Origin of the sequence: Mesorhizobium sp. WSM4935, from assembly GCF_029625735.1 — a bacterium.
In the GTDB taxonomy this organism is placed as follows: Bacteria; Pseudomonadota; Alphaproteobacteria; order Rhizobiales; family Rhizobiaceae; genus Mesorhizobium.
Window position 1 is genome coordinate 43,546 of record NZ_JARTVR010000001.1, and the last position, 57,671, is coordinate 101,216.

Annotated in this window: 48 protein-coding genes and 1 pseudogene (1 of these 49 running past the window's edge); 17 read left to right on the forward strand and 32 right to left on the reverse strand. The window is 64.0% G+C overall.

Annotated elements, in window-relative coordinates; genetic code table 11:
- Positions 1-67 precede the first annotated feature (67 nt).
- The 5 genes from P9273_RS00205 to P9273_RS00225 form a co-directional block, all read right to left on the reverse strand.
- Positions 68-1,180 carry an ABC transporter ATP-binding protein gene (locus tag P9273_RS00205; RefSeq protein ID WP_278047108.1) on the reverse strand — a complete coding sequence of 371 codons (1,113 nt, stop codon included), beginning with the start codon at positions 1,178-1,180 and terminating at the stop codon, positions 68-70.
- A 34-nt stretch (positions 1,181-1,214) separates the two neighbouring features.
- Positions 1,215-2,891, reverse strand: a complete 1,677-nt coding sequence (gene bglA, locus P9273_RS00210; RefSeq protein ID WP_278047109.1) for a beta-galactosidase BglA — start codon at positions 2,889-2,891, stop codon at positions 1,215-1,217.
- Between the two features lie 4 nt (positions 2,892-2,895).
- Positions 2,896-4,050 carry a carbohydrate ABC transporter permease gene (locus P9273_RS00215; protein ID WP_278047110.1) on the reverse strand — a complete coding sequence of 385 codons (1,155 nt, stop codon included), beginning with the start codon at positions 4,048-4,050 and terminating at the stop codon, positions 2,896-2,898.
- 1 nt (position 4,051) lies between these two features.
- Positions 4,052-5,065 carry a carbohydrate ABC transporter permease gene (locus P9273_RS00220; protein WP_278047111.1) on the reverse strand — a complete coding sequence of 338 codons (1,014 nt, stop codon included), beginning with the start codon at positions 5,063-5,065 and terminating at the stop codon, positions 4,052-4,054.
- Positions 5,066-5,230: 165 nt separating this feature from the next.
- A complete protein-coding gene (locus P9273_RS00225; RefSeq protein ID WP_278047112.1) occupies positions 5,231-6,586 on the reverse strand; it encodes an ABC transporter substrate-binding protein in 1,356 nt (451 codons plus the stop codon).
- Positions 6,587-6,947: 361 nt separating this feature from the next.
- Between P9273_RS00225 and P9273_RS00230 the strand changes: the two genes are divergently transcribed.
- A complete protein-coding gene (locus P9273_RS00230) occupies positions 6,948-7,970 on the forward strand; it encodes a substrate-binding domain-containing protein (protein ID WP_041000311.1) in 1,023 nt (340 codons plus the stop codon).
- 145 nt (positions 7,971-8,115) lie between these two features.
- Positions 8,116-9,462: an NAD(P)/FAD-dependent oxidoreductase gene (locus P9273_RS00235; protein WP_278047769.1), complete on the forward strand. Its 1,347-nt coding sequence runs from the start codon at positions 8,116-8,118 to the stop codon at positions 9,460-9,462.
- Positions 9,463-9,756: 294 nt separating this feature from the next.
- Here P9273_RS00235 and P9273_RS00240 read toward each other — a convergent pair whose 3' ends face one another.
- The 14 genes and pseudogenes from P9273_RS00240 to puuE form a co-directional block, all read right to left on the reverse strand.
- Positions 9,757-11,262: a S8 family serine peptidase gene (locus tag P9273_RS00240; RefSeq protein WP_278047113.1), complete on the reverse strand. Its 1,506-nt coding sequence runs from the start codon at positions 11,260-11,262 to the stop codon at positions 9,757-9,759.
- The gene (locus P9273_RS00245) at positions 11,252-11,920 is read right to left on the reverse strand and encodes an anti-sigma factor (RefSeq protein WP_278047114.1); all 669 of its coding nucleotides are present in this window, start codon (positions 11,918-11,920) and stop codon (positions 11,252-11,254) included. The genes P9273_RS00240 and P9273_RS00245 overlap by 11 nt, the downstream gene beginning before the upstream one ends.
- Positions 11,917-12,483, reverse strand: coding sequence for a sigma-70 family RNA polymerase sigma factor (locus tag P9273_RS00250; protein ID WP_041000305.1), 567 nt, complete (start codon positions 12,481-12,483; stop codon positions 11,917-11,919). The genes P9273_RS00245 and P9273_RS00250 overlap by 4 nt, the downstream gene beginning before the upstream one ends.
- 284 nt (positions 12,484-12,767) lie before the next feature.
- A complete protein-coding gene (locus P9273_RS00255; protein WP_278047115.1) occupies positions 12,768-13,607 on the reverse strand; it encodes an alkaline phosphatase family protein in 840 nt (279 codons plus the stop codon).
- A gap of 81 nt (positions 13,608-13,688) precedes the next feature.
- A pseudogene (locus tag P9273_RS00260) lies at positions 13,689-15,277 on the reverse strand (ABC transporter substrate-binding protein).
- Between the two features lie 117 nt (positions 15,278-15,394).
- Positions 15,395-17,050: an ABC transporter ATP-binding protein gene (locus tag P9273_RS00265; RefSeq protein WP_278047116.1), complete on the reverse strand. Its 1,656-nt coding sequence runs from the start codon at positions 17,048-17,050 to the stop codon at positions 15,395-15,397.
- A complete protein-coding gene (locus P9273_RS00270) occupies positions 17,050-17,874 on the reverse strand; it encodes an ABC transporter permease (protein ID WP_278047117.1) in 825 nt (274 codons plus the stop codon). Before P9273_RS00270 ends, P9273_RS00265 begins: the two co-directional genes overlap by 1 nt.
- Positions 17,875-17,886: 12 nt before the next feature.
- On the reverse strand, positions 17,887-18,846 hold the full coding sequence (locus tag P9273_RS00275; protein ID WP_041000298.1) for an ABC transporter permease: 960 nt from the start codon (positions 18,844-18,846) through the stop codon (positions 17,887-17,889).
- 16 nt (positions 18,847-18,862) lie between these two features.
- Complete coding sequence (locus P9273_RS00280; RefSeq protein WP_278047118.1) at positions 18,863-20,449, reverse strand: ABC transporter substrate-binding protein; 1,587 nt, start codon at positions 20,447-20,449, stop codon at positions 18,863-18,865.
- A 149-nt stretch (positions 20,450-20,598) separates the two neighbouring features.
- Positions 20,599-22,584, reverse strand: coding sequence for a CocE/NonD family hydrolase (locus P9273_RS00285; protein ID WP_278047119.1), 1,986 nt, complete (start codon positions 22,582-22,584; stop codon positions 20,599-20,601).
- An 83-nt stretch (positions 22,585-22,667) separates the two neighbouring features.
- Positions 22,668-23,261 (reverse strand): nucleoside deaminase, encoded by a 594-nt coding sequence (locus tag P9273_RS00290; RefSeq protein ID WP_278047120.1) that lies wholly within the window; start codon positions 23,259-23,261, stop codon positions 22,668-22,670.
- Positions 23,262-23,276: 15 nt separating this feature from the next.
- Positions 23,277-23,768 carry an ureidoglycolate lyase gene (locus P9273_RS00295; RefSeq protein ID WP_278047121.1) on the reverse strand — a complete coding sequence of 164 codons (492 nt, stop codon included), beginning with the start codon at positions 23,766-23,768 and terminating at the stop codon, positions 23,277-23,279.
- Positions 23,765-24,625, reverse strand: coding sequence for a bifunctional allantoicase/(S)-ureidoglycine aminohydrolase (locus P9273_RS00300; RefSeq protein ID WP_278047122.1), 861 nt, complete (start codon positions 24,623-24,625; stop codon positions 23,765-23,767). Before P9273_RS00300 ends, P9273_RS00295 begins: the two co-directional genes overlap by 4 nt.
- 76 nt (positions 24,626-24,701) lie before the next feature.
- Positions 24,702-26,126, reverse strand: a complete 1,425-nt coding sequence (gene puuE, locus P9273_RS00305; protein WP_278047123.1) for an allantoinase PuuE — start codon at positions 26,124-26,126, stop codon at positions 24,702-24,704.
- A 169-nt stretch (positions 26,127-26,295) separates the two neighbouring features.
- Between puuE and uraH the strand changes: the two genes are divergently transcribed.
- The 4 genes from uraH to xdhC all read left to right on the forward strand — a co-directional run bounded on the left by uraH (position 26,296) and on the right by xdhC (position 31,477).
- Entirely contained in the window at positions 26,296-26,670 is a 375-nt protein-coding gene (gene uraH / locus P9273_RS00310; protein WP_041000283.1) for a hydroxyisourate hydrolase, read from the forward strand.
- Between the two features lie 3 nt (positions 26,671-26,673).
- Positions 26,674-28,149 (forward strand): xanthine dehydrogenase small subunit, encoded by a 1,476-nt coding sequence (gene xdhA, locus P9273_RS00315; protein WP_278047124.1) that lies wholly within the window; start codon positions 26,674-26,676, stop codon positions 28,147-28,149.
- Positions 28,149-30,512, forward strand: coding sequence for a xanthine dehydrogenase molybdopterin binding subunit (gene xdhB, locus P9273_RS00320; protein ID WP_278047125.1), 2,364 nt, complete (start codon positions 28,149-28,151; stop codon positions 30,510-30,512). Before xdhA ends, xdhB begins: the two co-directional genes overlap by 1 nt.
- A 62-nt stretch (positions 30,513-30,574) precedes the next feature.
- Positions 30,575-31,477: a xanthine dehydrogenase accessory protein XdhC gene (gene xdhC / locus P9273_RS00325; protein ID WP_278047126.1), complete on the forward strand. Its 903-nt coding sequence runs from the start codon at positions 30,575-30,577 to the stop codon at positions 31,475-31,477.
- A 34-nt stretch (positions 31,478-31,511) separates the two neighbouring features.
- On the opposite strand, the gene dps is transcribed toward xdhC, so the two are convergent.
- Positions 31,512-32,000, reverse strand: a complete 489-nt coding sequence (gene dps, locus P9273_RS00330; RefSeq protein ID WP_278047127.1) for a DNA starvation/stationary phase protection protein Dps — start codon at positions 31,998-32,000, stop codon at positions 31,512-31,514.
- Positions 32,001-32,225: 225 nt separating this feature from the next.
- On the opposite strand from dps, the gene P9273_RS00335 reads away from it, so the two are divergent.
- Positions 32,226-33,056 (forward strand): PhzF family phenazine biosynthesis protein, encoded by an 831-nt coding sequence (locus P9273_RS00335; protein WP_278047128.1) that lies wholly within the window; start codon positions 32,226-32,228, stop codon positions 33,054-33,056.
- Between the two features lie 54 nt (positions 33,057-33,110).
- On the opposite strand, the gene P9273_RS00340 is transcribed toward P9273_RS00335, so the two are convergent.
- The 3 genes from P9273_RS00340 to P9273_RS00350 form a co-directional block, all read right to left on the reverse strand.
- Positions 33,111-34,370, reverse strand: a complete 1,260-nt coding sequence (locus tag P9273_RS00340; RefSeq protein WP_278047129.1) for an LLM class flavin-dependent oxidoreductase — start codon at positions 34,368-34,370, stop codon at positions 33,111-33,113.
- A complete protein-coding gene (locus P9273_RS00345; RefSeq protein WP_278047130.1) occupies positions 34,367-35,308 on the reverse strand; it encodes an LLM class flavin-dependent oxidoreductase in 942 nt (313 codons plus the stop codon). Before P9273_RS00345 ends, P9273_RS00340 begins: the two co-directional genes overlap by 4 nt.
- 414 nt (positions 35,309-35,722) lie before the next feature.
- On the reverse strand, positions 35,723-36,643 hold the full coding sequence (locus tag P9273_RS00350) for a LysR family transcriptional regulator (RefSeq protein ID WP_041000271.1): 921 nt from the start codon (positions 36,641-36,643) through the stop codon (positions 35,723-35,725).
- Positions 36,644-36,774: 131 nt separating this feature from the next.
- Between P9273_RS00350 and P9273_RS00355 the strand changes: the two genes are divergently transcribed.
- The 4 genes from P9273_RS00355 (at position 36,775) to P9273_RS00370 (ending at position 41,151) form a co-directional block, all read left to right on the forward strand.
- Positions 36,775-38,001 (forward strand): urate hydroxylase PuuD, encoded by a 1,227-nt coding sequence (locus P9273_RS00355; protein ID WP_278047131.1) that lies wholly within the window; start codon positions 36,775-36,777, stop codon positions 37,999-38,001.
- A 2-nt stretch (positions 38,002-38,003) separates the two neighbouring features.
- Entirely contained in the window at positions 38,004-39,317 is a 1,314-nt protein-coding gene (gene guaD, locus P9273_RS00360; protein ID WP_278047132.1) for a guanine deaminase, read from the forward strand.
- A gap of 74 nt (positions 39,318-39,391) precedes the next feature.
- Entirely contained in the window at positions 39,392-39,895 is a 504-nt protein-coding gene (locus P9273_RS00365) for a heme-degrading domain-containing protein (RefSeq protein ID WP_278047133.1), read from the forward strand.
- Positions 39,892-41,151: a glycerate kinase type-2 family protein gene (locus P9273_RS00370; protein WP_278047134.1), complete on the forward strand. Its 1,260-nt coding sequence runs from the start codon at positions 39,892-39,894 to the stop codon at positions 41,149-41,151. Before P9273_RS00365 ends, P9273_RS00370 begins: the two co-directional genes overlap by 4 nt.
- A gap of 144 nt (positions 41,152-41,295) precedes the next feature.
- On the opposite strand, the gene P9273_RS00375 is transcribed toward P9273_RS00370, so the two are convergent.
- From P9273_RS00375 to P9273_RS00400, 6 genes are all read right to left on the reverse strand, one after another.
- Complete coding sequence (locus P9273_RS00375) at positions 41,296-42,762, reverse strand: UdgX family uracil-DNA binding protein (RefSeq protein ID WP_278047135.1); 1,467 nt, start codon at positions 42,760-42,762, stop codon at positions 41,296-41,298.
- A 2-nt stretch (positions 42,763-42,764) separates the two neighbouring features.
- Positions 42,765-44,000 carry a putative DNA modification/repair radical SAM protein gene (locus P9273_RS00380; protein WP_278047136.1) on the reverse strand — a complete coding sequence of 412 codons (1,236 nt, stop codon included), beginning with the start codon at positions 43,998-44,000 and terminating at the stop codon, positions 42,765-42,767.
- 90 nt (positions 44,001-44,090) lie between these two features.
- On the reverse strand, positions 44,091-45,497 hold the full coding sequence (locus P9273_RS00385) for a glutamine synthetase family protein (RefSeq protein WP_278047137.1): 1,407 nt from the start codon (positions 45,495-45,497) through the stop codon (positions 44,091-44,093).
- 11 nt (positions 45,498-45,508) lie between these two features.
- Entirely contained in the window at positions 45,509-46,891 is a 1,383-nt protein-coding gene (locus tag P9273_RS00390; RefSeq protein ID WP_278047138.1) for an aspartate aminotransferase family protein, read from the reverse strand.
- Between the two features lie 173 nt (positions 46,892-47,064).
- Complete coding sequence (locus P9273_RS00395) at positions 47,065-48,039, reverse strand: WD40 repeat domain-containing protein (RefSeq protein ID WP_278047139.1); 975 nt, start codon at positions 48,037-48,039, stop codon at positions 47,065-47,067.
- 225 nt (positions 48,040-48,264) lie between these two features.
- Positions 48,265-49,323 (reverse strand): CobW family GTP-binding protein, encoded by a 1,059-nt coding sequence (locus P9273_RS00400; protein WP_278047140.1) that lies wholly within the window; start codon positions 49,321-49,323, stop codon positions 48,265-48,267.
- 386 nt (positions 49,324-49,709) lie between these two features.
- Between P9273_RS00400 and P9273_RS00405 the strand changes: the two genes are divergently transcribed.
- Positions 49,710-50,183 (forward strand): MarR family winged helix-turn-helix transcriptional regulator, encoded by a 474-nt coding sequence (locus P9273_RS00405; RefSeq protein WP_041000249.1) that lies wholly within the window; start codon positions 49,710-49,712, stop codon positions 50,181-50,183.
- Between the two features lie 165 nt (positions 50,184-50,348).
- Here the strand turns inward: P9273_RS00405 and P9273_RS00410 are convergent, their stop codons facing one another.
- A complete protein-coding gene (locus tag P9273_RS00410) occupies positions 50,349-51,221 on the reverse strand; it encodes an AraC family transcriptional regulator (protein WP_278047141.1) in 873 nt (290 codons plus the stop codon).
- Positions 51,222-51,265: 44 nt separating this feature from the next.
- Between P9273_RS00410 and P9273_RS00415 the strand changes: the two genes are divergently transcribed.
- The 4 genes from P9273_RS00415 to P9273_RS00430 all read left to right on the forward strand — a co-directional run bounded on the left by P9273_RS00415 (position 51,266) and on the right by P9273_RS00430 (position 54,818).
- On the forward strand, positions 51,266-51,673 hold the full coding sequence (locus P9273_RS00415; protein ID WP_278047142.1) for a DUF2000 family protein: 408 nt from the start codon (positions 51,266-51,268) through the stop codon (positions 51,671-51,673).
- 177 nt (positions 51,674-51,850) lie between these two features.
- Complete coding sequence (locus tag P9273_RS00420; RefSeq protein ID WP_278047143.1) at positions 51,851-52,735, forward strand: DMT family transporter; 885 nt, start codon at positions 51,851-51,853, stop codon at positions 52,733-52,735.
- A gap of 80 nt (positions 52,736-52,815) precedes the next feature.
- A complete protein-coding gene (locus P9273_RS00425) occupies positions 52,816-53,838 on the forward strand; it encodes a LacI family DNA-binding transcriptional regulator (RefSeq protein WP_140811547.1) in 1,023 nt (340 codons plus the stop codon).
- Positions 53,835-54,818, forward strand: coding sequence for a 2-hydroxyacid dehydrogenase (locus tag P9273_RS00430; RefSeq protein WP_278047144.1), 984 nt, complete (start codon positions 53,835-53,837; stop codon positions 54,816-54,818). Before P9273_RS00425 ends, P9273_RS00430 begins: the two co-directional genes overlap by 4 nt.
- 47 nt (positions 54,819-54,865) lie before the next feature.
- Here the strand turns inward: P9273_RS00430 and P9273_RS00435 are convergent, their stop codons facing one another.
- Entirely contained in the window at positions 54,866-55,639 is a 774-nt protein-coding gene (locus tag P9273_RS00435; protein ID WP_278047145.1) for a gamma-glutamyl-gamma-aminobutyrate hydrolase family protein, read from the reverse strand.
- A 265-nt stretch (positions 55,640-55,904) separates the two neighbouring features.
- On the opposite strand from P9273_RS00435, the gene P9273_RS00440 reads away from it, so the two are divergent.
- Positions 55,905-57,014 carry a TRAP transporter substrate-binding protein gene (locus tag P9273_RS00440; RefSeq protein WP_041000242.1) on the forward strand — a complete coding sequence of 370 codons (1,110 nt, stop codon included), beginning with the start codon at positions 55,905-55,907 and terminating at the stop codon, positions 57,012-57,014.
- A gap of 257 nt (positions 57,015-57,271) precedes the next feature.
- Here P9273_RS00440 and P9273_RS00445 read toward each other — a convergent pair whose 3' ends face one another.
- On the reverse strand, positions 57,272-57,671 hold the end of the coding sequence (locus tag P9273_RS00445) for a zinc-dependent alcohol dehydrogenase family protein (protein WP_278047146.1). Its footprint extends 629 nt past the window's final position; 400 of the gene's 1,029 nt are visible here — the last part of the coding sequence; its start codon lies off the right edge, out of view — the gene reads right to left on this strand; its stop codon occupies positions 57,272-57,274.

Consider the following 57,671-nt stretch of genomic DNA (forward strand, 5'->3'; position numbering starts at 1 on the left):
AAAAACCCGCGGGGGGCTTGCCCCGCCGCTCTCTTGTTTATCGGGAAAGCCAGCCTCCCGATCGACCTCAGGCCGCCTTGGCCTCCTCGCGGTGGAGCGTGAAGGAATGGCCGTCGGCGTCGAAGATATGCAGGTCGCCGGCGCTGGCGTTGAGCCGCAGCGTCTCGCCGCGCCTGACCTCGACATTACCCGGCAGCTTGGCCACCAGCGGCAGGTCGGCGCGGCCGATATCGACATAGACGAGCTGAACCTCGCCGAGCTGCTCGATATAATTGACCTTGCCTTCGAACAGATAGTCGGCGCCGGTCGCGATCGCGAGATCCTCCGGCCGCACGCCGAAGCTGACCGCCGCGCCATTCGCCGACACGGGCGTTGCGATCGGCACCGTCGCCTTGCGATCGCCGACATGGCTGACCACGGTCGGATTGCCGGCCTTCTCGATCTTTGCCGGCAATATGTTCATCGCCGGCGAGCCGATGAACTGGGCGACGAACAGATTGCCCGGGCGCTTGTAGAGCTCCATCGGCGTGCCCACCTGCTCGACCCGGCCTTCCTTCAGCACGACGATGCGGTCCGCCAGCGTCATCGCCTCGACCTGATCGTGCGTGACGTAGATCATCGTCGTGTTCGGCATCTGCTCCTTGAGCTTGGCGATCTCGATGCGGGTGGCGACGCGAAGGGCGGCGTCGAGATTCGACAGCGGTTCGTCGAACAGGAACACTTTCGGGTTGCGCACGATGGCGCGGCCGATGGCGACGCGCTGGCGCTGGCCGCCCGACATCGCCTTGGGGAGGCGGTCGAGATATTTGGTCAGCTGCAGGATCTCCGCCGCCTGGCGCACACGCTTGTCGATCTCGGCCTTGCTTTCCTTGCCGATCTTCATCGAGAAGGCCATGTTGTCGTAAACGGTCATGTGCGGATAGAGCGCGTAGGACTGGAACACCATGGCGATGCCCCGCTTCGATGGCGGCACGTCGTTCACCACCTCGCCGTCGATCTTCAGCTCGCCTGAGGTGATCTCCTCAAGGCCGGCGATCGACCTCAGCAAGGTCGACTTGCCGCAACCCGACGGTCCGACGAAGACGATGAACTCGCCCGATTTGATGTCGAGGTCGATGCCGTGGAGAATGTTGAGGTTGCCGTATGATTTCTTCACCTGGTTGAGCGTGACATCGGCCATGGTTCTCTCCTCCCGTTAATCTCTGTCTGCAAGTTCAGTCGATGCGTCCGAACCAGGCGCCGTAACCGCCGAGGCGGACCGGCCCGCTGCCAGTCTGTCCCGAAAAGCCATGCCCGGGCAAGGCTTGCAGCGCGCCTTTGCCGAGATCGACCTCGGCGGGCTTGCTGCCGAGGTTGAAGGCGCAGACGATCCGCTCATTGCCCTCGCGGCGGGTGAAGGCGACGGTGTCGCCATGGCTTTCGATAAAGTCGATGTCGCCCTTGGCCAGCGCCGGATGCTGCCGCCGGAAGGCGAGGAAGCGGCGATAGTGCTCAAGCAGCGAGCTTGGATCGCCCTGCTGCACGTTGACGGCCTGCGACAGGTGCTGACCTGGCACCGGCAGCCAGGGTTTTGCGGCCGAGAAGCCGCCATTCTTGGCCGCGGCCTCCCACACCATCGGCGTGCGGCAACCGTCACGACCCTTGAACTCCGGCCAGAAGCGGATGCCGTAGGGGTCCTGCAGGTCCTCGAACGTCAGTTCCGCTTCGCCAAGGCCGAGCTCCTCGCCCTGATAGATGCAGACAGAGCCGCGCAGCGACATCAGAAGCGCCGAGATCACCTTCAGATAGGCGATCGGATCGGCCTCGTTGGCGGCCCAACGCGAAGCGACCCGCATCACATCATGGTTGGAGAAGGCCCAGCACGACCAGCCGTCGCTGGCGACCCGGCCGAAGGCTTCCAGCACCGCGCGCACTTTCGCCGCGCTGATCTTCTCGGGCGCCAGGAAATCGAAGGAATAGCACATATGCACGCGCTTGCCGTCGGCGGTGTAAGCGGCGACCACCTCGAGACCGCGCTGGGAGTCGCCCACCTCGCCGACGGCGGCCTGCGCCGGATATTCGTCGAGCAGCGCGCGGAAGCGTTCGAGGAAGCCGAGATTCTCCGGCCGGCTCTTGTCGTAGAGATGGTCCTGGTAGTTGTAGGGGTTGACCGCCGGCGCCGTCTGGTCGTTGCGCTGTTCCGGCGGCAGCGGCGGATTGTCCTCCAGCCCCTGGCTGTGGAAGTAGAAATTGATCGTATCGAGGCGGAAGCCGTCGACGCCGCGCTCCAGCCAGAAGCGGGTAATGTCGAGCAACGCATCCTGCACTTCCTTGTTGTGGAAGTTGAGGTCGGGCTGTTCGGCCAGGAAATTGTGCATGTAATATTGCTGGCGGCTGGTGTCCCATTGCCAGGCCGAGCCGCCGAAGATCGACAGCCAATTGTTGGGCGGCGTGCCGTCGGGCTTGGCGTCGGCCCACACATACCAGTCGGCTTTCGCATTGTTGCGGCTGGAACGGCTTTCCTTGAACCAGGGGTGGACGTCGGCGGTGTGCGACAGTACTTCGTCGATCATCACCTTGAGGCCCAGGCGATGGGCTTCCGTCACCAGCGCGTCGAAATCGGCGAGCGTGCCGAACATCGGGTCGACATCGCAATAATCCGACACGTCGTAGCCGAAATCCTTCATCGGCGACTTGAAGAAGGGCGAGATCCAGATGGCGTCGACGCCGAGCGAAGCGACGTAGGGCAGGCGCTGAACGATACCCTTCAGGTCGCCGATGCCGTCGTCGTTGGAGTCCTGATAAGAGCGCGGATAGATCTGGTAGATCACCGCGCCCCGCCACCAGTCGCGGTCGATGGCGGGGTCTGGGGCGGGGTCTGGTCTCGAGGTCGCCTTCAAAGCCGATTGCATACCTTCAACCTCCTTTCACGGAGCCGGCAAGCAGCCCGCGGACGAAATAGCGCTGCAGCGAGAAGAACACGATCAGCGGCACGATGATGGTGATGAACGCCGATGTCGTCAGGATCTCCCAGTTGCCGCCCCGCGAGCCGAGCAGCGCGTTGAGCTTGGCCGTCAGCACGATCTGATCGGGCGCCGTGCCGAGGAAAACCATCGCCACCAGGAGATCGTTCCATACCCACAGGAACTGGAAGATGGCGAAGGAGGCAAGTACCGGGAAGGACAGCGGCAGCACGATCTTGACGAAGATCTCGAAGTCGCTGGCGCCGTCGATGCGCGCCGATTCCATGATCTCGCGCGGCAGGCCGGCGATGTAGCTCCGGAGCAGGTAGATGGCGAAGGGCAGGCCGAAGCCGGTATGCGCCAGCCAGATGCCGAGATAGGTCTTGGAGGGCACGCCGAAGAAGGTGCCGACGCCGTTATAGAGCCTGAGCAGCGGGATCAGCGACATCTGCAGCGGCACCACCAGAAGGCCGATGATGACCGCGATCAGCAGCGCCCGGCCGGGAAAGCGCATCCAGGCCAATGCGTAGGCCGCGAAGGCGGCGATCAGGATCGGGATCACGGTCGCCGGAATGGTCACCGTCAGCGAGTTCATGAAGGAGCGGCCGATGCCTTCCGAAAACAGCACGGTTCTGTAGTTCTCGGGGGTGAATTTCGGCGGCGCCGACGAGGCGAAATAGACGCGCTGGCCGCGGTCGCCCTCGAAGGCTTTCGGTGAAGACAGCACGAAGCCGCCGTCGGCGTTCATCTGCAGGGTGACGCCATCATTGAGGTCGGCGACCGATCCGGCCTTGTACTGCGTCGGCGCGGAAGATTTTACGCCGAAGGCGCTGATCTCGCGCTTGGGACCGTCGCCGAAGATGTTGCCCTCAATGACGTATTTGCCGTCCTTCTGGGTTTGCGCCGACGCCCCCGGCAACCGTCCCGCCTCGCTCTGGCTGGAACTGGCGAAGGCGTTCCACCAGCCCGACGCGACGATCTGGTCCTTGTCGCGCAGCGACGAGACGAGGATGCCGAGAGTGGGGATGGTCCAGATCGCCACGAAGACGAGCACGGCGATATGGACGCCGAAGCGGCCGAGAAAGGACTTTCCGGTCTTGGTCGCCACCTCAGTGCCCTCCCGTCTCTTTGTTGGCCTGGCGGATGTTCCAGACCATGATCGGAATGACGGCGATCATGATGATGATGGCAATGGTCGCGCCGCGGCCGAAATCGCCGCCGCCGCGGAACATCCAGTCGAACATCAGATTGGCGAGCACCTGAGTATTCCACTGGCCGTTGGTCATGGTCAGCACGATGTCGAACACTTTCAGCACCAGGATGGTGATGGTGGTCCAGACCACCGCGATCGTGCCCCAGATCTGCGGCACCATGATCTTCCAGAAGATCTGGAAGGGGTTGGCGCCGTCGATCACCGCTGCTTCGAGCGTCTCCTCCGGAATGCCGCGCAGCGCCGACGACAGGATCACCATGGCAAAGCCGGTCTGGATCCAGATCAGGATCACCATCAGGAAGAAATTGTTCCAGAACGGCAGCGATATCCAGACCTGCGGCTGGCCGCCGAAATACTGGATGATGGCGTTGAGCAGGCCGATCTGCACCTGGCCCTCGCCACGATACTCGTAGATGAATTTCCAGATCACGCTGGCGCCGACGAAGGAAATCGCCAGCGGCAGGAAGATCAGGCTCTTGGCGATGGTGCCCCACCAGATCTTGTCGGTGAGCACGGCGATGATCAGGCCGAGGAAGGTGCAGGCGGCTGGCACCACGGCCAGCCATAATATGTTGTTGAAGATCGAGTTGCGCAGATCGTGATCGCCGGCCGCCCATTCATAATTGGCGAGCCCGACGAAATTGGTGCCGCCACGGTCGAAGAAGGAGAGCCACAGCGTCGCGATCACCGGGTAGATCAGGTAGACGGCGAGGATGATCAGCGCCGGGCCGACGAACAGCCACGGCCGCACATATCCCTGCCGGCGCAGATTGTTGATGGCGGTGGCGCCGGATACCCCGCGTGAAGGGAAGATGAGGTCGAGCAGTCTGTTGGCGCCCCAGAAATAGGCGACACAGCCGCCGACGCCGACGATGATGACGAATATGGCCGAGAAAATCTGAGCCGCCATGGGTCCCTCTCCCTGCGCATGACCGGCCAGCCGGGGCTGGCGATCGGATGCACCGACTTTCGGTTATTCGGAACAATCGAAACGCGAAGGCTTCCGGCGTGGCCGCCGGTCGGACCCGGGCCGTGGCCCGGATCCAAATGGAGAATGAGGAGGATTTCAGGACGCTTACTTGATGCCATCCCAGCTTTTCTGGATGTCGGCGGCGACGTCCTGCGCGGACTTGCCGCCGACCAGGTCGACCATGCCGGTCCAGAACGAGCCCGCGCCGATCTTGCCGGGCATCAAATCGGAGCCGTCGAACCGCACCGTCGTCGCGCCGACCAGGATCTCGCCCTGCTTCTTCAGCGCTTCGCTGCCATAGGCCTCTTTGTTGGCCGCCTTGAAGGGGGTGACGAAGCTCTTCTGCGCCATCCACAATTCATGCGCGAGCGGCATTTCGAGGAACTTGATGAACTCGCGCGAGGCCTTGGAATCTTTGGTGATCATCACCAGCGTCCCGGCGACTTCCAGCGGCGTGCCGAGATCAGGCTTGGAGGCGTAAGGCGGATAGGGGAAGAAGTCGGCATCCTGGCCGAGCTTCACGTTTTCCGGGAAGAAGGAGGGAATGAACGATGCCTGATGGTGCATGTAGCACTTGGGCGGCACGGTGAAGAGACCTTTCGGGCTGTCGCGGAAGTCGGTCGCCGCGACCGCCTTGGCGCCGCCGTCCACCATCTTGTCGTCGGTGGCGATCTTGCCAAAGATCTCGATGGCGTTGACCACGGCCGGATCGGTGAACGGGATCTCGTTCTTCACCCACTTGTCGTAGACCTCCGGCGGCTGGGTGCGGAGCATGATGTCCTCGACCCAGTCGGTCGCCGGCCAGCCGGTGGCGCCGCCGGAACCAAGCCCGATGCACCAGGGCTTGCCGCCGTCGGCGATGATCTTCTTTTCGAGATCGGCGAGCTCTTCCTGGGTCTTGGGCACCTTGTAGCCGGCCTCGTCGAAATTGTCGGGCGAGTACCAGACCAGCCCCTTCACATCGATCTTGTAGGGAAAGGCGTAGAAACCCGGCTTGCCGTCCTTGCCATTATAGGTGCCAAGCTTGGCCCAGGAGTCGCCGGCGGCGTAGTTTTCCTTGATCCAGGCCGCGACGTCGTCGCCAAGCGGGGTGAGCACGCCCTTGGAAGCAAGATCCTGGATGAGGCCGGGCTGCGGCAGGATGGCGATGTTGGGCGGGCTGCCGGCCTGGGTGTCGATGACGATCTGCTGCTCGTAATTCTCCGATGAGGAGTATTTGACGTCCGCGCCTGTGGCCTCCGCGAAATAGTCGAGAACCGAGCGCACCAGCGTCTCGTCCTCGCCGCGCCACGGTCCGAAGATCGTCAACGTCTCGCCCTTGAGGTCGACCTTCTTGAGGTCGTCGTAGTTCGCCCAGTGAAATTTCGAATCCTCGCCCGGCTTGAACTTCAGTTCGGCTTGCGCCGGCAGGCTAAGGGTGAGTGCCGCGACCGCCGCACCCAAGAGAAGCATTTTCTTCATCGCAAGTCCTCCCAGTGGTCACAAACAGGACGAGACCTCCATCTCGTCCGCCGACGCCCGCGGAACTGTGACTCAGCGAAAGGGCAACCGCAACCTTTCGAAGAGACTTCCAAAGCGCTTTGGCTATTTTGATCTCGCCACTGAATGGCCGGGAAGTCAAGTAGGTGCGTTCATTAATCGATTTAAATCTCCCGGAATCGGGAGCGGAAAGTGCACTGCAGCATACTTTTTTGGCGCTGCAGCAGCAATTTTGCTTCAACCGGCGCCGGCAGGCCTCTAAAGTCAAGTTGTGCTTGGCGGCCTTGCCAACAATCATCGGATCGATTCAAATTTGAAAGCGCTTTGAGGCTGGAGGCCTCCGATGAACCTCAAGCAACTCTCGCATATGCTGTCGCTCTCGCAGACCACGGTGAGCCGGGCGCTGAACGGCTATCCCGAGGTCAATGAGGAAACCCGGCGCCGGGTGATGGATGCCGCCAAGCGCCATGGCTACCGGCCGAACCCCAGCGCGCGCCGGCTCGCCACCGGCAAGTCGGGAATGATCGGCTATGTGCTGCCGACGGGGGCTGCCGTCGACATCGATCCGCACTTCGTTGAATTCCTCTCCGGCCTCGGCGACTATGCCCGCGCGCATGAGCTCGACCTCGTGCTTTCGCCCGCCGATGCCGACGACGAGGAGACGACCTACCGGCGCATCGTCGCCAACCGCCAGGTCGACGCCGTCTACATCTCCTCACCGCGTCCTGCCGACAAGCGGCTGGCGCTGGTCAACACGCTGGGCATTCCCTTCATTGTCCACGGCCGCAGCGAGGGGTTCGACTTCGACTATCCCTATCTCGACATCGACAATGAGGGCGCCTTCCATGAAGCGGCGCGCCTGCTGGTCCAGCTCGGCCACAAGCGCCTGGCGCTGATCAACGGCAACGACCGCGAGACCTTCGCCATCCACCGCGAGCGCGGCGTGCGCCGCGCGCTCGCCGCGAGCGGACTGACGCTCGGCGAGCGCCATATCCGCTCGGTGACCATGACCGAGGAGAACGGCTACCGCGCCGCCCGCCGCCTGCTCGAGGAGGCTGAGCCGCCGACGGCGATCGTCTGCTCCAGCCTGATCATGGCGCTGGGTGTCGTGCGCGCCGTGCGCGATCTTGGCCGGACGATCCCTGGCGACCTCTCACTGGTCGCCCATGACGACGTCTTCCCCTGGCTGCGGCCGGAGAATTTCCCGGTGCCGCTGTCGACGACGCGCTCCTCGATCCGGCTCGCCGGCGCCCGTGTGGCGGAGCGTCTGGCGGCGCGGATATCGGGGTTGGAAGAGGGGGCTCGCGGTGAGGTCTGGCCGGTCGATCTGGTGGTCAGGGGGTCGGTGGCAGGTGCGCCGGCATAGGTCAACATCCAACAGCTTTGCCGATGGCTCCTTCCGGGCGCATCCTTTACCTCGTGGGACAACGGTCCGCCTTTGACTGCTCCTGATGCTGGGCGGGGACAACCGGTAAGCCAGAACCGTCAACCGGTCCTTCAGAGTGCGCCATTTGCCCACATTCCCGTTTACCGAAGCGGATCCGATCCAATACCCTGGGCCGCCGCCGAAGACGTCGCAGGTGGTGATCGTTGGTGGCGGCATTATCGGCGTAACGACGGCCCTCTTCCTTGCCTCCCGGAACATCCCGGTGACGCTGCTGGAAAAAGGCCGCGTTGCGGCCGAACAATCCTCCCGAAACTGGGGATGGATCAGAAAGCAGGGACGAGACGCGGATGAGCTGCCGATCGTCATCGAGGCTTCTCGCCTGTGGCGGCAACTGGCCGATGAGTGTGGCGAAGACATCGGGCTGAACCAGACGGGCGTGACCTACCTCGCGAACGCCGACAAGGACATGGCCAAGTTCGAAGAATTCATGAGGATCGCCGCGATCCATAAGCTCGACACGCGCCTCCTGGACGCCGACGAGACCGCAAAACTCATCAACGGCATGTCGCGCCGATTCAAGGGCGCGATGACGACGCCCTCCGATATGCGCGCGGAACCGTGGTTGGCGGTGCCGGCGCTTGCCAGGCTTGCCGTGCGAAAGGGCGCCAAGATCGTGGAGAACTGCGCCGCCCGGACCCTCGAAATCGCCGCCGGCAAGATCAAGGGCGTGTGGACCGAGGCGGGATATATCGAGACTTCCACCGTGCTGGTCGCGGGCGGCGCCTGGTCTTCCCTGTTCTTGGCGAGACACGGCGTATCCATCCCCCAGCTCAGCGTCAGGGTCACCGTGGCCGCAACGGAGCCCCTGCCTGAAATCTATGCAGGTGCGGCGGCCGACGACCATATCGCTTTCCGGCGCAGACAGGATGGCGGATACACGCTCGCCGCAGGCGGCAGCCACTTGCTGTATCTGGGGCCTGACGCATTCCGGCACGCCACCAAATATATTCCCGCCCTCAGGGACAATCCGTTCGGAACGCGCTATTCCCCGTTCGCTCCGTCAGGCTACCCGGATGGCTGGTCGACGCCGCGCGATTGGGCGCCGGATTCAGAGAGTCCTTTCGAGAGAATGCGGGTGCTCAATCCAGCCGCTGAGCCGGCAAAGCTTCGTTCGATCGAGCGCAATTTCAAACAGCTTTTTCCACAGTTCGAAGCGGTTCGCCTGAAGGCCGGCTGGGGCGGCATGATCGACGCCATGCCGGACGTCGTCCCCGTCGTGGATCAGGTGCGGACAGTCGGCGGCCTTTTCGTCGCGACGGGAATGAGCGGCCATGGGTTCGGCATCGGGCCTGGCATTGGCCGCGTCGTCTCCGACATGATCCAGGGAAACGACACCGGCCACGATCTCAGCCGCTTCCGGTTGCCGCGCTTCTATGATGGAAGCCCTGTCCGGCTAGGTCCGGCTCTTTAAGTGGCCGCTTGAGGTCCATTCTCAATTACCATGGCAACGGCAATTGGTCGGCGGCGGTCACCGCAATGACGGGAATCGACGAGACGCTCGTAGGGATCGTGTTCCGACAGATGAGACGTGCCGAGTTCTTCACACCCCCTCTGTCCTGCCGGACATCTCCCCCGCAAGGGGGACGTCGCCGCCGCCTTCGCCAATCATCGACGTTGAAGAAGTTGGGCCGGCGCTGAAACCGCTGATAGACGGCTGGCAGGCCAGAGGGGGCTGCTGTCCCGCCAGCATCGCGAGTATGAGGGACTACTCCTTCGCCGCTCCAGCCGCCTTGATATCGACCAACCCATAGCCGAAATCATTGTCCCGCCCCTTCGGGCCAAGATCCTTGGCTGTGGCGGCAAGCGCTTTCTCGATCTCGTCGGCCGTTCGGCCCGGCGCGGCACGGATCAGGTTGGCGATAGCGCCGGACACGATCGCGGCGGCGAAGGAGGTGCCGGTCACCACATCTGACCCGGCGCCGCTCGGCGCTACCATCTCGACGCCCGGCGCCGAGATGAAGACGTAAGGACCGCGATTGGCCTGCGGCATCAGCCCGTCCTTGGCGTCGGTGGCTGTCACCGCGATCACGCCGTCAAAGGCGGCCGGATAGCCATAGGGCGCCTTTGGTCCATTGTTGCCGGCCGCCGCCACCAGCACCATGCCCATCGCCCGCGCATTGCGGCAGGCGGTGCCGAGCAGGTCGTTCTTCGGCCCGACGAAGCTCATATTGATGATGCGCACATTCTGCTCGGCCGCCCAGTCGAGCGCCGACAGGATGACGTCCATGGTCGACTTGCCGCCTTCAAAGGCGCGCGCATGATAGATCTTGGCGCCGGGCGCCATGCCTTCCAGCGGACCGACCCCGGCGATCAGCCCGTCGACAGAGGTGCCGTGGTCGCGCTTCTCGATCGGCACATTGGGCATCGCATCATACTGGTCGGCAATCACGCCTTTCAGCGCCGGATTGGTGTCGTCGATGCCGGTGTCGATGACGGCGACACGCACATTTTCGCCGCTTGCTTGGCTTGCATCGAGCGCGATGCGGTCGAAGGCATAGTTCACGATGCCCGCCGCCTGCTGCAGTGTGTAGATATGGTTCGGCTCGCGCCGCTGCGTGCGGCCGTCGGCGGCAAGCTGCGCAAGCACCACGCCGACCGGCCGCCCGTCGGTGATGCCGAAGCGCACCAGGGTGGTGCCGAGCAGCCGCGACTGGCGCTGCGAGCGCACCTGCAGGCCGAAGGAATTGGCGACCTGTTGGACCACGCCGGCATCGCCGGTCACCGTCACCAGCACTTCGTCGGGCACGAATTCGCCGGCGATGGCGCGCGGCGGTTCGGCCAGGTTGAGATCCTTAGGCGCCGTGACGGGTCCGCTCGGCGCCGGAGCGGGTGGCGGCGTGTTGTTGGAGCTGTTCGACGGCGATGTTCCGTTGGACGTTGTAGGCGTTTGCGGGCCGGCGGGCACCGGCGGGTTCGGAAAGAGATCGACGATCAGCGCCGGCAGGAACACCGCGCCACCCGTGGCCGCGCCCGACGTCCCGACGCCGTTCTTGGCGCCGCCGTCCGTGTCGCAGCCGCCGCCGGCCCCCGTCTTGCGATTCAGGCAATCGAGCCGTTTCTGTGTCAGGCTGGGATCGTTGGTCTGCGCGAATGCAGGCGCGGCGACAAAAGTCGCCGTGAGGATCACCGCACGAAAAATGGCACTCGGCCCCGACGCAATTCCGGGCGGAAAACCGCGGCGCACTTTTCCTGGAATTGCCTTAGCCGCCATCGGCCGGTTTCCTTCCCTGCACCACAGCATCCGCGAAGGGCTGGGCGGCAATAAGGCCGACGAGCCTGTCGTAATCGGCTGCCGTGTTGGCCGGGATCGTCAGGTGGAACACGCCGTCCGCGGTCGGGCCGCCGGCGATCTTCAAGCCGTTCTGGCCGAGAAAGGCGGCGATATCGGCCATCTTCGCATCCGGCTTGAACTTCACCAGTGCGAAGGGCAGCTTTGCAAGATCGTCCTGGGCGCCGGCCACCTCGAAGTCGTTGCCCTTGCCGCCCGGCCGTTCGAAGGACTGCAGAACGACCAGCGCAAGCAGCGCCGCGGCCGCCGCCCAGGCGACGCCGGCGGGCATTGCCGTCACCCGGCCGAAAACCTTGGCGAGCCACGATTGGCCGGCGGGCGCGCGCACCGGTCCGGCCTCGGCGTCGAGCGCCCTGGTGAAACGGCTCAGCGCGTCGGCAGGCGGGCGGATCGCCTCGTTGGCGGCGGCGGTGCCGGAGAATTCGGCCTCGGCTTCGCCAAGGGCGGCAAGCGCCGCCGGATCGGTGGCCAGCCACTCCTCGACGGCCTCCAGCTCGGCGCCTTCCAGCGAGCCGTTCAGATAGAACGGCAGCAGCGTTTCCATCTCGTCGCGGCGCGACATCTTTTCAGCGGCGCTCATGGCCACCCCCTGTCGTAACCGGCGGCCTTCAGGGCCTCGCCGAGTTTCTTGCGGGCGTAGAACATCCTCGTCTTGACGGTCGCGACCGGAATGCCGAGCACTTCGCCGATCTCGGTCACCGACTGGCCATGGTAATAGGCAAGGTCGATCACCGTGCGGTGCTCCTCGGCCAAGGCATCGACGAAACGGCGCAAGGCAGCGGCCTTGTCCTCCTTCATGGTGACCACTTCCGGCGTGTCGGCGCCGTCGGGAACCTGCGCCGCGTCATCGTCGTCGATCCAGTCTTCCTTCTTCTTGCGCAGCGAAGACAGCGCCTTGAAACGGGCGATACCGAGCAGCCACGTCGAAACTTCCGAGCGGCCCTCGAAGTTGGGCGCTTGCTTCCACAGCTCGAGAAAGACCTCGTTCGCAATATCGTCGGCCATCATTTCCGATCCCGTCTGGCGCGCCACGAAGCGGTAGATCCGCGCGTGGTGACGCATGAACAGGAGCCGAACGGCGGCCCGGTCGCCCTTCGCGACCCGGTCTACAAGCGCGCGATCGGTTTCCGTCGCCGCATTCATGGCCGGTCGAGCCGCCTGGCTCCTCGAAGCTCTGTCGCTGATCGGTTCAAAAAGGTTCACCCTCCGCCAAGGATTTTTCGGAGGCTAACCGAAGAGCGGGGAGGTTGCCAGTAGGGGCAGGATTTCCCCTTCTCCCCTTGTGGGAGAAGGTGTCGCCGAAGGCGACGGATGAGGGGTGCTCCAGGGAAAGCCGGCGTCTCACTCCGCTGGAACACCCCTCATCCGTCTCGGCGCTGCGCGCCGATCCACCTTCTCCCACAAGGGGAGAAGGAAAAGGCCGCGCTTCACCTCAAAAACACTTTCGCCTTCATCGTCTCGGGTATTTCCACGCCGAGCCGGCTCAGCACCGTGGGCGCAAGCTGCAACTGGTCGAGCAGCGTGTCGGCCTCTGGCCCCTTCGCAGGCCCGAAATAATAGAGCGCGAAATCCTGCATCTCGTCGTCATGGCCGCCATGGTGGCCGCGGTCGGTCTGGCCATGGTCGGCCGTTACGATCACCTCATAGCCGGCTTGGCGCCACTGCGGCAGGAAGGCCGCGAGCATTCCGTCCATCGCGTAGCAGGCATGGTCCATCTCGTGGCAGTCATGGCCGAAGCGATGGCCCATCGAATCCAGCGTGCAGGTGTGCAGGATGCCGTAGTCGATGTGATGGCGTTTGGTCAGCATGGTCAGCGTCGCGAACAGATCGACATCGCTCGGCGTCATCTGGTTCTTGAGATTGTAGCCGGTCATGGTGTGGAAACGGCCATGCGTGATCGGCCCGCCCGGTTCGTCGAACTCCATGTCCTCGACAAGATCGAACGGATACGAGCGAAAGAATTCCGACCAGTAGGAATGGGTCACGGCGCCGGTCTTGCCGCCGGCCTTGCTCACTTCCGAAAAGATATCCGGCTGCGTGACGCGAAAGCGGTTCTCGTTGGAAAGGATGCCGTGCACCTGCGGGGTCACCCCGGTGTGGATCGAGGCGTAGCAGCAGGCCGAGGTCGACGGCAGCACCGAGCGCATCTTCCACATCTGCGCCTCGCCCGACTGCGCCCAGCCCTCGAGATTGCCCATCAGCCGGCGCCAGTTCCGGTAGGGCACGCCGTCGAGGATGATGAGCAGCAGTTTGGATTTAAGCGCCACGGAACGTTCCTGTGATTGTTCTTCGAAACGAAAACGCCGCGTGTCGCGCGGACACGCGGCGCTTCTTTGGATAGCCTGATATCAGGCGTTCAGCCAGCACTCGCCGAGCGCGTAGCCGTCCATCATCTCGCCATTCGGGTTCTTCACCCAGCCGCCGACCTTGTTGGTGTTGGCAGCGTCGATGAACTGGTTGAAGAAAGGCACGATCAGTCCGCCTTCGTCGCGCATCAGCATCGCCATGTCGCGATAGATCGCCTTGCGCTTGGCCTGATCGAGCTCGGCGCGGGCGGTAAACAGCATCTTGTCGAATTCCGGCCGCTTGAAGCGCGTGTCGTTCCAGTCGGCGGTCGAGACATAGCCGGTGGAATACATCTGGTCCTGCGTCGGACGCCCGCCCCAGTAGGAGAGCGAGAAGGGCTGCTTGTTCCACACTTCCGACCAGTAGCCATCGCCGGGCTCGCGCTTGATTTCTATCTTGATGCCGGCCTTGGCGCAGCTCTGCTGGTAGAGCTGGGCGGCGTCCACGGCGCCCGGGAAGGCGACATCGGAGGTGCGCAGCAGGATCGAGCCGCTATGGCCGGACTTCTTGTAGAATTCGGCCGCCTTTTCCGGATCGAACTTGCGCTGCTCGATGTCGGAGGAAAACAGCGGGTAGGCCTCGTTGATCGGGAAGTCGTTGCCGACCGAGCCGTAGCCGCGCAGGATCTTGTCCAGCATCTCCTCGCGGTCCATGGCGAGCTTCAGGGCCATTCTGAGATCATTGTTGTCGAAGGGCGCGGTGTCGCAGAACATGTTGAACGGGTAGTAGCCGCGCCCCGACACGTTCTCGATGCTGACGCCCGGGATGCGCTTGACCAGGTCGACCACCTTCGGCTCGACGCGGTTGATCAGATGCACCTGGCCGCCCTGCAGCGCTGCAAGCCGGGCCGTCGGGTCGTTGATGACGACGATCTCGATCTGGTCGGCATGGCCGGCCTTGTCACCGCGCCAGTAATTGGCGAAGCGCTCGCCGCCATGGCGCACGCCGGGCTGGTTGACGGCGACCTTGTAGGGGCCGGCGCTGATGCCGGCATTCGGGTTGTCCTTGCCGCCATTAGGCTGAATGACGAGGTGGTAGTCGGCCATCAGATAGGGGAAGTCGGCGTCGGCGTCGCCGAGCGTGACGACCACTTCCTTGCCGTTTGCCTTGATGGTCTTGATGTTCTTCAAAACGCCGAGCGCGCCGGATTTCGACTTCTCGTCGGCGTGGCGCTCGAGCGTGGCAGCAACATCTTCGGCAGTGACCGTCTTGCCGTTGTGGAATTCGATGCCGTCGCGGATCTTTATCGTCCAGGTCTTGGCGTCGTCCGACGCGCCGATCTCCTCGGCGATCCGATTCTCGACGCCGCCATCAGGCGTCAGCCGCACGAGGAATTCGCCCCACTGCTTGCAGAAATTGTAGGTCACCTGACTGAGATTCAGCGCCGGATCGAGGCTGTTGGTCGACTCACCACCCTGCAGGCCGGCCTGATGATGCCGCCCTTGACCGGCGTTGCGGCGAAGGCCTTGCCGGCCAGCGTCGTCGCCAGCGCGGCCGAGGCGCCAAGTGCCGCTGCCCGACCAAGGAAATCGCGGCGCGATATCCTGCCCTTGCCGGCGAGTTCGGCGAGATGGTCGAGTTCGTTCTGCATGTCCTGCCCCCTTTTTGAGATTGGCTTGGCGCGAGCTCTACCCGGCCTGCGCCATTCTTTCCCGTTCCGCATTGCAGCCGCATGACAGCGGCCGCATTGGTAGCGGACTTTCGCAGGCTAATTGCCGGCGCTTTCCATGCGCCGTCCCTTGATGGCCTTCTCCAGCCAGCCGATCTCCATTTCCGGCACGGAGGACAAGAGCAAGTCCGTATAGGCGTCGAAGGGCGGCGTCAGAACCTTGCTCTTGGGGCCGTAGCGCACCACCTCGCCGCGATACATCACCGCAATCGAATCCGCGATCGACTTCACCGTCGCGAGGTCGTGGGTGATGAAGAGATAGGCCACCTTCTCGATCTGCTGCAAATTAAGCAGCAGCTTGAGGATGCCGTGGGCGACCAGCGGATCGAGCGCCGAGGTCACCTCGTCGCAGATGATCAGCTTCGGCTTGGCGGCGAGCGAGCGGGCGATGCAGACGCGCTGCTTCTGGCCGCCGGAAAGCTCGGCCGGATAGCGATCGATGAAGCCCTTGCCCATTTCGATTTCGTCGAGCAGTTCGGCGACGCGCTTGTCGCGTTCGCGGCCCTTCATTCCGAAATAGAACTCCAGTGGCCGGCCGATGATGGTGCCCACCGTCTGGCGCGGGTTCATGGCAACGTCGGCCATCTGGTAGATCATCTGCAACTGGCGCAGGTCCTCCTTCGACCGGTCGGCGAGCCTGTTGGCAAGCGTGCGGCCGTCGAAGACGACGCTGCCCTGCTCGGGCGGCAACAGGCCGGTGATGGCGCGCGCCAGCGTCGATTTGCCGGAACCGCTCTCGCCGACCACGGCCAGCGTCTGGCCCGGAAAGATGTCGACCGAGACGTTCTTCAGCACCTTGATGTGGCCGCCGCCATAGGCGGCCGTCACGTTCTTCACCGACAGCATCGGTGTGGCGCCCGGCTGCTGTTCCTGGTGTTCGATCTCATGCACCGAGACCAGGGCGTTGGTGTATTCCTGGCGCGGCTCTTTGATGATCTGGCGGGTGCCGCCCCATTCGACCAGCCGGCCGTGACGCAGCACCATGATCTCGTCGGATACCTGTGCCACGACGGCCAGGTCATGGGTGATGTAAAGGGCCGCGACATGGGTGTCGCGGATGGCATCCTTGATCGCTGACAGCACGTCGATCTGCGTCGTCACGTCGAGGGCCGTCGTCGGCTCGTCGAAGACGATCAGGTCCGGTTCCGAGCACAGCGCCATTGCCGTCATCACGCGCTGCAACTGGCCGCCGGAGACCTGGTGCGGGAAGCGTTCGCCGATCGTTTCGGGATTGGGAAGGCTGAGCTTCTTGAACAGGGCGACGGCGCGTTTCTCGGCCTCGGCCCGGGTTGCGGTGCCGTGCAGGAGCGTGGCCTCCACCACCTGGTCCATTAGCCGGTGCGCCGGATTGAAGGCCGCCGCCGCCGACTGGGCGACATAACAGACTTCGCGGCCGCGCAGTTTGCGCAGGCCTTCCTTACCGCCTTTCAGTATGTCGCGGCCGTTGAGGATGACCTCGCCGCCGGTAATCCGAACGCCACCGCGGCCATAGCCCATCGACGACAGGCCGATGGTCGACTTGCCGGCGCCGGACTCGCCGATCAGCCCAAGCACCTTGCCCTTCTCCAGCGTCAGCGAGACGTCGTGGACAAGCGTGATGGTCCTCGGTACTTCACCCGGCGGATAGACCGTCGCTTCGATGCGCAGGTTGCGGATGTCAAGAAGAGGGCCGGACTTTGCTTTGCCGTCAACCATCAGCCGCGTCCTCCCTTCAGGCTTGTCGTGCGATTGAGCACCCAGTCGGCAACGAGATTGACCGAGATCGCCAGTGCCGCGATCGCCGCGGCCGGGATGAGAGCCGCCGGAATGCCGAACACGATGCCGTCCTTGTTCTCCTTCACCATGCCGCCCCAGTCGGCATCCGGCGGCTGCACGCCGAGGCCGAGGAAGGACAATGTCGACAGGAACAGCACGGCATAGATGAAGCGCAGACCGAGTTCCGAGACCAGCGGCGACAGCGCATTGGGCAGGATCTCGCGGAAGATGATCCAGCCGCTGCCTTCGCCGCGCAGCTTCGCCGCCTCGACATAGTCCATGACGTTGATGTCGACGGCGACCGCGCGCGACAGTCGGTAGACGCGGGTCGAATCGAGGATGCCCATGACCAGGATCAGCGTCACCAGGTTCGACGGCAGCACCGAAAGCACGACGAGGCCCATGATCAGCGTCGGGATCGACATGAGGAGGTCGACGAGCCGCGACAGGATCGTGTCGTACCAGCCGCCGAATACCGCCGCTGAAAAGCCGAGAATGGCGCCGAGCGAGAAAGACAGTGCCGTCGCCAGCACCGCGATGAACAGCGTGATGCGGGCGCCGTAGATCATGCGCGACAACAGATCGCGGCCGAGATTGTCGGTGCCCAGCCAGTGCGCGGCCGACATCGGCTCCCACACGTCGCCGACGATCTCGGCGTTGCCGTGCGGCGCGATCAAAGGCGCGAACATTGCCGCCAGCACGAACAGCGCGGTCAGCACCAGGCCGGTCAGCGATGGTAGAGGGATGCGTCTGATAGCGCGCATATCGGCCGCCCCCTATTTCGGATGCCTGAGTCGCGGATTGGCGACGATCGCCGCAATGTCCGCGACGATGTTGAGGGTGATATAGACGGCGGCGAAGATCAGGCCGACCGCCTGGACGACCGGCACGTCGCGCTTGGTCACATGGTCGACCAGATATTGCCCCATGCCCGGATAGACGAAGATCACCTCGACCACGACGACGCCGACCACCAGATAGGCAAGGTTGAGCATGACGACATTGATGATCGGCGCGATCGCGTTCGGGAAGGCATGCTTGCGGATAACGGCAGAGGCCGACAGCCCCTTGAGTTCCGCCGTCTCGACATAGGCCGACTGCATGACGTTGAGGATTGCCGCGCGCGTCATGCGCATCATGTGGGCGAGCACCACCAGAGTCAGCGCCGCCGCAGGCAGCGCGATGGCCTGCAGGCGCTCACCGAAAGACATTCCGTCATAGACGGTCGAGATGGCGGGGAACCACTGGTGCTGGACCGCGAAGTAGAAGACGAGCAGATAGCCGATGAAGAACTCCGGGAAGGACGTCGAGGCAAGCGCCACGCCGGAGATCAGCTTGTCGACCCAGCCATCGCGGTAGCGCACCGCTATCAGCCCAAGCGTGATCGCCAGCGGGATCGCCACGATGGCCGCCCAGAAGGCGAGGAACAGCGTGTTCCACAGCCGTTCCTTGATCGATGTCGCGATGTCCTGTCCGCTCGACATCGCCGTGCCGAGATCGCCGGTCAGCACGCCACCCAGCCAGTGGAAGTAACGGATATAGGCAGGCTGGTTGAGCCCGAGCTGCTCGCGCAGATTTGCCAGCGACTCCGGGGTCGCCGATTGTCCGAGGATGGCTTGCGCGACGTCGCCGGGCAGGATCTGCGTACCGGCGAAGATCAGGACCGAAACGGCCAGCAGAAGGAGGATGCCCAGCGCAATGCGCTGGGCCACCAGTTTCACGATGGGCGAGGACATCTCCGCAAGGCCGTGCTCAGGCTTCGAGCCAGCACTTCGCCAGCGCGTAGCCGTTGCAAAGCTCCTGATGCGGATCCTCCACCCAACCTGCCACCTTGGGGCCTGTCGCGTCGATGAACTGATTGAACATCGGCAGGATCAGGCCGCCTTCGTCGCGCACCATGACGGCCATGTCGTGGTACATCTGTTTGCGCTTGGCCTCGTCGAGCTCGGCGCGCGCGGCCAGCACCATCTTGTCGAAGTCCGGGCGCTTGAAGCGCGTGTCGTTCCAGTCGGCGGTCGACAGATAGGCGGTCGAGTACATCTGGTCCTGGGTCGAGCGGCCGCCCCAATAGGAGGCGCAGAAGGGCTGCTTGTTCCAGACTTCGTTCCAATAGCCGTCGCCGGGCTCGCGCTTGAGCTCGATCTTGATGCCGGCCTTGGCGGCGCTCTGCTGGAAAAGCTGGGATGCATCGACAGCGCCCGGGAAGGCGACGTCCGAGGTCCTGAGCAGCACGGTGCCGTCATGGCCGGACTTCTTGTAGTGGAACTTGGCCTTGTCCGGATCGTATTTGCGCTGCTCGATCTCGGTGAATAGCGGGTAGGAGGCGTTGATCGGGAAATCGTTGCCGAGCGAGCCGTAGCCGCGCAGCACTTTTTTCAACATCTCCTCGCGGTCGATCGCCAGCTTCAGCGCCATCCTGAGGTCGTTGTTGTCGAACGGCGCCGTGTTGCAATGCATGATGAACACGTAGTGGCCGGGACCGGAATGGTTGCGGATGGTGACTCCAGGCACGCGCTTGATCAGATCGACGACCTTCGGCTCGACGCGGTTGATCATGTTGACCTGGCCGCCTTGCAGGGCCGCCGTGCGCGCCGTCGCATCGTTGATGACGATGATTTCGATCTGGTCGGCGTGGCCCATCTTGTCGCCCTGCCAGTAATTGGCGAAGCGTTCGCCGCCATGGCGCACGCCGGGCTGGTTGACCTTGACCTTGTACGGACCGGCGCCGATACCGGCATCGGCCTTGTCCTTGCCGCCGTTCGGCTGGACGATCAGGTGATAGTCGCTGAGCAGGTACGGAAGGTCGGCGTTAGGCTCCTTCAGCGTCAGCACGACTTCCTTCCCGTTGACCTTGATGGTGTCGATGCCCTTCATGTAGCCCAGCGCGCCGGACTTCGACTTCTCGTCAGAATGACGCTCGAGCGTGGCAGCGACGTCTTCTGCGGTAACCGTCTTGCCGTTGTGGAATTCGATGCCATCGCGGATTTTCAGCGTCCAGACCTTGGCGTCGTCCGAAGAGCCGATCTCCTCGGCGATGCGGTTCTCCAGCTTGCCGTCGGGCGAGAGCTCCACGATCAATTCGCCCCACATTTTGCCGAAGGCGAAGGGCACCTGGGTCATGAACAGGGCCGGATCGAGGCTGTTGGTGGATTCGCCGCCGACCAGGCCGGCCTTCAGGATCCCGCCCTTGACCGGGCCGGCGGCACGGGCAGCGCTGGCAAGCAGCGAGTTGGCGAAAGGCGCGGCGACACCGAGAGCGGCGGCGCGGCCTAGGAAATCGCGACGGCTGAGCTTGCCGGCAGCGACGCGACGGCTGAGATAGTCGAGTTCGTTTGTCATTATGGGTTCCTCACTCTGGTGGTCCGACCTTATGGTCGTTTCTGCTTATTGGAGGAGATAATGACCGCAACGGAAACCGGTAAGCAAGACCGAATGCGACATGACGTGGCGTAAATGGTGCGTCGTTTTTGGACCAACCTTGCCAGCGCTCAGACGAGGGCGCGCGGAATCGTCTGTTCGAAATCGCGCTCAAAAACCAGGTTTTCGCCCTCATAGGCCTCGATTCTGGCGCTGAGGATGAAATTTTGCGCGTCGCAGCGCATGTCGGAATAAGTCTCGGTCCGCACCGACCATTCATTCCGCGACAATGTCTGCGTCCAATGGATCGCTCCGGCGGCCGACAGCGGATCGTCGGGATGGATCGTCCATGTCTCGCGCACGATGCTGCCATTGACCAGTCCATGGTCGAGGTCGCGCACCGCGCCGAAGTCGTCGGTTATCGAAAGCGTGACCAGGCCGGTCTTCTCGTCGCGGTCGACATGGCGCTCGGAATTCGCCGGCCGGATCGTCTCGGTCGCCCAGGGCGTCGCGCCTTCCGGCTCAGGAAACGAGACCTCATTGCCTTTCGCCAGTGGACGCAGCGGCAGCTTCAGCGTGGCCTTGGCGAGATCAAGCCGCACCGGCTCCGGTGAGGGCCAGATCATCGGCCAATAGGCGGTTGAAACGGCGATGCGCAACTTGTGCCCGGCCGGTACCCGGTAGGCGCATTGGTCGAGCACGACGCGCGCCGAAACCGTCTCGCCGGGAAGCAATGGCTCGGGGAATTCCTGCGAGTTGCGGTGCGTGAGATTGAGCACGCCGTAGGAGATCAGCTCCGAGGCGCCATCGGGATGCACGTCGCAAAGCCTTACCGCGATGTTGGCCTGCGGCCGATCGGAGGCAAGCCGGACCTCGAGCTCCAGCGCCCCGACAATGTCGATCGCCACGCCGAGCTCGGGCTGGTCGAAGCACACCGACAGCGCGTCGTCGGGGCGTTGGTCGCCCGGGAGTTCCGGCCCGAAGGTGAACGGAAAATACTCGCCGCCGGCAAGTCCGCAGGTCTGCGGCGAAGCGACGATCGAGGGCTTGGCGTCCGCCGAAATGAGCTCTATTGCCTCAACTTTGATGTTTGAGGACGGCCACTCCTGCTCCGCCACCCAGCGGCCCGGCCGTTCTGGGTGCCAGCGCGCCGGCCGCACGCTGTCCATCACATAGGCGCGGTAGGCCGGATCGGCCTCGACGCCGGTTTCCGTGCCCTTCAGCCAGCGGTCCCACCAGCGCAGCGCCTCCTGCAGGAAGCCGATGGCCGGATTGGGTCCGGCGTAATGCGGGTATTTGTGGATCCAGGGGCCGACGATGCCCTTGACCGGCGACTGGATGCCGGTGACGAGATTGGAGATCGTGTTGCGGTAGCCGTCATGCCAGCCGCCGATCGACAGCACGGCCGCTTTGACCGCCGAAAAATCCTCGCAGATCGAGCCGCGTTTCCAGTAGGCGTCGCGATGCTGGTGGCTGAGCCACAGCGGCAAGAGGAAAGGCTGGTTCTCCAGCCGGCTGAGCCACAAATCCCGCCAGCGATTGCCGCCGGCGATCGCCGGATCCGGCGGCCGTGACGAATAGGAGAGCATCGTCGAGGCCCAGCCGAAATTTTCGAGCAGCAGGCACCCGCCCTTGTAGTGGATGTCGTCGGCATAGCGGTCGACAGTCGAGCACAGGCTGATCACCGCCTTCAGCGCCGGTGGCTGTTTCGCCGCCACCTGCAGGCAGTTGAAGCCGCCCCAGGAAATGCCCATCATGCCGACATTGCCGTTGCACCAGGGCTGCGCCGCCGCCCAGGCGATGACGTCGCAGGCATCCTGCAATTCCTGTTCGGAATATTCGTCGTCCATCAGCCCTTCGGAATCGCCATTGCCGCGCATGTCGACGCGGATCGAGGCATAGCCGTGGCCGGCGAAATAGGGATGGGTGAGCTGATCGCGGAAGATGGTGCCGTCGCGCTTGCGGTAGGGCAGATGCTCGAGGATCGCGGGCACAGGGTTGTCGGCGGCATCTTCCGGCATCCATATGCGCGCCGAGAGCCGGCAGCCATCCGGCATGACGATGCCCATGTCGGGAAATTCGACGACCTTGCGGGGGAATTCGGTAATGGTTTTCATGGGGCGCTCCAAGCGTCGCCACATGATGCGGCGACAGACAGCGCGTCATGAGCCAGTCGACGAAATCGGCTGGTCAATCTACGTCAGTTCAACGGAATATCATTGTCTGCCTTGCTGGCCTGGTAAGCGTTCGAGAGCTCATCGTAACGCGCCTCGATTCTGCCGATCCTTCCCTCCAGCCGCTTGCGCTCAGCCTCGGGCAAAGCGCTGACCAGCCGGCGAATGGAAAAGCTCTTCCAATAGGCGTTCTCGGCATTGTAGCCGCCAGGGTCGAGGGTGAAGACCTCCTTCAGGATTTTAAGATCGTGCGGGATGGCAAAGCTGTCACGCGAATCCTCGTGGCTGAAGAGGTAGTAGAAATTGTCGAAGCCGGTCCAGGTGATCGCCGACAGGCAGAGCGAGCAGGGCTCGTGCGTTGCCACGAACAGAGCATCCCTTGTGTCGACGCGCTCGGCCTTGGGCATTTCGTAGAAGCGCTTCAGGCAATGCACCTCGCCATGCCAGAGCGGATTTTCGATCTCGTTGTTGGTCTCGGCCAGCACCAGCGAGCGGTCGTTTTTCCTGAGGATCGCGGCGCCGAACAGCTTGTTGCCGTGGCCGACGCCCTCAGCGGTCTTCGGCACGATGTCACGCTCGATCACGTCGAGCAGGCGGTCGATCAGCGAAACGTCGGTCATAGGAATCGGCAGCTTTCAGGGAAGGTGGATCTCGTAGGGGTGCGAGAAATAAAACTCTTCGAGATTGGAGCCCTCGCCGCCGCGGTCGACGATGAGGAAATCCTGCTCCTCGCCGATCGGCGTCAGCACGCCGTGCCAGAGGTTGCGGCGGTAGTTGATGCCCTGTCCGGGCCCGGCGAGAAAGGCATGCGGCTCGCCCGGGCCGTCCTTGGTGTCATGGCAGGCGACCACCAGGAACGGGCGCGGCGACAGCGGGATGAAGGCCTGGCTGCCGAGCGGGTGGCGCTCGACCATGGCGAGCTTCAGTGGCATCTGGTAGGGCGTGCCGCGCACCATCGAGATCAGCACCTTGGCATTCGGGCCGGCAGCCTCGGCGGTGGCGAGGTCGTGATAGCGCATCGCCTTGCCGCCATTGATCGGGTAGCGGTTCTCGCCGCTCATATCGATGACGTCGCCGAAAGGCGCGAAGTTTTCGCGCGTCAGCGGCTGGGCGACTATACGGGTCACCGCGCGCGGCCTCCGAGATAGCCGCCAAGCCTGGCGTGACGGTTGACGTCCTTGTAGAGCAGGTAGCGGAAATTGCCGGGGCCGCCGGCATAGCAGGCCTGCGGGCAGAAGGCGCGCAGCCACATGAAGTCGCCGGCCTCGACCTCGACCCAGTCCTGGTTGAGGCGGTAGACCGCCTTGCCTTCCAGCACGTACAGCCCATGCTCCATGACATGGGTCTCGGCAAAGGGAATGACCGCGCCCGGCTTCAGCGTGACGATGGTGACATGCATGTCATGGCGCATGTCGGCCGGGTCGACGAAGCGGGTCGTCGCCCAGCGCCCTTCCGTGCCCGGCATCGGGCTCGGTGCCACTTCCTGGTCGCTCGAGAAGAAGGCTTCCGGCGCGTCGAGGCCATCGACCGCCTCATACGCTTTGCGGATCCAGTGGAAGCGGGCAGCACTGCCGCTCTCGTTGCGCACCGTCCAGCCGCTCGACGGTGGCAGGAAAGCGAAGCCGCCGGGGGCAAGCACATATTTTTTGCCGGCAAGCGAAACGGTGAGCTCGCCCTCGACGACGAACAGCACACCCTCGGCGCCGGCATCCAGCTCCGGCCGGTTGCTGCCGCCGTCGGGCAGAACCTCGACGATATATTGCGAGAACGTCTCGGCGAAGCCGGAGAGCGGCCTTGCGATGATCCAGGCCCTGGTCTTGTCCCAGAAGGGCAGCGGGCTGGTGACGATGTCCTGCATCACGCCCTTGGGGATGATTGCGTAGGCCTCGGTGAAGACGGCTCTGCCGGTCAAAAGCTCGTTCTGGCCGGGGTGGCCGCCCTGCGGGGCGTAATAGGTTCGCTCGGCGGTCTTGATCATATCCATGGGGTTCCTGGCCCTCAGAGCAATTCCAGGAAAAGTGTGAAGCGGTTTTCCGTCCGGAATTGCGTACAAACAAACTTTAGAGTGGGAGCATGTCTTTCAGGCGAAGCAATGCGATACGCTCGACCTGTTTGCAGGCGGTCTCGAACTCGACGCCGCGGCTGTTGCCGATCCGCGCCTCGAACTCCGCCAGGATTTCGTCCTTGGTCTTGCCCTTCACCGCGATGATGAAGGGGAAGCCGAAGGTCGTGACATAAGCGGCGTTGAGTTTCGAAAACAGCTCGCGCTCCTTGTCGGTCAGCGCGTCGAGCCCGGCGGAAGCCTGTTCCTTGGCCGATTCCGGCGTCAGCCGCTTGGCCGCCGCCAGCTTGCCCGCAAGGTCCGGATGAGCGTTGAGCACCGCAAGCCGCTCGGCTTCGCTCGCCGCCCGGAAGACGCGGCAGAGCGCGTTGTGGAGGCCGCCCGCGCTGTCATGCGCGGGCCCAAGCTCCAATTCGTAGGCGCGCTCGGCGATCCAGGGCGAATGTTCGAAAACACCGCCGAAGCCATGCACGAATTCCTCGAACCCCATCCGCGACGGGCGCAGCGCCGGCGCCTCGTAGGGGTGCGTTTCGCGCCAGTGTTTGGCGATGTCGATGCGCCGTGTCAGCCAAACCTTGTCGTGCGACTTCACATAGTCGACGAAGCGCTTCAATGCCGCCACCCGGCCGGGACGGCCGACCAGCCGGCAGTGCAGGCCGATATTCATCATGCGCGGCCGGCCTGCCTTGCCCTCGGCATAGAGCGTGTCAAAACTGTCCTTCAGATAGGCGAAGAACTGGTCGCCGGAGTTGAAGCCCTGCGGCGTGGCAAAGCGCATATCGTTGGCGTCGAGCGTGTAGGGGATGATGAGCTGCGGTTTCTCCAGCCCGTCGCGGTCGAACCAGTAGGGCAGCTCGTCGTCATAGGTGTCGGAGACATAATCGAAGCCGCCTTCCTCGGCGACGAGCCGCACCGTGTTGACCGAGGTGCGGCCGGTGTACCAGCCGGTCGGGCGCGCACCGGTCACCTCGTAATGCAGCTTGATGGTCTCTTCGAGATCGCGCTTCTCGTCCTCGGCTGCATGGTCGCGGTAGTCGATCCAGCGCAGCCCATGCGAGGCGATTTCCCAGCCTGCCTCCTGCATCGCCGTGACCTGATCGGGCGAGCGCGCCAGCGCGGTGGCGACGCCGTAGCAGGTCACCGGCACCTGCGCTTCGGTGAACAGCCGGTAGAGCCGCCAGAAGCCGGCCCGGGCGCCGTATTCATAGATCGACTCCATGTTCCAGTGGCGCTGGCCAACCCAGGGCGCGGCACCGACGATCTCCGAAAGGAAGGCTTCGGAAGCCTTGTCGCCATGCAGCACGCAGTTCTCGCCGCCTTCCTCATAATTGACGACGAACTGCACCGCGACATAGGCGCCGCCGGGCCATTTCGGGTCCGGTGGGTTGGCCCCGTAACCGCGCATGTCCCGTTCGTAACGCATGGCTGCTCCTGCCCGATTGTTGCACTGAAGATATCGAAAGGAGTGCTGCTGCATTCCCCCGAAAATTTTTGAAAGTGCTTTTTGCCGCACTCCGCTCGACCAGGGCTTATGCATCGCCTTTAATTGGCGCACAATTGAGCTGAAACTGTACCGGGATGGGAGGCGGCCAGTGGCAGAAACGTCGAAAGCCGATGGCGGGCGTCTGACGACCCATGTTCTCGACACCGCGACCGGCCGACCGGCAAAGGGCCTGTCGATCGAGCTTTTCCGCATCGAGGGCCAGAGCCGCAAGCATCTCAAGTCCGTTGCCACCAATGACGATGGCCGCTGCGATGCGCCGCTGCTCGCCGGCGCCGATTTCCGCACCGGAGAATATGAGCTGGTCTTCGCCGCCGGCGATTATCTGCGCGGCCAGGGCATCAACCTGCCTGAGCCGGCTTTCCTGGATATCGTGCCGATCCGCTTCGGCATGGCGGAAGAACGGCACTACCATGTCCCGCTCTTGATTTCACCCTATGGCTACTCGACCTATCGGGGGAGCTGAGACATGGCAGAGATCCGCAACGAGATACGCTTCATCCTGAACGGCGCCGACGTGGCTCTGACCGAGGTCGCGCCCGATGCGACTTTGCTCGACTGGCTGCGGCTCAATCGATCGCTGCGCGGCACCAAGGAAGGCTGCGCCGAGGGCGACTGCGGCGCCTGCACGGTGCTGGTCGGCAAGCTCTCGGCCGAAGGTCTGGTCTATGAAAGCGTCAATGCCTGCATCCGCTTCATGGGCTCGCTCGACGGCACACATGTCGTGACGGTAGAACATCTGCGCGGCCATGGCGAAAAACTCCATCCGGTGCAGCAGGCGATGGTCGATTTCCACGGCTCGCAATGCGGCTTCTGCACGCCGGGCTTCATCATGTCGCTCTATGGGCTCTGGATGAAGACGCCCGATCCGTCCAACGCCGCGATCGAAAAGGCGCTGCAGGGCAATCTCTGCCGCTGCACCGGCTATGAGGCGATCATGCGCGCCGCGCACGCCATTTCGAGCTACGGCAAGGCGGCTAAGGATCCGCTGGCGTTGGAGCGCAAGGACATCACTGCGCGGCTGGAAGCGCTGCGCGACGGCGCCAGGGTCGAGGTCGGCTCGGGCAAGCGGCGGCTGATCGTGCCGGCCGATGTCGACGATTTCGCCGCCGTGCTCGAGACGGAACCTGGCGCCACCATCGTCGCCGGCTCGACCGATGTCGGCCTCTGGGTCACCAAGCAGATGCGCGACATCTCGCCGGCGATCTTCATCGGGGGGCTCGAGGGCCTGCGTACGATGTCGGAGAAGGATGGCGTGATCACCATCGGCGCCGGCGTCACCTATAGCGAGGCTTTTGAAACGCTCACGAAGCGCATCCCGGCTTTGGGGCCGCTGGTCGATCGCATCGGCGGCGAGCAGGTGCGCAATATGGGCACCATCGGCGGCAACATCGCCAACGGCTCGCCGATCGGCGACACGCCGCCGCCGCTGATCGCGCTCGGCGCGCAGCTCACGCTTCGCAAGGGCAAGGCCCGCCGCACCATCCCGCTCGAAACCTTCTTCATCGCCTATGGCAAGCAGGACCGTCAGCCCGGCGAGTTCGTCGAAGCAGTGCATGTTCCGGTGCCCGCACAAGGAACGAAATTTGCTGTCTACAAGGTCACCAAGCGCCGGGACGAGGATATCACCGCTACGCTCGGCGCGTTCTATTTGACCTTGGCCACGGACGGCACGGTGGCCGACATCCGCATCGCCTATGGCGGCATGGCGGCGACGCCGAAGCGCGCCACCGCGGTCGAGAAGGCACTTATCGGCAAGGCCTGGAATGAAGCGACGGTGGAGGCCGCCATGGCCGAATATGCCGAGGATTTCACGCCCTTGACCGACATGCGCGCGACCGCCGAATACCGGGCGCTGGCGGCAAGGAACCTTCTGCTGCGCTTCTATATCGAGACGACCGGAACGAAGGCGCCGTTCCAGATCTCGCGCAACGAGGCGGCCTGATGAACAAGCACGCTCCAGCCAATCTCAAAGCCGAGAAGATTGTCGGCGGCGTCGCCACCGAGCAACGGCACGATTCCGCGCACAAGCATGTCAGCGGCACCGCCGTCTATATCGACGACATGCCTGAGCCGGCCGGCACGCTGCATATCGGCCTCGGCCTCTCCAAAATCGCGCACGGCACTCTGAAGAGCCTCGACCTGTCAGCCGTGCGCTCGGCGCCGGGCGTCGTCGATGTGCTGACCTATGCCGATATACCCGGCGAGAACGATATCTCGCCGAGCAACATGCATGACGATCCGGTGCTCGCCGAAGGCAAGGTCGAGTTTCACGGGCAGCCGATCTTCGCCGTGGTTGCCGAAACACGCGAGGAGGCACGCCGCGCCGCGCGGCTGGCCAAGATCGAGTATGACGAGCATCCGGCCGTCATCGACATCTGGGATCTCGATCCCGTCAAGGACAAGCAGGTCACCACGCCGCTGATCCTCAAGCGCGGCGATGCGGCCGCGGCGATCGCGGCGGCGCCCCGCCGCATCAAGAACCGCATGTGGCTCGGCGGCCAGGAACATTTCTATCTGGAAGGCCAGGTTTCGCTGGCCATCCCCGGTGAGGACGACGAGGTGATCGTCTATTGCTCGACACAAGGGCCGAGCGAGACGCAGCATCTGGTCGCTCATACGCTCGGCGTGCCGAGCCACGCGGTGACGGTCGAAGTGCGCCGCATGGGCGGCGGCTTCGGCGGCAAGGAAACCCAAGCCAATCAATGCGCGGCAATTGCCGCGATCGCCGCCAAGAAGCTCAAGCGCGCCGTCAAGATCAGGCTCGACCGCGATGAAGATATGACCGCCACCGGCAAGCGGCACGATTTCGCCATCGACTATGAAGTCGGCTTCGACGACGAGGGCAACATCCTCGGCGTTGACTTCACCTATGCGCTGCGCTGCGGGTTTTCCGCCGACCTGTCCGGTCCGGTCGGCGACCGCGCCTTGTTCCACTGCGACAACGCCTATTTCTATCCGGCGGTTCATGCCAAGTCGGCACCGCTCTACACCAACACCGTCTCCAACACCGCCTTCCGCGGCTTCGGCGGGCCGCAGGGCATGGTCGGCGCCGAGCGTGTCATCGACGAGGTGGCCTTCGCCGTCGGCAAGGATCCGCTCGAGATCCGCAAGCTCAATTTCTATGACCCGATGGAGGCGATCGGCGAGCGTAGCGTCACGCCTTATCACCAGAAGGTCGAGGACTGCATTATCCAGCGCATCGTGGCCGAGCTCGAGGAAAGCGCGAATTACGCACGGCGCCGCCGCGAGATCAGCGCCTTCAACAACAACAGCCGCTTCATCAAGCGCGGCCTGGCGCTGACGCCGGTCAAGTTCGGCATCTCCTTCACCAAGACCGAGGCCAACCAGGCCGGCGCGCTGGTGCATGTCTATGCCGACGGCTCGGTGCACATGAACCATGGCGGCACCGAGATGGGCCAGGGCCTGCATCTCAAGGTGGCGCAGGTCGTGGCGGAAGAGTTCCAGATCGATCTCGACCGGGTCAAGATCACCGCCACCACCACCGCCAAGGTGCCCAACACCTCGCCGACGGCAGCCTCCTCCGGCGCCGACCTCAACGGCATGGCGGCACAGGACGCCGCCCGCCAGATCCGCAAGCGGCTGACCGATTTCGCGGCGGAGAAATACCAGGTGCCACACGCCCAGATCGTGTTCCTGCCGAACCGAGTGCGCATCGGCAACCAGGAAGTGGCCTTCAACGATCTGGTCAGGCAGGCCTATATCAACCGCATCCAATTGTCGGCTGCCGGTTTCTACAAGACGCCGAAGATTCATTGGGACCGCAGCAAGGGCCGCGGTCGTGCCTTTTACTATTATGCCTATGGCGCGGCCTGCTCGGAGGTCTCGGTCGACACGCTGACCGGCGAATATGTCGTCGAGCGCACCGACATCCTGCACGACGCCGGTCGCTCGCTGAACCGGGCGATCGACCTCGGCCAGGTCGAGGGTGGCTTCATCCAGGGCATGGGCTGGCTGACGACGGAAGAGCTTTGGTGGGACGACAGCGGCCGGCTGCGCACGCATGCGCCGTCGACCTACAAGATCCCGCTCGCCTCCGACCGTCCAAAGATCTTCAACGTGAAGCTCACCGACTGGTCGTCGGCTTACGAGCCGACCATCCATCGCTCCAAGGCCGTCGGCGAGCCGCCGCTGCCGCACGGCATGTCGGTGCTGCATGCGCTGTCCGACGCGGTGGCGAGCGTCGCCGGCCACAAGATCTGCCCGCGCCTCGATGCGCCGGCAACGCCGGAACGGGTGCTGATGGCGATCGAGAGATTGAAGCGGGAGGCAGCAAAGCCGGCCTGAATCTGCCTAAACGTGCAAATCGAGGCGCAAAACGCTATATTTCCAGGATGGAAATGCAGACGATGAATTCTCGAGTGCAAAGCCTGAAGGCGTTTTTCGGCCAGGCTGGCCGGGTCGCCCTCGTCGAGGTGGTGGCCACGAAAGGCTCGACACCGCGCGAGGCGGGCGCCTTCATGCTTGTCTCGGCATCGGCCATTCTCGGCACCATCGGCGGCGGTCAGCTCGAATATATGGCGGTCGACAAGGCGCGCCAGATGCTTGGCGGAGGGCCCGGACCGCGATCTCCGGCCAGTGAAGCCCGCATCGAGGTCGACGAAGTCTGCGCCACGCTCGATGTCCCGCTAGGGCCGGAAATCGGCCAATGCTGCGGCGGCCGCGTCGAGGTGTCGATCCGTCTCGTCGATGCTTCGCTGGAACAGGAATTGATCGCCAAGGCCGAAGCCGAGGAAGCGCATCTCCCGCATGTCTATCTGTTCGGCGGCGGCCATGTCGGCCAGGCGCTGGCCGCGTCGCTGGCGCTGCTGCCGATCCACGTCGTCGTCGTCGAAACCCGATCCGAGGCATTGGAAGGCATGCCGGAAACCGTGGAAACGCGGCTGACGCCGATGCCCGAAGCCGTGGTGCGCGAGGCGCCTGCAGGATCGGCCTTCGCCATCCTGACCCACGACCATGCGCTGGATTTCCTGATCGTCGCCGAGGCGCTGAAGCGCGACGACACCGCCTATGTCGGCATGATCGGCTCCAAGACCAAGAAGGCAACTTTCAGGAGCTGGTTCCTGAAATCGGCTGAAGGCAGCGAAGCCGAGTTCAACCGCCTTGTCTCGCCGATCGGGGGCAATGCGGTGAAGGACAAGCGCCCGTCGGTGATTGCAGCGCTCGCGGCCGCCGAGATCATGACGGCGCTGGTCTCGCATGCCGTCGAAGCGGCAGGCTTTGCCAGCGCTGAAAAGGTGGTGGCCGGCTGATCCAGCCAGCCATGTGAGAACGGCAACCGCCGGGCTATTCCTTTTCCTGCGTGTGCGCTTCCAGGAACCAGAGCAATTTGTCGAGCGAGCGCGAATAGGCGGTGAAGATGTCGGCGGTGTCGGCATCGCCGGCGTCGTCCGCTGCATCGATCGCTTCGCGCGTCAGCTTGGCCGCCGTGGCATAGCGGTCAATCAGCGCCGCCAGATGATCCTTGGTCTTGTGGATGTCGGTCGGATAGGGCTTCAGCCTAGTCGCCTTCGACACATCCTGCGAGGTGCCGTGCGCGGTGCCGCCGAGCTGCACGGCTCGCTCGGCGATAATGTCGACATGGCCATCGATCTCCTCGCGGAATTCGTCCAGCATCTCATGGATGGCGATGAATTGCGGACCCTTGACGTTCCAGTGCGCCTGCTTGGTGATCAGCGCCAGGTCGATGGCGTCGGCAAGCCTGGCGTTGAGCAGATCGATCGATTCCTTCTTGGCATCGGATTTGAGGTCGTTCTTGGTGACGATGGCGTCCATGGTCGTCTCCTGTCGCGCTGGATTGATTGCTGAGAGCTGAAGGCGGCCCGGCCGACCGCCAACCGTCAAAACGGCGACGGGTCGAATTTCGTTCCGCATTGGGTTGAAGCTCACCTCCCGATCGCAGATGTGAATGGCGCTCACCTCTGCTCGCCGCTTTCTTCATTTCCCAAAATGGTCCGAAACGTGTTTGTTGCGCCGCAGGGACAACGAGGCCACAGGACCATGGATGTATTGAAGATCGCAGCCTTTTCGGACGGCGGCACCGGCGGCAATCCCGCCGGCGTGGTGATCGGCGAGGCCTTGCCGGATGCGACCGACATGCAGCGCGTCGCGGCCGAAGTCGGCTTCTCGGAAACCGCCTTCGCCGCGCCTGAGGGCGAAAGCTGGCGCGTGCGCTATTTTTCGCCGGAGTCGGAAGTGCCGTTCTGCGGCCACGCCACGATCGCACTCGGCGCGGCGCTGGTCAGGAAATTCGGCGACGGCATTTTCAGGCTGAACCTCAACCAGGCCGACATCACCGTCGAAGGGTTTCGCGAAGGCGCCAACTTTGCCGCCGCCTTGCAGTCGCCGCCGACGCGCAGCGGGCCGGCTTCGTCGGAACTGGTCGGCGAAGCCCTCGCCGTGTTTGGCTATGAGCCGGGTGATCTCGATCCCGCCATTCCACCGGCGCTCATCCATGGCGGCGCCGATCACCTCGTGCTGGCGTTGAAATCTCGCGAGGCGCTGGCCGCCATGGCCTATGATTTGAAGGAAGGCCAGTTCTTCATGCGGCGCGAAGGCCTGGTCACGATCCTGCTCGCCTATGCTGAGACGCCGCGCCTCTTCCACACGCGCAATCCCTTCGCCTCAGGCGGCGTTTATGAGGACCCGGCCACGGGCGCCGCGACCGCTGCTTTTGCCGGCTATCTGCGCGATCTCGGCTGGCCGCATGGCGGCTCCATCGACATCGTCCAAGGCGAGGACATGGGCATGCGCTCGCGCCTCCATGCCGATATTCCGCCGGCGCCCGGCAGCTCGATCAGGGTCTCCGGGACGGCGCGGCTGATGGACTAAGCTGAAGCAATCCAGGAAAAGTGCGCCGCGCTTTTCCTTCCGGAATTGCGAAAACTAAGAACCCTGGGCCGGCCGTTTCAGGCCGAGGTGCTCGCGCAGTGTGCGGCCGTCATAGTCCTTGCGGAACAGGCCACGCCGCTGCAGTTCCGGCACCACCAGCGTCGCGAAGGCGTCGAGCTCGCCCGGGAACCAGGACGGCATGACGTTGAAGCCGTCGGCGGCACCACCTTCGAAGCGGGCCTGCAATTCGTCGGCGATCTCTCCGGCCGTGCCGACGACCCGCCAATGGCCGCGTGCGCCGGCAAAGTAACGCGCCAGCTCGCGGATCGAGAGCCCGTCGCGGCGCGCCTGCTCGATGACCAGCGCCTGCCGGCTCTTCATGCCTTCGCTCTCCGGCAGTTCGGGCAGCGGCCCGTCGATCGGGTAGCGCCAGAGGTCGGCGATGCTGAGATAGCTGGAGAGCAGCGCCACGCCGACATCGTCGGGGATCAATTCCTGGAGCGCATCGTATTTCGCCTGTGCCTCGGCTTTCGTCTCTGCGACGATCGGCGCCACGCCGGGCATGATCTTCACATCGTCCGGCTGGCGGCCATAGGCGGCGAGCCGGCCTTTGAGGTCGTCATAGAAGGCCTTGGCTTCCTCGAAGGTCTGCGCTGCCGAAAACACGACATCGGCGGTGCGCGCGGCAAGGTCCTTGCCGTCGTCCGATGCCCCGGCCTGCACCATCACCGGCGCGCCTTGCGGCGAGGGCGGAATGTCGAGCGGGTCGCGCACCGAAAAGCTTTCGCCGTCATGGCCGGCTGCGCGCCGGTTCCACAGCCCGGTGATCACCGTTGCGAATTCGCGCGCCCGCGCGTAGCGGTCCGCATGCGGCCGCAAGCCGGTCGCGCCGAAATTCGCGGCCTCGATGGGGCTTGCCGAGGTGACGAGGTTCCAGCCGGCGCGCCCGCCGCTCAGATTGTCGAGCGAGGCGAACATGCGCGCCAGTCCGTAGGGCTCGTTGTAGCTGGTCGATGCCGTCGACACGAGGCCGATGCGCTCGGTCTGAACGGCAAGCGCCGAAAGCAGGCTGATCGGCTCGAAGCCGATCGAGCGCGACGTCTGGCTGGCGATCCGGACATTGGCCTCGCGCAGGCCGGCCGCGTCCTCGCAGAACACCATGTCGAACTTCGCCGCTTCGGCCGTGCGGGCGAGCTGTACGTAGTGTTCGATGTCGATGCCGGCCGTCACATGTGCATCCGGATGGCGCCAGGCGGCGATATGGTGGCCTGTCGCCCACAGGAACAGGCCAAGCTTCATCTGGCGCGCGCTCATTGTGCGCTTCCCAATCCGCGATGGCCACGCAAGCGGCCATGCTGACGGCCCGCTCCGGCCAGTTCCGGCAAAAGCCGACCGGTAAAGTCATCGAGCGCGCGAAGGTCAGCCGGCAACGTGAGATTGATCCCGTCGCAGCCACTCGACGCGTGCAACACTGCGAGTTGGTCGGCGCCAAGCTCGGACCCAGCGGCGGCGGTCACCAGTAGCTTAGGCGTACCTGGCTGGCGACCGACCCCACGCGCAAAGTGCCTCAGCTCTTCGCAAACGGCTTTCGCATTTTCCAACGATCGCTCGCCGATCAGAACGACGTCGGCGACACGGCTTGCAAACTCACGGTCAGCCTCAGCCGGGCTAGACATGACCAGCACAGGAGCGTCCTGCGGCGAGCGCGCGACATTGAGCGGCCCGCGGACCGAGAAGAACTCGCCCTTATGGTCGAGAACATGCATCTTGTCGGGATCGTGGAACCGGCCGCCCACCTTGTCGAACAGCAGGGCGTCCGCGTCCCAGCCTCGCCATAGTCCCTGGACGATGCCGATATACTCTTCAGCGCGGCGGCGGAAATCATCGTCCGAAAAGCCCTCGGGTCGGCTGAAATTCGCCGCCTCGCGCGGGTTTTGCCTCAGCGTTGCATTCCAGCCGACACGGCCATGGCTGATGATGTCCAGCGAAGCAAAGCGGCGCGCCAGATTGTAGGGCTGGTGCGCGAGCGTCGAGGCGCTGGCGACAAGGCCGATCCTCTCCGTCATCGTGGCCAGCGCGGCCAGCAGCGTGGTAGCTTCGAACGGACTGGTGGACGGCGCATCGGCGGAGTCGGAAATGATGACCATATCGACGCCCGCCGCTTCCAGGTTCCGCACGAAGGCACTGATCTGGCCGAAGTCCAGGACGTCTTGTCCTGTGGCTGCGATGTTGAGCGAAACGGCGAGATGCATAGTGCGGCCCTTCGGCTGCCAGCGATGTCGCTACCAACCTAGGCTCGTCGTCGCATAAGGCAACGGGACCGAGCAGGCATGAGGCTGTCACGTGCCGGCCAGCCGTCGTATAGCGGCGAGGTCCTGACGAATTGGTGTTGCGTTGCGGGTCGCATACTTCAGCGGTTGGCCGAGGCGCCCATCACGTCGCCATTCTATGGCGGAGCAAGGAGCGAAGCGACGCGGCGCAGACCAATGAATCCATTCCGTGACGTCGAGGCGTCACCAACGGTGCAGAATTCTGCTCCGCAGCACCTACGATCAAAGTCACGGCATGGATCCACGGATCTGCGCGCCGCTTCGCGTCGCTCCGCCCGTGGATGACGAGATTACGGAGGCTTCGGCCAAACCCGAAACAGGCAACGCCGCCGGTCCCTACTTGCCCGCCAGAATATCCTTGATCAGCCGCTGGCAGCGCTCGGCCATGAAGTCGAGCAGCAGCCGCACCTTCGGATCCTGCAGCTTCTTATGCGGATAGACGGCGGCGAATTGCACCGGTGTCGGCGGCGTCTGAGGCAGGATCACCTTCAACCGCCGGTCGCGGATGAACGGCTCCACCTCGAAACGCGGCTTGTTGATGATGCCGCGCCCCGAGAGCGCCCAGCCAGTCAGCACGTCGCCGTCGTCGGTGTCGTAAGGGCCGTGCACCTCGAATTTCTGCACGCCGCCCGGCGTCTGCAGCGTCCAGACGAATTCGCGCGCGCCGGCATAGCGCAGCATCAGGCAATCATGCTTCCTGCCGACCAGTTCCTGCGGCTCGGTGGGTTCTCCGCGCGCTTCCAGATATTTCGGCGCGGCCACCAGCACGCGCTCGCATTCCATGATGCCGCGCATCCTGAGGCTGGAATCCTCGATGATGCCGAGGCGGAAGGCAACGTCGATGCCTTCCTTCATGATATCGACATTGTGGTCGGAGAGCCTCAGCCGCACCTCGATATCGGGGTACTTGTCGTGGAAGTCCGGTATGCCGGACGCGATGAGCCGGCGGCCGAGGCCGAGCGGCGCCGTCACCCTGATGGTGCCGCGCGGCTGGCCGGAAAGGGCCGCGACCGCGGCTTCCGCCTCGGTGATCGCATCCAGCACCTGCTTGGCACCGGTGTAGAACACCGTGCCGTGCTCGGTCGGCATCAGCTGCCTGGTCGTGCGGTTGAACAGCCGGACGCCCAGGTGTTTTTCCAATTCCTTGATGCGGTTGGAGGCGACGGCCGGAGAAATGCGCATGTCGCGCCCCGCCGCCGACAGATTGCCAAGCTCGACGACACGGACGAAGACGGCGATGTTGTCGAGATAGGCCATGCGTGGGTCTCAAAGGCGGCGTAGGGCAACCCTAGTATTTTTTATTTTTTTTTGAAAGTCATCGCGCACCTCGCCTCTTTTCGTTTGCGCGCCAGACCGTAAAGTCGCTCTCATCGGCAGGGACGAGTGCAATGACTGATTTCGCGATTTTCTGGGACTGGCTGAGTTTTGCGGTCCGCTGGCTGCATGTCATCACCGGCATCGCCTGGATCGGCTCGTCCTTCTATTTCGTCGCGCTCGACCTCGGCTTGCGCCAGCGTCCGGGCCTGCCCGCCGGCGCCTTCGGCGAGGAGTGGCAGGTGCATGGCGGCGGCTTCTACCATATCCAGAAGTATCTGGTGGCCCCGGCCGAGATGCCGGAGCACCTCACCTGGTTCAAATGGGAATCCTACGCCACCTGGCTGTCGGGCTTCGCCATGCTCTGCGTGGTCTATTATGCCGGCGCCGACCTCTTCCTGATCGACCCCAACGTGCTCAACATCTCGGTGCCGGTCGGCATCCTCTTGTCGCTTGCCACGATCGGCGTCGGCTGGATCGTCTATGACCTGCTCTGCCGGTCGCCGCTCGGCAAGAGCGACACCGGGCTGATGCTGGTGCTCTACTGCGTGCTGGTCTTCATCGCCTGGGGGCTGACGCATCTCTTCACCGGCCGCGCCGCCTTCCTGCACCTCGGCGCCATCACCGCCACGATCATGTCGGCCAACGTCTTCATGGTCATCATCCCCAACCAGAAGATCGTCGTCGCCGATCTCATTGCCGGCCGCAAGCCGGATCCGAAATACGGCAAGATCGCCAAGCAGCGCTCGCTGCACAACAATTACCTGACCTTGCCCGTCCTGTTCCTGATGCTGTCGAACCACTACCCGCTGGCCTTCGGCACTCAGTTCAACTGGGTCATCGCCTCGCTGGTCTTCATCATCGGCGTGCTGATCCGGCACTATTTCAACACGGTGCATGCACGCAAAGGCAACCCGACCTGGACCTGGCTGGGCGCCGCCGTGCTGTTCATGATCATCATCTGGCTGTCGACCGTGCCGAAGGTGCTGACGGGCGAGCCGAAGACCTCCGCCGCCTCCGCCGCCGCGCAGGTCTATATGGCTTCCGCTCATTTCCCGGCCGTGCGCGACACCGTGCTCGGCCGCTGCTCGATGTGCCACACGCAAGAGCCGGTCTATGAAGGCATCTACCATGCGCCGAAGGGCGTGCTGCTCGATACCGACGAGCGCATCGCCGAGCACGCGCGCGAGATCTATATCCAGGCCGGCCGGGCGCATGCCATGCCGCCCGCCAACGTCACCCAGATCACCGACCAGGAAAGGGCCCTTCTGGTGGCCTGGTTCGAAGGCGCCGGAAAGTAAGCATGACAGCGAAAATTCTGCGCGGCCGCACGCTCTCCTTCCTGCGTTGGCCCGAAACGATCGACGACCATTCCGCCTGGCGCTACGAGGAAGACGGCGCCCTGCTGATCAACAACGGCAAGATCGCTGCTGCCCGTCCCTATGCGGAGGTCTTGAAGAAGGCGGGCGCCGGCGTCGAGACGATCGACCATCGTCCGCACCTGATCCTGCCGGGTTTTCTCGACGCCCACGTTCATGTGCCGCAGATGCAAATCATCGCCTCCTACGGCGCCGAGCTGCTCGACTGGCTGAACAAATACACTTTTCCCGAAGAGTCGAAGTTCCAGGACGCGCAGCATGGCCGCCGCATCGCCAGGCTCTTCCTCGACGAGATGCTGCGCCAGGGTACGACGACGGTCGTCGCCTATTGCTCGGTGCACAAATCCTCGGCCGAAGCCTTCTTCGCCGAGTCGCATGAGCGCAACATGCTCAACATCGCCGGCAAGGTGATGATGGACCGCAACGCGCCGGACGGCGTGCTCGACACGCCGCAGACCGGCTATGACGATACCAAGGCACTGATCGCCGAATGGCACGGCAAGGGCCGCCAGCTTTATGCCATCACGCCGCGCTTCGCCATCACCTCATCGCCCGAGCAGATGGAAATGGCCGGCGCGCTCTGCCGAGAACACCCCGATCTCCACATGCAGACGCATTTGTCGGAAAACCACGCCGAGATCGCCTTCACCCAGGAGCTCTACCCCTGGTCGCGCGACTATACCGACGTCTACGAGCATTATGGCCTGCTCGGCAAAAAGAGCCTGTTCGGCCATTGCATCCATCTGTCGGAACGCGAGGCGGACGCGCTGTCGCAGTCGGGTTCGGTCGCGGTGTTCTGTCCGACATCCAACCTCTTCCTCGGCTCCGGCCTGTTCGACTATCAGCGCTACCGCCGGCGTGAGAAGCCGCTCCGGATCGCGGCCGCGACCGATGTCGGCGGCGGCACCAATTACTCGATGCTGCGCACCATGGACGAGGGCTACAAGGTGATCGCGCTGAACGGCGAGAAGCTCAACCCGTTCCAGTCCTTCTGGCAACTGACCCGCGGCAATGCCGAGGCGCTTTCCGTGTCAGACAAGGTCGGCACGCTGGAGGAAGGCACCGATGCCGATATCGTCGTTTTCAATGCCCATGCGACGCCTGGCATGCGGCTCAGGATGGAGACGGTCGAGACGCTGGCCGAGGAACTTTTCCTCTTGCAGACCCTGGGCGACGACCGCGCCGTGCGCGAAGTCTATGTGGCGGGCCGGCCGGCAAAGAGCGCGATTGTCGCATAGATTAAATGTGCGGTCGCTTGACCCCGCGTCAGCCATCGGCCAAAGCGTGCGTCGACATTTGACAGGGAAACGCTATGGCCACCGCCGACGACATCGCTCTGATCAAGAAACAGGAAGCCACGCTGGTCTTCCCGGCCTTCGACGAGGCTATCGCCTTCAAGATCGGCTCTGCCATCAGGGACCGGGCTCTGAAGGAAGATCTGCCTATTATCGTCGACATCAGGACCCTCGACCGGCCGCTCTTCTATGCCGCGATGCCTGGCTCCAACGCCTCCAATCCAGACTGGGCGCGGCGCAAGATCAATGTCGTGAAGCGTTATCTGAGAAGCACCTATCGCCTCGTGCTGGAACAGCAGCGCCCCGACCGCACCTTCAAGGTCGGCGAAGGCCTGGACATTGCCGATTATGTGCTCGCGGGCGGCGGTTTCCCGGTCACCGTCAACGGCGCCGGCGTCATCGGCGTCATCGCCGTTTCGGGCCTGCCGGAGCGCGAGGACCATGGCGTCGTCGTCGACGCGCTCTGCGCCCATCTTGGCATCGATGCGAGCGGGCTCGCGCTGCCGCCGGAAGAAAAATGACCGACCCGAAAAGCTTCCTCACATCGATCTTCAACGCCGCCGTCGCTGCCGCCGATCCGGAAAAGACGATTCGTAATCATTTGCCGGCAAAGCCGAAGGGCCGCACCATCGTCATCGGCGCGGGAAAAGGCTCGGCGCAGATGGCCGCAGCCTTCGAGAAGGTCTGGGACGGTCCGATCGACGGCCTTGTCGTCACCCGCTACGGCTATGGCGCCAGATGCGAGCGCATCGAGATCATCGAGGCGGCGCATCCGGTGCCGGATGCCGCCGGCCTCCAAGCCTCGCGCCGGCTGTTGGAGAAGGTGCGGGGCTTGACCGCTGACGATCTGGTGGTGGCGCTGATCTCCGGTGGCGGCTCGGCCCTGCTGCCGTCGCCCGCTCCCGGTATGACCTTGGCCGACGAGATTGCCGTCAACGAGGCGCTGCTTGCCTCCGGCGCGCCGATCGCGGCGATGAACACCATCCGCAAGCATGTCTCGACCATCAAGGGCGGACGCCTGGCCGCCGCCGCGCATCCGGCGAGAGTCGTGTCGCTGGTCGTCTCCGACATCCCCGGCGACAATCCGGCGCTGGTTGCCTCGGGCCCGACTGTTCCCGACACCGGCAGCCGCGAGGATGCGCTGGCCTCGATCGCCGCCTATGGCATGAAGCTGCCGGCCTCGGTCATGGCGCATATCCAGTCACCGGTCGCCGATGCGCCGCGTCCCGACGATCCGCGCTTCGCCGGCAACGAAGTTCACCTGACCGCCTCGGCCGGCGTATCGCTGGAAGCCGCGGCCGCCGAAGCAAAGCGGCAAGGCATCGAGGCCGTCATCCTGTCGGATGCCATCGAAGGCGAGGCGCGCGAGGTCGGCGGCGTGCATGCCGCGATCGCCCGTGAGGTTGCGACCCGCAATCGCCCCTTCGCCAAACCTGTGCTGATCCTGTCCGGCGGCGAGACCACCGTTACACTCCGCGCCAAGGGCAAGGGCGGCCGCAATTCCGAGTTCCTGCTCGCCTTCGCCATCGGCATCGAGGGCGTGAACGGCATCCATGCCCTGGCCGCCGATACGGACGGCATAGACGGCTCGGAGAACAATGCCGGCGCCTTCGCCGACGCCTCGACCGTGGCGCGGATGCGCGCTGAAGGCGTCGATGCCAAGGCGATGCTCGCCGGCAACAATGCCTGGACGGCCTTCAACGCGGTCGGGGATCTGTTCGTGCCAGGGCCTACCGGCACGAACGTCAATGATCTGAGGGCGATTTTGATCAGATAGCTCGACCAATAGGCAGTGTTGAGATTCAGGTTAGACCGAGTCGAAAATGGTGGATTCCGAGAACCGGAGCGGAGCGTACTTTAGGTACGTGAAGCGCAGGAAGCCGCCATTTGCAGGCCGGCCTCACCTGAAGATCAATGCTGCCTAAGCAGCCATCAGCTGCTTCACCTTCCTCATATCCCGCAAAAACCGCTCCTTCTCGGCCTCCTTGTCCTCCTGATCGCGGATGCGCAGGATGAAGGACGGGTGGATGGTGAGGAACACGCGCAAGCCGTCCTCGCGTTCGATCACATCGCCGCGCATCTTGGTGATCGGCACCGCCTTGCCGAGCAGCGATTGCGCCGCCGTCGCGCCGAGCGCCACGACGAGGTTCGGCTTGACGAGATCGAGCTCCTTGTCCAGCCACCAGCGGCAGGCCTGGATCTCGCCGGCATTGGGCTTGGAATGGATGCGCCGCTTGCCGCGCGGCTCGAATTTGAAGTGTTTGACCGCATTGGTCACATAGACCTTACGGCGGTCTATCGCCGCGTCGTCCAGGATGCTGTCGAACACCTTGCCCGCCGGACCGACGAATGGCTTGCCGGCCAGATCCTCCTGGTCGCCTGGCTGCTCGCCGACGAAGATCACATCGGCATTCTCCGGTCCCTCGCCGAAGACGGTCTGCGTCGCATCGCGCCAGAGCGGGCAACGGCGGCAGCCTTTCGCCTCCTCGCGCAGCTCCGGAATATCCTCGGCCTCTGGCGCCACCACATCGGACGGCTCGGGCGTAGGCCAGTGCTTGGCCTTCACCTTGGCGTGATGCGGTGCTGGGCTGGTTGGCATCCGGTCGATCATCTCTGACGCGGCTTTGTCCGCTCCTGCTATCAGATCTGGAATGAGCGAGGCCTCGGGAAGGTTCCGCCAATATTTTTTCGGCATCTCTCTCTGCATCGCCTTCACCTTAAGGCGGGCCGGATTGAAGATGTTTTCGAAATAGGTCCGCCACAGCGCCTCGGCATCGTCTTCCGCCGGCGCGTCGCGCTTGGCCGCGCCTGGGCCGATCGCCAACCGCTCACCGTCCCAGTCGGCAGAGGCATGCGGGGTCAGGATCGTCCAGCGCATGCCGGTGAAACGGCGCACGAAGAAATCGGCATTGCGCTCAACGATGAAATGGTCGGGCTCGAACCACGCGACATAGCGCTCGTCCCCGCCTTCGCCGATTTTCCGGAAACGCACGAAGGCGCGCATCTTGTGAATGTCGCGGTGCACCGCCTTCTCCATCGCCTCCAGCCGCCGGATGTCGGGATCGGTCGCGATCGAAAGCAGCTTCGGCTCGGAACGCAACCGCCAGAGCAGCCGGTAGAGAAAGCTGAAGCGCTCCGGATCGGAATGGCAGATCACCGTCTCGGCGCGCTCGATGAAGTCGCGCGGCACGACCAGCCGCGCATCGGCTTGCGCAGGCGGCAAATCGCTGGCGCCACCTTCGCGATCCGGTTCGACCTGCCACGCAACATCTTCCGGCGGAATATCGTTCGTCGCCAGCCGGCGCGCGGCATCCCGCCAGCCGGCGAAATCGGTCTGGCTGCCGAGCCGGACGACATGAGCGGCGAGGTTGAGCTGGGTTCTCGCCATGGTCAGAACAGCGATAGCTGCTCGCAGGAGCGGGTGATCTCCTGGCGCAAACCGGCCTTGTCGGTCAACGCGCCCGGCGACCAGCCTTCCGCGACGATAAAAGGCCGCACCTTGGCGACCGAATGACAGAGCCGGCCGACATCCTCGAGCCGCAGCCGGCGGTGGCGGCGTGTCTCGATGATCCGGTCGATGACCTTAGTGCCGAGGCCGGGAACGCGCAGCAGCGCTTCTCGCTCGGCGCGGTTGACGTCGACCGGAAAGCGGCCCCGGTTGCGCAGCGCCCACGCAAGCTTGGGGTCGATGGCAAGGTCGAGCATGCCGTCATTGCTGCCGGCGAGGATCTCCGGTTGCGAGAAGCCGTAGAAGCGCATCAGCCAGTCGGCCTGATAGAGCCGGTGCTCGCGTATCAGCGGCGGTTTCTGCAATGGCAGGGACGACGACGAATCCGGGATCGGGCTGAAGGCGGAGTAATAGACGCGTCTGAGGTGATAGCTGCCGTAAAGCCGGGCACTGGCACGCAGGATGCCGTCATCGGACGTCTTGTCGGCGCCGACGATCATCTGCGTCGACTGGCCGCCCGGCGCGAAGCGCTCGCGCCTGCGGCTCTGCAAAGTGGGCTCGGCCTTCTCCTCGATCTTGCGGCGCAGCTCCGCCATCGAAAGCCGGATCGCTTCCGGCTTCTTTTCCGGCGCCAGTTTCTTCACGCCCTCGTCGGTCGGCAATTCGACATTGATCGACAATCGGTCGGCATAGAGGCCGGCTTTCTCGATCAGCTCGGCCGACGCCTCCGGAACTGTTTTCAGATGAATATAGCCGCCGAACTTTTCCTCGATCCTGAGCCTGCGCGCCACTTCGACCATCTCGCCCATCGTCTCGTCCGGCGAGCGAATGACGCCTGACGACAGGAACAGCCCCTCGATATAGTTGCGGCGATAGAAATCCATTGTGAGCTTCACCACCTCCTCGACGCTGAAGCGGGCGCGCCGCACATTCGAGGACGAGCGATTGATGCAATAGCTGCAGTCATAGATGCAGAAATTGGTCAGCAGGATTTTCAAGAGCGAGATACAGCGGCCGTCCGGCGCATAGGAATGGCAGATGCCGGAACCCTCGGTCGAACCGATGCCGCCCGATCTCAGCGAGTCGCGCTTCGCCGAGCCGGACGACGCGCAGGAAGCGTCGTATTTGGCGGCGTCGGACAGAATCGCCAATTTCTCGCGGACGGAAAGCACAGCCATCTGTTCATGATATGTTCCAGAAATGCAATTGGCTATAACTTTTGATTGCTGTCAGCAGAACGTGATCGCCGCCCGCCTATCGGCCAGCGCTCACACCTCATGCAGATAAAGATGGTAATCCAGCTCGCTGACGGTGCGGGCGACACGCAGATATTCGGCCTGCTTGATCGCCACGAAGGTGCGGTGCAAATCGGGGCCGAGCGCCGACTTCAGGAAATCGGAGCTCCTGGCCGCCTCGATCGCCGCGCGCCAGTCGGCGGGCATCGCCGATTTTTCCGTCGCCTGCTCGTAGCCGTTTCCGGTCGTCTCGGGGCCGGGGTCCAGACCTTCATCCAGGCCTTTGACGATGCCGGCCAGCACCGTCGCCGCCACCAGATAGGGGTTGGCGTCGACGCCTGACGGCCGATGCTCGATGCGACGGTTCCTGGCATCGCCCGCCGGCACGCGCAGCGCCACCGAGCGGTTGTTGACGCCCCATGTCGGCGCCACCGGCGCGTAGGATTGCGAGACGAAGCGGCGCCATGAATTGGCGTGCGGCGCAAACACCAGCATCGATTCCGCCATGGTGTGGATCAGGCCGCCAAGCGCGTTGAGCAGCTTCGGCGACCATTTCTCGCCGGCGGTCTCGGTGAAGACGTTGCGGCCGGCGTCGTCCTGCAGCGAGACGTGGAAATGCATGCCCGAACCCGCATAGGCCTCGATGGGCTTGGCCATGAAACAGGCGGTGACGCCGTGCCGGCGCGCTTGCGCCCTGACCAGCCGCTTCAGCATCACGAGGTCGTCCGCCGCTCGCATCACGTCCTTGCGGTAGTTGAGCGTCAGCTCGTACTGGCCGGGCGCGTATTCGGAAATGATGGTTTCTGCCGGAATGCCTTGCGCCTTGGCGGCGGCGTAGATGTCCGAAAACAGCGGCTCCATACCATGCAGATGGTCGACCGAATAGACTTCGGTCTTCGCCGAACGACGGCCGTCGAGCACCGCGCGGGCGGGCTGTACCTTGCCGTCCGCGTCGCGCTCATTGGACAGGAGGAAAAACTCAAGTTCGAAGGCGCCGGCCGGATGCAGGCCGCGTGCCGCCAGCAACTCCACCTGCCTTGCCAGCACCAGCCGCGGGTCGGAGGTCATCGGCTGGCCATCGAGGTGGTACATTGACATCAGCAGCTGGCCGCGCGGCGGGCTGGTGCCGAAGAGCGGCACCAGCGTGCCAGGGATCGGCCATGCGCGCAGATCGCCGTCGCCGGTGTCCCACACCAGTCCGGTCTCGTGCACATCCTCGCCGGTAATGTCGAGGCCGAGGATCGAGATCGGCAGGTGCCGGCCGTTCTCGAAAATGCCCATCAGCTCATGCCGGCGCACGATCTTGCCGCGGCCGATGCCGTTGGCGTCGGTGAGCACGATGTCGAAGGCCTCGATCTCGGGATGCGCGTCGAGAAAGGCTTTTGCCTCGGCGGGCGTCGAGCCGGAAGGCGAAGTTGTGACGGCGTTCGGATTGTCCATGTTTGCTTGTCTCACGCCGCAAGCTTGCCCGCAACCGCGGCGAAGGCGGCGATCAGCCGGCTCACTTGCGCCGCCGTGGTTACCGGCGAAATCAGCATCATGTTGTGGAACGGCGCGATCAGCACGCCGCGATTGACGAGTGCCACATGGATGGCGGCTTCCAGCTCCGGCGCATGCGCTTTTTCCGCCTCGCCGCCATTCCTGAGCGGCCCGGGCGCGCAGATGAACTCGACGCGCGCGCCGACCCGCGCCACATGCCAGGGCAGATTGTTTCGCTGGATAACGGCGGAGAGCCCCGCATCGAGCCGGCGCGCCAGCCGGTCCATATGGGCGTAAGCCTCCTCGCTCATCACCTCTTCCAATGTCGCCCGCATCGCCGCGAATTGCAGCGGATTGGCCGACAGCGTCGTGCCCATGCCGGAATAGCCGGCCTCCTTCGCCCGGTTGTAGGCGCCGTAGCGAGTGGCCACCTCCTCGCTCATGCCCCAGATGCTCGCCGGAACGCCGCCCGCCACCGGCTTGCCGAGCACGAAGAGGTCCGGCTCCAGCCCGTGCTTCTTCGTATAACCGCCGGGGCCGGTCGAAATCGTGTGCGTCTCGTCGATCAGGAGCAGCGTGCCGGCGGCGCGTGTCAGGCGCCGCAGCGCTTCGTGAAAGCCGGGTTCCGGCAGCACCATGCAGGAATTGGTCAGCACCGGCTCGGTGATGACGCAGGCGACGTCGCGGTCCGCAAGCGCTGCCTCCAAAGCTGGGATGTCATTGAACTCGACGATCCTGGTGGCCCGCGTGAGATCGCGGAATTCGCCGGCCAGCCCAGGCCGGTTCACCGGCTTGCCGTCGATCAGCCGCACCATCGTCTCGTCGACCGAGCCATGATAGCAACCATTGAAGACCAGGATCTTCTCGCGTCCTGTCACGGCGCGGGCGACGCGCAGCGCGAAGCGGTTGGCGTCGGTGGCGGTGGTGGCGATCTGCCAATAGGGCAGGCCGAAACGCTGCTGCAGGAGGGTGCCGATCGCCAGCGCATCCTCGCTCGGCAGCATGTAAGTTAGGCCTCGAGCGGCCTGCCTGCGGATCGCGCGGGCGACCGCCGGCGGCGAATGGCCGAGCATCGAACCGGTGTCGCCAAGGCAGAAATCGTCGAGCCTGTTGCCGTCGATATCGGTGATGGTGGCGCCCTTGGCGCCGTCAACCAGGATCGGGAACGGTGTTGGCCAGTCGGTCATCCAGTGCATCGGCACGCCGCCGAGGAAGCCGGCAATGCCGTCGCCCAGCTTCGCCTCGGATTTCGGCCGCGCCTTGCGGAAGGCGGCCGCCTCCGTCTCGCGCAGCTCGGCGATGCGGGCGATGTCGATGCCGCCGATGGAATTCTTGGAACTGTCCGATGCCTGCATGAAAACCCCTGTGTTTCGCGCGGCACTCTGCCCATGGCTTGGCAAAACTGCAATTGGCCGTGGTGGGGGCGGACGTTGGATCAGGCAGTAGGCAGTAGGCAGTAGGCAGTAGGCAGTAGGCAGTAGGTGTCGTCGTCCCTAAGCCCTACTCCCTATTCCCTATTCCCTATTGCCTACGCAGTGATGTCGATCACGCCGCAATCGCCGGCCGAACTTCCGAACACGATGCGGCGTTCTTCCTTGTCCCACATCATCGAGGTGATGGCGCCCTTGCCGGGGCGGCGCAGCAGCACTTCCTTGGCGTCGGCGAAGCGCGCCGCAATCACCATGCCGTCCTCATAGCCGATGGCGGTGACCTCCTGGCTCGGATGGCAGGCGACGCAGGTCACCATCGTGTTGCCGCGCGTGCCGAGCTCGAGCGGCGCCTTGCCCATCGGTCCGTCCTTGCTGGCGAAGGGCCAGACGATCGCCGCCGGCGCGCCCGAGCTCGCCAGCCATTTGCCCTTGACGCTCCAGGACAGGCTTTTCACCTTGCCGGGATAGCCCGACATGCGCATGTGCTTGCCGTCGGCGAGCTTCCAGCCATGCAGCGCATTCTCCTGCATGGTGGTGATGAGAAAAGCGCCGTCCGGCGAAAACGTGATGCCGGTATGGGCGCCGGCCCATTCGAGCTCGACAGGCTTGCCCTCGGCCGCCGGGAAATGCAGCGTTGCGCCATTGTAGCGGGCGACGCCAAAACGCATGCCCTTGGGCGAGAAGGCCAGCCCCTCCACCGAGCGCGGATGGGTGAATTCCTTGATCTTGCCGTCGGCGAAACGCACGAAAGCGGTCTTACCGGAGGCGTAGGCAATCGCGCCCTGGGGTCCGGCAGCGACGCTGGTGACCCACTTTCTGCCGGCGCTGGCCAGTTCGCTCACCTCGCCGCCGGCCTTTACGGCAAACACCTTTCCGTCCTCGCCGCCTGTGATCAGCCGGTCGTTGGCTGCGTCATGGAAGGCGGCAAGCAAGCCGTCATTGGCCTGAACCGTCTTTTGCCCATTGTCGAGCCGGTGGATTGAACCGTCGGCGAGTGCGAAATGCGGCACGTCGTTCAGGAAGACAGCGGCGACGCAATGGCCTTCGAGGTCAAGCGGGGCGACTGTGGGCATGGGGTGGTCCATTCGAGATCAGCCAGCGCGGCTAGGTGGCTCCCCCTTCCCCTTGTGGGAGAAGGTGGATTGGCGCGCAGCGCCAAGACGGATGAGGGGTGTTGGACGGATCGCCGTCATCGCCAGGCTGGAGCACCCCTCATCCGACCTCGCTTCGCGAGGCCACCTTCTCCCACAAGGGGAGAAGGGAAGAACGGGCAGCGCTAGCGCCTGAAGGTCAGGAAATCAAGCCGCCTGGCAGGCTTCGAAGCTCTTCCTGAGCCGCTCGGCGTCGAGGTCTCGGCCGATGAAGACCAGCCGGCTCTCGTGCTTCTCGCCCTCCTTCCAGGGGCGCTGATGGTCGCCCTCGAGGATCATGTGCACGCCCTGCAGCACGTAGCGGTCCTCGTCGCCCTTGAGCGCGATGATGCCCTTCAGCCGCAGGATGTTCGGCCCTTCCATCTGGGTCACCTTCTCGATCCAGGGGAAGAATTTCTTGGGGTCCATCTCGCCGCCGCGCAGCGATACCGACTTCACCGTCACGTCATGGATGTCGGAAGCATGGTGGTGATGATGATGATCGTGGCCGTCATGATGGTGGTGGTCGTGGTCGCAATCCGGGCCGCATTCATGATCGTGATCGTGGTCATGCGCCTCGAGGAAGTGCGGATCGTTTTCCAGCGCGCGCGACAGGTCGAAGGCGCCGCGGTCGAGCACTTCATTTAGCGCTACGCCGGAACGCTGCGTGCGGTGGATTTTTGCCGCCGGGTTGATGGCGCGGATCGTCGCTTCGACCTTTTCCAGCTCTTCAGGCGTGACGAGGTCGGTCTTGTTCAGCACCACCACGTCGGCGAAGGCGATCTGGTCCTCGGCTTCCTTGGAATCCTTCAGACGCAGCGGCAGGTGCTTGGCATCGACCAGCGCGACCACCGCGTCGAGCTTGGTCTTGGTGCGAACGTCGTCGTCCATGAAGAAGGTCTGCGCCACCGGCACCGGGTCGGCGAGACCCGTGGTCTCGACGACGATGGCGTCGAAGCGGCCGGGCCGCCGCATCAGGCCTTCGACGACACGGATCAGGTCGCCGCGCACCGTGCAGCACACGCAGCCATTGTTCATCTCGTAGATTTCCTCGTCGGATTCGACGATCAGGTCGTTGTCGATACCGATCTCGCCGAACTCGTTGACGATGACGGCATAGCGCTTGCCGTGGTTCTCCGACAGGATGCGGTTGAGCAGCGTCGTCTTGCCCGCGCCGAGATAGCCGGTGAGAACGGTTACGGGGATTTGCGTCTGTGCATCGCTCATGGTTTGCCTCGAAAATCTTGGCCACGAAAATCTTGGATTGTCGGCCTCATATAGGATGCGTGCCGCGCTTTTGCACGCGCCAAACCTATAGGCCAGGCTGACCTCCTTACCGAGATGTGCGGAGGACGGATTGGCGGCGGCCGTACCAGGCGGAACGGTGGAACGACGTGAGCGGCCTGGGGTGTTCGCCGGCCTGCGCTGTGAATCTCGCCGGTTCAAAAGTCGTTTGTCATCTAACTGAAATAAACATCTGGCATCACCTGCGCGGGCACCGCAATGCTTGCCGGCAAAGCGTTCCGGAAGCCGGATTCTGAGAGATCGTCATTTGCCAGCCGTCGGCCAGCCTCTATGCTGGCCGCGCCGGTTCGGCCGAAGAGGGAACGACCATGGCCAAGGCGGACAAGACAGCGACAATGAGCCGGCTGCATTCGGCGGCGAGGCTGGCGCGCACGGCGCTCGCGGCGCGGCTCCTGGCGCATGGTTTCTATGCCGGCCAGGACCAGATCATGCTGGCGCTCGACCGCGAGGACGGCCAGACTCCCGGCAATCTCGCCGGCAAGCTCGGCGTGCGCCCGCCGACCATCACCAAGACCATCAACCGGTTGCAGGCGCAGGGTTTCCTCGAGAAGCGCGCCTCCAACGCCGATGCCCGCCAGGCCCATATCTTTCTCACCGAATCCGGCCGCGAAACCATCCGCGCCATCGAGAAGTCGGTCAAGAAGACCGAGAAGCAGGCGCTGAGGGGCCTCGACAAGAAGGACCAGAAGGCGCTGTTCAAGCTGCTCGCCCGCATCGAGGCGAATCTGTCGAACGAAGATCTGGTGCTGATCGACGACGACGCGGAGTTGGATGAAGCGTGAAAGCGCGACGCGCAGCGTCGTCGCTCAACGCGCGGCGTTCCCGTTAACGAGCGACGCGTAAGCGTCGTCTCGAGCGATCCAAGCGCGATGCGCAGCATCGTCACTCCACGCACCCACGTTAGCGTTATGCTGTAAGCTTGGCGCGCAGCGTCGTCGCCCTTCCCGCTAGGCCGCCGCCCCCGATCCCTTCACCAGCGTCGCCCAGCGACCGGGCGTCATGCCGAACGCCTTCTTGAAATGCCGGTTGAAATGGCTCTGGTCGCTGAAGCCCGCGCCGGCGGCAATCTCCGCCAGCGACTCGCCCTCGGCGATCATGCGCCGCGCTCTTTGCAGCCGGCGCATCAACAGGAAACGATGCGGGCTGGTCGAATAGGTGGCGCGAAAATGGCGCGACAGCGCGTAGCGATCGAGGCCGGTAATAGCCTCCAACTCGCCGGAATGCACCGCCCGCTCGGCATTCTCCTCGAGATAGTCGCGGGCAAGCGCCGCCGCACGCCAGGCGGCCTTGGGCGTTGACTTTGCCGGCTTTCCGGCATGGCGCCTCAGATGTTGCGCCAGCTGCGCGACGAAATCCGCCACGAACAGGTCGCCGAGTTCTTCGTCCAGTGGCGCCAGCGCCGAGAGCAGCGTGTCGCGCAAGCGAGAATCGTCGACCACCGCGTCACGCACGAAAGGCAGCGGCTCGCCGCCGAGGCAGTCGAGCAGCAGGGACGGCTCCAGATAGAGGATCCTGTAGCGCAGCCCGTCTTCCGTGCCGGCGCCGCCATCGTGCAACTCGTCCGGGTGCAGCACGATCACCTGGCCGGGCAGGCTGTGTTGCAGCGCACCGCGATAATGGAAGCGCTGCACGCCGCTGAGCGTCACGCCGATGGCGTAGGTGTCGTGCCGGTGCAGCTCGAAGGCATTGCCGTGGAAGCGCGCCTCGATGCGTTCGAGGCCGAGCCCGCCGGGCGCCGCAACGATGCGATCGCCATTGGCCGCATCCGCGCACGAACGTTCAAGACCTTCCTTCGCTTCTGCGCCTAGAGCCTGCGCCATCACCTTTCCCGCCCTTCACGGGCCATCGCGGAGTCTCAATCTTGGTGTTCGGTACGAAAATTGCAATTGTCCTGAGAGAGGATCTGCCGGTGTGGCAGAAGCTCAACGTCACCGCGTTCCTGACCAGCGGCATCGTCGCGCAGTTCCCCGAGATCATCGGCGAGCCCTATCGCGACCGCCCCGGCAATCTCTACAACCCGATGTCGATCCAGCCGGTCATCGTCCTGTCGGCCGATGCAGCGACGCTGGGCGCGATCCATCGCCGGGCCTTGGAGCGCGGGGTGACGACCTCCGCCTATGTCGAGGAGATGTTTTCGACCGGGCACGACATCGCCAACCGCGCCGTCTTCGCCGAATTCGCGCCGGACGATGCCAAGATCGTCGGCATCGCCATGCGCGGTGAGAAAAAGCTCGTCGACAAGATCGCCAAGGGCGCCCGCATGCATGCTTGAACGCAGCGGCGTTGTTGCAGCGGCCGCTTTTGGTCCGGCCACGGCAGACAATTGGCTTGCCGGCATGCTTTGATTGCCGCAAAGGTGTGGCCTCCGCCTTTGCTTCCTTTCGGCCCGAATTTGTCCGTTTCCCGAACTCAAGACGACAGCGCAACGCCGCCCGCGGCGATGCTTTTGATGCTTTGCGTCTATGTCTGCTTCACCTTTCTCGACACCTCCAGCAAATATCTGGTGCTGGCCGGCGTCTCGGCGCTGATCGTCGCCTGGGCCCGTTTCACCGTGCATGTCCTGCTGGTCGGGCTTTTCCTGCGCGGTTGGCGCGAGCCGGCGCGCTTTCGCGCCAACAATCTGCCGGCGCACATATTGCGCGGCTGCATGCTTTTCGGCTCGACGATGTTCAACATCCTGGCGCTGAAAACGCTGCAGCTTGCCGAAACCACCTCGATCTATTTCTTCGGCCCGATGGTCATCACCGCTCTTGCCGGCCCGCTGCTCGGCGAATGGGCCGGCTGGCGGCGGTGGCTCGCGATCCTCACCGGCTTTGTCGGTGTTCTGATCATCACCCGGCCCGGCATCGGCGTGTTCGGCATCGGCCATCTCTTCGCACTGGGGTCGATGCTGTCGAACAGCTTCTACGTCATCATGACGCGGCGCATGTCGGCGACGGAAACCTCCGAGAGCCTGATATTGTTCTCGGCGCTGGCGCCGTCGGTGCTGCTGGCCCCGATGCTGGCCTTCGCGCCCGCGCTGCCCCATGGCGGCTTTCAATGGTTCATTGTCCTGATGCTGGGCGTCTTCGGCGCCGGCGGCCACTATCTGCTGGTGCGGGCTTATCGCCTGGCGACCACGACGCAGTTGGCACCTTTCCCCTATTCGCAGATGGTGTGGATGATTATCTCCGGCTGGGTGATTTTCCACCAGTTCCCCGACCGCTGGACCTTGCTGGGTGCGGCCATCATCGTTGCCAGCGGGCTCTACATCATTCACCGCGAGCACAGGCTTCGCGTGCGCAACTCCGCCTCGCTCGACACCGAGGCAGAGGCGCTTGCGAAAAAACTTTGATTTGCTCCGAATCCGGTGGCATAAGGCCGTTTTAAAAAATTTAAAGACCTGAATTGAGAGACCCTGGGGAGCGAAGGGCACTGGCACAGAAGATCAAGCTTTCGACGATCGCGGATGCGCTCGGTGTGTCCACGGCAACGGTATCGCTGGCGCTGCGCGACAGCCCATTGGTCGCAGGCTCCACGCGCGAGCGCATCAAGGAGCATGCCCGCGCCATCGGCTATATTTACAACCGCCGCGCCGCCTCGTTGCGCACCTCGCGCTCCGGCATCGTCGGCGTCGTCGTGCACGACATTATGAACCCGTTCTTCGCCGAGATCCTGCGCTCGATCGAAAGCGAGCTCGACCGCAGCCGGCAGACCTTCATCCTCTCCAACCATTACGACCAGCTGGAAAAGCAGCGCACCTTCATCGACACGCTGCTGCAGCTCGGCGCCGACGGCGTCATCATGTCGCCGGCCATCGGCACGCCGGCCGAGGACATCATCATGGCCGAGGAAAACGGCCTGCCGGCGGTGCTGATCGCGCGCACCGTCGCCGGCGCCGACGTGCCGGTGTTCCGTGGCGACGACGCCTATGGCACCGCGCTTGCCACCAATCATCTGATCTCGCTCGGCCATAAGCGCATCGCCATGGTCGGTGGCACCGACCAGACCTCGACCGGTCGCGACCGCTACCAGGGCTATCTCAATGCGATGGAGGCGGCCGGCCTGGAGGTGAAGCCGTCCTGGCGCATTCCCGGGCCGCGTACCAAGCAGGCGGGGTTCGAGGCCGCCGGGCAGTTTCTGGCGCTGAAGGACAAGCCCACGGCCGCCTGCTGCTGGAACGATCTGGTCGCGATCGGACTGATGAACGGCATCGCGCGCGCAGGCCTTGTGCCGGGCGTCGACATCTCCGTGACCGGCTATGACGATCTCGAGGAGGCGGCGATCGCGACGCCGGCCCTGACCACGGTCTGGAACGGTCAGCGCGAGGTCGGCCGGCGCGCCGCGAGCGCCCTGCTCGATAAGTTGAACGGGCAGGCGGTGCGGCCCTCGCAGGAGCTGATCAAGCCGGAACTGCATGTGCGGCAGTCTACCGGCAAGCCGGTGGAGCGTGCATGACCAAGCCTGAAGGAAAATTGCCGGTCGCCATCCTGGTGCCCGCCGATTTCAACGATCATGCCGTCGGCCGCATCGACAAGGCGTTCAAGCCTGTGCGGATCGAACGCGCCGATCCATCGCTGGTCACCGACGAGATGCGCGCGACGGTGCGCGGCATCGCCTCCTATGCGGGCATCAGTGCCGCGATGATCGACGCGCTGCCCCATCTCGAGATCATCGCCAGTTTCGGCGTCGGCTACGATTCCGTCGACGCCGATCACGCTGCCAAGCGCGGCGTCATGGTCACCAACACGCCCGACGTTTTGACCGAGGAGGTCGCCGACACCGCCATCGGCCTTTTGATCAACACCCTGCGCGAGCTTTACGCCGCCGAGAAATGGCTGCGCGACGGCGACTGGCTGGAGAAGGGCAATTATCGCCTGAGCCGGCTTACCTTGCGCGGCCGCAGCGTCGGCATTTTCGGTATGGGCCGTATTGGCCGGGCCGTTGCCCGTCGGCTTGAGGCCTTTGGCCTGCCGATCGCCTATCATAACCGCCGCAAGGTCGAAGGCCTGGCATACGACTATCATGCCACTTTGAAAGGCCTCGCCGAAGCCGTCGACACGCTGATCTGTGTTGCCCCGGGCGGCGCCTCCACGGAGAAGGCGATCAATGCCGAAGTCCTGTCGGCGTTGGGTTCGAACGGCGTCTTCGTCAATGTCGGCCGCGGCTCGACGGTCGACGAGGCGGCACTCGCCGCGGCGCTGAAGAGCGGCGCCATCGCCGCCGCCGGGCTCGACGTCTTCGCTGACGAGCCGAAGGTGCCGCAGGCCCTGCTCGACGCGCCCAACACCTCGCTTCTGCCGCATGTCGGCTCGGCGTCGGTCCATACCCGCCGTGCCATGGCCGATCTATGCGTCGACAATCTCGTCGCCTGGTTTACCGAGCGCCGGCCGCTGACACCGGTGCCGGAGACGATCAACGTCAAGGCGCGCGGCTAGGGCAATCCTAAGGGAGTATGGAGCGGCGTTCCATCTATGATGGTCGCTTATTCCGCCGCGGCGCGGGCGCAAGCCTTTGCCGCCGCGTGCAGGCGCACGGCATCGCCGAAGGCCTTGAAGATCTTGGCGGAGTTGCTGTCCGATTTCACCCAGTATTCGGGGTGCCACTGCACGCCGACCGCGAAGGCGCGGGCATCCTTGACGGAGACCGCTTCGATCGTGCCGTCGCTGGCCAAAGCCTCGATTTGCAGTTTCGAGCCGAGCCGGTCAATCCCCTGCCGGTGCAGCGAGTTGACCTTGATGTCTCCGGCGCCGAACACGCCGGCAAGGCAGCTTCCGGGCTTGATCGAGATCGTCTGATGGATAGCGAAGCGCTCGTCCTGATTGTCGCTCACCGGCGCGCGGTGATCGAGCGAGCCCTCGCGCTCCTGGATTTCGGTGCCCAGCGAGCCGCCGAGCGCAACGTTGAGCTCCTGGATGCCGCGGCAGATGGCAAGCAGCGGCACGCCGCGCTTGAGCGCCTTGCGGATCAGCGGCAGCGTGGTGGCGTCGCGCGCCGGATCGTAGGGACCGTTGGCCTCGCTCGGGTCGCCATCGTAAAGCGAGGGATGGACGTTGGATTTCGAACCCGTCAGCATCACGCCGTCGACCGACGACAGCAATTCGTCGAGGTCGAGCCGGTCGCCGAAGGACGGCACCAGAAGCGGGAACACGCCGGCGCCGGTGATCGCGGCTTCCAGATATTGCTGGGGTGCTGCGTGCCAGGTGTAGTTGTCGAATTGGCGGACGTCGGTCGAGACTGCGACGAGCGGCTGCTGCATTTTGGGTTTGGTTTCCATTCAGGCCAAGGAATTGTTCTGCCTATAAAATAAGCGATCCGTCGCGGCTTTTCCATGGCAAGTTTCGCCGCCTCGCATGGGCCAGACGAGAGAATATTAGACTATAGTTGCAGTGGGCCGCTGAATGGCCGCAAGCTTGGTCGCGGCGCTGGACTCGACTTCTTGCCTGTGTATGTTTCTCCCCCAACCGGTCCGGGCACCGACGATGTCCGGCATCGGTCAGCTGATCCGCAAGGGAGGAAACTTAATGGATCGTCGTTCTTTCATTCGTAAGGCCGGTGCCTCCGGCGTGGGCGCAGCCGCAGCGGCCGCGGCACTCGCCACGCCGGCCATTGCCCAGTCCAACCCGAAAGTGACCTGGCGGCTGGCGTCGTCCTTCCCGAAATCGCTCGACACGATCTATGGCGGCGCCGAAGTCTTCTCCAAGATGCTGTCGGAAGCGACCGACGGCAATTTCCAGATCCAGGTCTTCGCTTCGGGCGAGCTTGTGCCCGGCCTGCAGGCGGCCGATGCCACCGCCGCCGGCACCGTCGAAGCGGCCCACACCGTGGCCTATTATTACTGGGGCAAGGACCCCACCTGGGCGCTGGGCGCGGCCGTGCCCTTCTCGCTCAACGCGCGCGGCATGAACGCCTGGCATTATCATGGCGGCGGCATCGACCTGTTCAATGAATTCCTTGGAACGCAAGGGTTGTACGGTCTGCCGGGCGGCAACACCGGCGTCCAGATGGGCGGCTGGTTCCGCAAGGAAATCAACAGCGTCGCCGATCTCTCCGGCCTCAAGATGCGCATCGGCGGCTTTGCCGGCAAGGTCGTCGAGAGGCTCGGCGTGGTGCCGCAGCAGATCGCCGGCGGCGACATCTACCCGGCGCTGGAAAAGGGCACCATCGACGCCGCCGAATGGGTCGGCCCCTATGACGACGAGAAGCTCGGCTTCTACAAGGTCGCGCCCTATTACTACTATCCCGGCTGGTGGGAAGGCGGCCCGACGGTCCATCTCCTGTTCAACAAGGCGAAATATGAAGAGCTTTCGCCGACTTACAAATCCCTGGTGCGCACCGCCGCGCAGGCCGCGGACGCCAACATGCTGCAGAAATACGATTACGTGAATCCGCCGGCGGTGCGGCGGCTGGTGGCCGGCGGCGCCAAGCTCAGGCCGTTCAGTCAGGAGATCATGGCGGCCTGTTTCGAGAAGGCCAATGAGGTCTATGCCGAGATGGAAGCCAACAACGCGCCGTTCAAGAAGATCTGGGAATCGATCAAGGCCTTCCGCAAGGAGCATTATCTCTGGGCCCAGATCGCCGAATACAATTACGACACCTTCATGATGGTGCAGCAGCGCAACGGCAAGCTGTAAGGAGATTAGCCCCTTCTCCCCGTCACTATACGGGAGAAGGTGCCCGAAGGGCGGATGAGGGGAGCGCCGGCGTCGGCAATTGGATCGCCCTGGGCTTAAGTGCAGGCCGAAGCGCCAACTCATGCCTTATCCATCCGGCGCAGGGGCCGCCCCTCACCTGCCTGCCGGCATCCTCTCCCCGTATAGAGACGGGGAGAGGGGCGCTGTCATCGACGGTTTTCGCCAATCGCCAACGTTGCAAGATGGGGGCTGCACCTTCAGCCCCGGCCCGGCACCACCAGCACCTTGACCTCGCCAGGCGCCGGCGGGTTGGCGATTACCTCGGGTGCTTCCTCCAGGCTGACCTGCCTCGAGATCAGCTTGTCGATCTCGATCGCGCCGGAGGCGATCAACTGCGCCGCCCTTCCATGCGTGAACGGATTGAGGAAGGAACCGAGCACCTTCAGTTCGCGAAACAGAAGATCGAACGGCTCGATCTCCACCTTCATGCCTTGCGGCACCACGCCGACGATCACGACCGTGCCGCCGGCCCTCGCCATGCGCATCGATTGTTCCACCGTATCGCGCACGCCGGCACACTCCAGCACCACGTCGACGCCGCCCGGCGCCAGGCCCTTCGGCCCGGCGACGGCCGCGATTGGGTCGCCGGCGCTTGGG

Excerpts from the sequence above, each read along its gene's own strand:
- xdhA (WP_278047124.1), top strand. The coding sequence starts at position 26,674 with ATGGCAGAGATCCGCAACGAGATACGCTTCATCCTGAACGGCGCCGAC.
- P9273_RS00250 (WP_041000305.1), bottom strand. The coding sequence starts at position 12,483 with ATGAATGCGGCGACGGAAACCGATCGCGCGCTTGTAGACCGGGTCGCG.
- P9273_RS00340 (WP_278047129.1), bottom strand. The coding sequence starts at position 34,370 with ATGAGCGCGCGCCAGATGAAGCTTGGCCTGTTCCTGTGGGCGACAGGC.
- P9273_RS00275 (WP_041000298.1), bottom strand. The coding sequence starts at position 18,846 with ATGTCCTCGCCCATCGTGAAACTGGTGGCCCAGCGCATTGCGCTGGGC.
- P9273_RS00265 (WP_278047116.1), bottom strand. The coding sequence starts at position 17,050 with ATGGTTGACGGCAAAGCAAAGTCCGGCCCTCTTCTTGACATCCGCAAC.
- P9273_RS00280 (WP_278047118.1), bottom strand. The coding sequence starts at position 20,449 with ATGACAAACGAACTCGACTATCTCAGCCGTCGCGTCGCTGCCGGCAAG.
- P9273_RS00230 (WP_041000311.1), top strand. The coding sequence starts at position 6,948 with ATGAACCTCAAGCAACTCTCGCATATGCTGTCGCTCTCGCAGACCACG.
- P9273_RS00335 (WP_278047128.1), top strand. The coding sequence starts at position 32,226 with ATGGATGTATTGAAGATCGCAGCCTTTTCGGACGGCGGCACCGGCGGC.
- P9273_RS00225 (WP_278047112.1), bottom strand. The coding sequence starts at position 6,586 with ATGAAGAAAATGCTTCTCTTGGGTGCGGCGGTCGCGGCACTCACCCTT.
- P9273_RS00270 (WP_278047117.1), bottom strand. The coding sequence starts at position 17,874 with ATGCGCGCTATCAGACGCATCCCTCTACCATCGCTGACCGGCCTGGTG.
- P9273_RS00205 (WP_278047108.1), bottom strand. The coding sequence starts at position 1,180 with ATGGCCGATGTCACGCTCAACCAGGTGAAGAAATCATACGGCAACCTC.
- P9273_RS00430 (WP_278047144.1), top strand. The coding sequence starts at position 53,835 with ATGACCAAGCCTGAAGGAAAATTGCCGGTCGCCATCCTGGTGCCCGCC.
- P9273_RS00375 (WP_278047135.1), bottom strand. The coding sequence starts at position 42,762 with ATGGCGAGAACCCAGCTCAACCTCGCCGCTCATGTCGTCCGGCTCGGC.
- P9273_RS00285 (WP_278047119.1), bottom strand. The coding sequence starts at position 22,584 with ATGAAAACCATTACCGAATTCCCCCGCAAGGTCGTCGAATTTCCCGAC.
- xdhB (WP_278047125.1), top strand. The coding sequence starts at position 28,149 with ATGAACAAGCACGCTCCAGCCAATCTCAAAGCCGAGAAGATTGTCGGC.
- P9273_RS00290 (WP_278047120.1), bottom strand. The coding sequence starts at position 23,261 with ATGACCGACGTTTCGCTGATCGACCGCCTGCTCGACGTGATCGAGCGT.
- P9273_RS00220 (WP_278047111.1), bottom strand. The coding sequence starts at position 5,065 with ATGGCGGCTCAGATTTTCTCGGCCATATTCGTCATCATCGTCGGCGTC.
- P9273_RS00390 (WP_278047138.1), bottom strand. The coding sequence starts at position 46,891 with ATGCAGGCATCGGACAGTTCCAAGAATTCCATCGGCGGCATCGACATC.
- P9273_RS00440 (WP_041000242.1), top strand. The coding sequence starts at position 55,905 with ATGGATCGTCGTTCTTTCATTCGTAAGGCCGGTGCCTCCGGCGTGGGC.
- P9273_RS00435 (WP_278047145.1), bottom strand. The coding sequence starts at position 55,639 with ATGCAGCAGCCGCTCGTCGCAGTCTCGACCGACGTCCGCCAATTCGAC.
- dps (WP_278047127.1), bottom strand. The coding sequence starts at position 32,000 with ATGGACGCCATCGTCACCAAGAACGACCTCAAATCCGATGCCAAGAAG.
- P9273_RS00400 (WP_278047140.1), bottom strand. The coding sequence starts at position 49,323 with ATGAGCGATGCACAGACGCAAATCCCCGTAACCGTTCTCACCGGCTAT.
- P9273_RS00395 (WP_278047139.1), bottom strand. The coding sequence starts at position 48,039 with ATGCCCACAGTCGCCCCGCTTGACCTCGAAGGCCATTGCGTCGCCGCT.
- P9273_RS00410 (WP_278047141.1), bottom strand. The coding sequence starts at position 51,221 with ATGGCGCAGGCTCTAGGCGCAGAAGCGAAGGAAGGTCTTGAACGTTCG.
- P9273_RS00370 (WP_278047134.1), top strand. The coding sequence starts at position 39,892 with ATGACCGACCCGAAAAGCTTCCTCACATCGATCTTCAACGCCGCCGTC.
- P9273_RS00380 (WP_278047136.1), bottom strand. The coding sequence starts at position 44,000 with ATGGCTGTGCTTTCCGTCCGCGAGAAATTGGCGATTCTGTCCGACGCC.
- P9273_RS00385 (WP_278047137.1), bottom strand. The coding sequence starts at position 45,497 with ATGGACAATCCGAACGCCGTCACAACTTCGCCTTCCGGCTCGACGCCC.
- P9273_RS00355 (WP_278047131.1), top strand. The coding sequence starts at position 36,775 with ATGACTGATTTCGCGATTTTCTGGGACTGGCTGAGTTTTGCGGTCCGC.
- xdhC (WP_278047126.1), top strand. The coding sequence starts at position 30,575 with ATGAATTCTCGAGTGCAAAGCCTGAAGGCGTTTTTCGGCCAGGCTGGC.
- P9273_RS00365 (WP_278047133.1), top strand. The coding sequence starts at position 39,392 with ATGGCCACCGCCGACGACATCGCTCTGATCAAGAAACAGGAAGCCACG.
- puuE (WP_278047123.1), bottom strand. The coding sequence starts at position 26,126 with ATGCGTTACGAACGGGACATGCGCGGTTACGGGGCCAACCCACCGGAC.
- P9273_RS00350 (WP_041000271.1), bottom strand. The coding sequence starts at position 36,643 with ATGGCCTATCTCGACAACATCGCCGTCTTCGTCCGTGTCGTCGAGCTT.
- P9273_RS00420 (WP_278047143.1), top strand. The coding sequence starts at position 51,851 with ATGCTTTGCGTCTATGTCTGCTTCACCTTTCTCGACACCTCCAGCAAA.
- P9273_RS00300 (WP_278047122.1), bottom strand. The coding sequence starts at position 24,625 with ATGGATATGATCAAGACCGCCGAGCGAACCTATTACGCCCCGCAGGGC.
- bglA (WP_278047109.1), bottom strand. The coding sequence starts at position 2,891 with ATGCAATCGGCTTTGAAGGCGACCTCGAGACCAGACCCCGCCCCAGAC.
- P9273_RS00245 (WP_278047114.1), bottom strand. The coding sequence starts at position 11,920 with ATGAGCGCCGCTGAAAAGATGTCGCGCCGCGACGAGATGGAAACGCTG.
- P9273_RS00405 (WP_041000249.1), top strand. The coding sequence starts at position 49,710 with ATGGCCAAGGCGGACAAGACAGCGACAATGAGCCGGCTGCATTCGGCG.
- P9273_RS00240 (WP_278047113.1), bottom strand. The coding sequence starts at position 11,262 with ATGGCGGCTAAGGCAATTCCAGGAAAAGTGCGCCGCGGTTTTCCGCCC.
- P9273_RS00345 (WP_278047130.1), bottom strand. The coding sequence starts at position 35,308 with ATGCATCTCGCCGTTTCGCTCAACATCGCAGCCACAGGACAAGACGTC.
- guaD (WP_278047132.1), top strand. The coding sequence starts at position 38,004 with ATGACAGCGAAAATTCTGCGCGGCCGCACGCTCTCCTTCCTGCGTTGG.